General features: G+C 71.1%; 51 protein-coding genes. 17 read left to right on the top strand and 34 right to left on the bottom strand.

Translation table 11 applies throughout. The features are described from left to right. Positions 1-232: 232 nt before the first annotated feature. Together AB0M08_RS37745 and AB0M08_RS37740 are read left to right on the top strand one after the other, a co-directional pair. Positions 233-400, top strand: coding sequence for a hypothetical protein (locus AB0M08_RS37745; protein WP_364504493.1), 168 nt, complete (start codon positions 233-235; stop codon positions 398-400). A gap of 38 nt (positions 401-438) precedes the next feature. Continuing rightward, positions 439-804, top strand: a complete 366-nt coding sequence (locus AB0M08_RS37740) for a hypothetical protein (protein WP_364504491.1) — start codon at positions 439-441, stop codon at positions 802-804. A 141-nt stretch (positions 805-945) separates the two neighbouring features. Here AB0M08_RS37740 and AB0M08_RS37735 read toward each other — a convergent pair whose 3' ends face one another. After that, positions 946-2028 (bottom strand): DUF5919 domain-containing protein, encoded by a 1083-nt coding sequence (locus tag AB0M08_RS37735; protein WP_364504489.1) that lies wholly within the window; start codon positions 2026-2028, stop codon positions 946-948. A 53-nt stretch (positions 2029-2081) separates the two neighbouring features. After that, positions 2082-2306 (bottom strand): hypothetical protein, encoded by a 225-nt coding sequence (locus AB0M08_RS37730; RefSeq protein ID WP_364504487.1) that lies wholly within the window; start codon positions 2304-2306, stop codon positions 2082-2084. Positions 2307-2644: 338 nt separating this feature from the next. Between AB0M08_RS37730 and AB0M08_RS37725 the strand changes: the two genes are divergently transcribed. Genes AB0M08_RS37725 through AB0M08_RS37710 form a run of 4 tightly spaced genes read left to right on the top strand, consistent with a single transcriptional unit; the run spans position 2645 to position 6468 of the window. Next, positions 2645-3097, top strand: a complete 453-nt coding sequence (locus AB0M08_RS37725; RefSeq protein ID WP_364504485.1) for a carboxylesterase family protein — start codon at positions 2645-2647, stop codon at positions 3095-3097. Between the two features lie 17 nt (positions 3098-3114). After that, positions 3115-5100, top strand: coding sequence for an NADPH-dependent 2,4-dienoyl-CoA reductase (locus AB0M08_RS37720; protein ID WP_364504483.1), 1986 nt, complete (start codon positions 3115-3117; stop codon positions 5098-5100). Between the two features lie 10 nt (positions 5101-5110). Further along, entirely contained in the window at positions 5111-5923 is an 813-nt protein-coding gene (locus tag AB0M08_RS37715; protein ID WP_364504481.1) for a crotonase/enoyl-CoA hydratase family protein, read from the top strand. Next, a complete protein-coding gene (locus AB0M08_RS37710; RefSeq protein WP_364504479.1) occupies positions 5914-6468 on the top strand; it encodes a PadR family transcriptional regulator in 555 nt (184 codons plus the stop codon). Before AB0M08_RS37715 ends, AB0M08_RS37710 begins: the two co-directional genes overlap by 10 nt. Positions 6469-6725: 257 nt before the next feature. Here the strand turns inward: AB0M08_RS37710 and AB0M08_RS37705 are convergent, their stop codons facing one another. The 5 genes from AB0M08_RS37705 to AB0M08_RS37685 all read right to left on the bottom strand — a co-directional run bounded on the left by AB0M08_RS37705 (position 6726) and on the right by AB0M08_RS37685 (position 13052). Then, entirely contained in the window at positions 6726-7766 is a 1041-nt protein-coding gene (locus tag AB0M08_RS37705) for a HAMP domain-containing sensor histidine kinase (protein ID WP_364504477.1), read from the bottom strand. A gap of 114 nt (positions 7767-7880) precedes the next feature. Further along, positions 7881-9716 carry a subtype A tannase gene (locus AB0M08_RS37700; protein ID WP_364504475.1) on the bottom strand — a complete coding sequence of 612 codons (1836 nt, stop codon included), beginning with the start codon at positions 9714-9716 and terminating at the stop codon, positions 7881-7883. A gap of 102 nt (positions 9717-9818) precedes the next feature. Then, complete coding sequence (locus tag AB0M08_RS37695) at positions 9819-11657, bottom strand: alpha-glucuronidase (protein ID WP_364504473.1); 1839 nt, start codon at positions 11655-11657, stop codon at positions 9819-9821. Between the two features lie 148 nt (positions 11658-11805). After that, positions 11806-12576 carry a YhjD/YihY/BrkB family envelope integrity protein gene (locus AB0M08_RS37690; protein ID WP_364504514.1) on the bottom strand — a complete coding sequence of 257 codons (771 nt, stop codon included), beginning with the start codon at positions 12574-12576 and terminating at the stop codon, positions 11806-11808. A 59-nt stretch (positions 12577-12635) separates the two neighbouring features. Next, entirely contained in the window at positions 12636-13052 is a 417-nt protein-coding gene (locus tag AB0M08_RS37685) for a MarR family transcriptional regulator (RefSeq protein ID WP_364504471.1), read from the bottom strand. A 131-nt stretch (positions 13053-13183) separates the two neighbouring features. Between AB0M08_RS37685 and AB0M08_RS37680 the strand changes: the two genes are divergently transcribed. Next, positions 13184-14626 carry an MDR family MFS transporter gene (locus tag AB0M08_RS37680; protein WP_364504469.1) on the top strand — a complete coding sequence of 481 codons (1443 nt, stop codon included), beginning with the start codon at positions 13184-13186 and terminating at the stop codon, positions 14624-14626. Between the two features lie 347 nt (positions 14627-14973). Here AB0M08_RS37680 and AB0M08_RS37675 read toward each other — a convergent pair whose 3' ends face one another. From AB0M08_RS37675 to AB0M08_RS37665, 3 genes are all read right to left on the bottom strand, one after another. Then, positions 14974-15501 carry an O-acetyl-ADP-ribose deacetylase gene (locus tag AB0M08_RS37675; RefSeq protein ID WP_364504467.1) on the bottom strand — a complete coding sequence of 176 codons (528 nt, stop codon included), beginning with the start codon at positions 15499-15501 and terminating at the stop codon, positions 14974-14976. 36 nt (positions 15502-15537) lie between these two features. Further along, positions 15538-16083 (bottom strand): TrmH family RNA methyltransferase, encoded by a 546-nt coding sequence (locus AB0M08_RS37670; RefSeq protein WP_364504465.1) that lies wholly within the window; start codon positions 16081-16083, stop codon positions 15538-15540. A gap of 267 nt (positions 16084-16350) precedes the next feature. Next, complete coding sequence (locus AB0M08_RS37665) at positions 16351-16998, bottom strand: TetR/AcrR family transcriptional regulator (RefSeq protein ID WP_364504464.1); 648 nt, start codon at positions 16996-16998, stop codon at positions 16351-16353. Positions 16999-17047: 49 nt separating this feature from the next. Between AB0M08_RS37665 and AB0M08_RS37660 the strand changes: the two genes are divergently transcribed. Then, positions 17048-17380, top strand: coding sequence for a hypothetical protein (locus AB0M08_RS37660; protein WP_364504463.1), 333 nt, complete (start codon positions 17048-17050; stop codon positions 17378-17380). 34 nt (positions 17381-17414) lie between these two features. Further along, positions 17415-17804 (top strand): VOC family protein, encoded by a 390-nt coding sequence (locus AB0M08_RS37655; protein ID WP_364504462.1) that lies wholly within the window; start codon positions 17415-17417, stop codon positions 17802-17804. Here the strand turns inward: AB0M08_RS37655 and AB0M08_RS37650 are convergent. The 6 genes from AB0M08_RS37650 to AB0M08_RS37625 form a co-directional block, all read right to left on the bottom strand. Next, positions 17768-19801, bottom strand: a complete 2034-nt coding sequence (locus AB0M08_RS37650; protein WP_364504461.1) for a beta-galactosidase — start codon at positions 19799-19801, stop codon at positions 17768-17770. The genes AB0M08_RS37655 and AB0M08_RS37650 overlap by 37 nt on opposite strands. Beyond that, positions 19752-20459 carry a hypothetical protein gene (locus AB0M08_RS37645; protein WP_364504460.1) on the bottom strand — a complete coding sequence of 236 codons (708 nt, stop codon included), beginning with the start codon at positions 20457-20459 and terminating at the stop codon, positions 19752-19754. Before AB0M08_RS37645 ends, AB0M08_RS37650 begins: the two co-directional genes overlap by 50 nt. Next, positions 20452-22086 (bottom strand): extracellular solute-binding protein, encoded by a 1635-nt coding sequence (locus tag AB0M08_RS37640; protein ID WP_364504458.1) that lies wholly within the window; start codon positions 22084-22086, stop codon positions 20452-20454. The genes AB0M08_RS37645 and AB0M08_RS37640 overlap by 8 nt, the downstream gene beginning before the upstream one ends. A gap of 9 nt (positions 22087-22095) precedes the next feature. Beyond that, positions 22096-22965, bottom strand: a complete 870-nt coding sequence (locus AB0M08_RS37635) for a carbohydrate ABC transporter permease (protein ID WP_364504455.1) — start codon at positions 22963-22965, stop codon at positions 22096-22098. After that, complete coding sequence (locus tag AB0M08_RS37630) at positions 22962-23870, bottom strand: ABC transporter permease subunit (protein WP_364504452.1); 909 nt, start codon at positions 23868-23870, stop codon at positions 22962-22964. The genes AB0M08_RS37635 and AB0M08_RS37630 overlap by 4 nt, the downstream gene beginning before the upstream one ends. A gap of 138 nt (positions 23871-24008) precedes the next feature. Next, positions 24009-25088, bottom strand: a complete 1080-nt coding sequence (locus tag AB0M08_RS37625) for a hypothetical protein (protein ID WP_364504449.1) — start codon at positions 25086-25088, stop codon at positions 24009-24011. A 108-nt stretch (positions 25089-25196) separates the two neighbouring features. On the opposite strand from AB0M08_RS37625, the gene AB0M08_RS37620 reads away from it, so the two are divergent. Continuing rightward, a complete protein-coding gene (locus AB0M08_RS37620; RefSeq protein WP_364504446.1) occupies positions 25197-25781 on the top strand; it encodes a helix-turn-helix domain-containing protein in 585 nt (194 codons plus the stop codon). A 76-nt stretch (positions 25782-25857) separates the two neighbouring features. Here AB0M08_RS37620 and AB0M08_RS37615 read toward each other — a convergent pair whose 3' ends face one another. From AB0M08_RS37615 to AB0M08_RS37595, 5 genes are all read right to left on the bottom strand, one after another. Continuing rightward, positions 25858-27471 carry a diguanylate cyclase gene (locus tag AB0M08_RS37615; protein ID WP_364504443.1) on the bottom strand — a complete coding sequence of 538 codons (1614 nt, stop codon included), beginning with the start codon at positions 27469-27471 and terminating at the stop codon, positions 25858-25860. Between the two features lie 30 nt (positions 27472-27501). After that, complete coding sequence (locus tag AB0M08_RS37610) at positions 27502-28122, bottom strand: DUF2238 domain-containing protein (protein WP_364504440.1); 621 nt, start codon at positions 28120-28122, stop codon at positions 27502-27504. Positions 28123-28228: 106 nt separating this feature from the next. Continuing rightward, positions 28229-28585, bottom strand: coding sequence for a hypothetical protein (locus tag AB0M08_RS37605; protein ID WP_364504437.1), 357 nt, complete (start codon positions 28583-28585; stop codon positions 28229-28231). A 127-nt stretch (positions 28586-28712) separates the two neighbouring features. Then, the gene (locus AB0M08_RS37600; RefSeq protein ID WP_364504435.1) at positions 28713-29564 is read right to left on the bottom strand and encodes an IclR family transcriptional regulator; all 852 of its coding nucleotides are present in this window, start codon (positions 29562-29564) and stop codon (positions 28713-28715) included. Between the two features lie 4 nt (positions 29565-29568). Then, positions 29569-30396 (bottom strand): aldo/keto reductase, encoded by an 828-nt coding sequence (locus AB0M08_RS37595; protein ID WP_364504432.1) that lies wholly within the window; start codon positions 30394-30396, stop codon positions 29569-29571. 50 nt (positions 30397-30446) lie between these two features. On the opposite strand from AB0M08_RS37595, the gene AB0M08_RS37590 reads away from it, so the two are divergent. Next, the gene (locus AB0M08_RS37590) at positions 30447-31790 is read left to right on the top strand and encodes a hypothetical protein (protein ID WP_364504429.1); all 1344 of its coding nucleotides are present in this window, start codon (positions 30447-30449) and stop codon (positions 31788-31790) included. Here the strand turns inward: AB0M08_RS37590 and AB0M08_RS37585 are convergent. The 5 genes from AB0M08_RS37585 to AB0M08_RS37565 form a co-directional block, all read right to left on the bottom strand. After that, positions 31742-32575, bottom strand: a complete 834-nt coding sequence (locus tag AB0M08_RS37585) for a patatin-like phospholipase family protein (protein WP_364504426.1) — start codon at positions 32573-32575, stop codon at positions 31742-31744. The two genes, AB0M08_RS37590 and AB0M08_RS37585, sit on opposite strands and share 49 nt — an antisense overlap. A 40-nt stretch (positions 32576-32615) precedes the next feature. After that, positions 32616-33200: a hypothetical protein gene (locus AB0M08_RS37580; RefSeq protein WP_364504423.1), complete on the bottom strand. Its 585-nt coding sequence runs from the start codon at positions 33198-33200 to the stop codon at positions 32616-32618. Between the two features lie 79 nt (positions 33201-33279). Next, positions 33280-34374, bottom strand: a complete 1095-nt coding sequence (locus AB0M08_RS37575; protein WP_364504420.1) for a HAMP domain-containing sensor histidine kinase — start codon at positions 34372-34374, stop codon at positions 33280-33282. Next, positions 34367-35041, bottom strand: a complete 675-nt coding sequence (locus tag AB0M08_RS37570) for a response regulator transcription factor (protein ID WP_364504417.1) — start codon at positions 35039-35041, stop codon at positions 34367-34369. The genes AB0M08_RS37575 and AB0M08_RS37570 overlap by 8 nt, the downstream gene beginning before the upstream one ends. 22 nt (positions 35042-35063) lie before the next feature. Next, the gene (locus AB0M08_RS37565) at positions 35064-35708 is read right to left on the bottom strand and encodes a VanZ family protein (protein WP_364504414.1); all 645 of its coding nucleotides are present in this window, start codon (positions 35706-35708) and stop codon (positions 35064-35066) included. 99 nt (positions 35709-35807) lie between these two features. Between AB0M08_RS37565 and AB0M08_RS37560 the strand changes: the two genes are divergently transcribed. Further along, positions 35808-36812 (top strand): ABC transporter substrate-binding protein, encoded by a 1005-nt coding sequence (locus AB0M08_RS37560; protein ID WP_364504411.1) that lies wholly within the window; start codon positions 35808-35810, stop codon positions 36810-36812. Between the two features lie 10 nt (positions 36813-36822). On the opposite strand, the gene AB0M08_RS37555 is transcribed toward AB0M08_RS37560, so the two are convergent. The 5 genes from AB0M08_RS37555 to AB0M08_RS37535 all read right to left on the bottom strand — a co-directional run bounded on the left by AB0M08_RS37555 (position 36823) and on the right by AB0M08_RS37535 (position 40074). Further along, on the bottom strand, positions 36823-37404 hold the full coding sequence (locus AB0M08_RS37555; RefSeq protein ID WP_364504408.1) for a hypothetical protein: 582 nt from the start codon (positions 37402-37404) through the stop codon (positions 36823-36825). Positions 37405-37411: 7 nt separating this feature from the next. Next, the gene (locus AB0M08_RS37550) at positions 37412-38344 is read right to left on the bottom strand and encodes an AAA family ATPase (protein WP_364504405.1); all 933 of its coding nucleotides are present in this window, start codon (positions 38342-38344) and stop codon (positions 37412-37414) included. After that, positions 38344-38559, bottom strand: coding sequence for a hypothetical protein (locus tag AB0M08_RS37545; RefSeq protein ID WP_364504402.1), 216 nt, complete (start codon positions 38557-38559; stop codon positions 38344-38346). The genes AB0M08_RS37550 and AB0M08_RS37545 overlap by 1 nt, the downstream gene beginning before the upstream one ends. A gap of 28 nt (positions 38560-38587) precedes the next feature. After that, positions 38588-39097 carry a hypothetical protein gene (locus AB0M08_RS37540; protein ID WP_364504399.1) on the bottom strand — a complete coding sequence of 170 codons (510 nt, stop codon included), beginning with the start codon at positions 39095-39097 and terminating at the stop codon, positions 38588-38590. Positions 39098-39168: 71 nt separating this feature from the next. Beyond that, positions 39169-40074, bottom strand: a complete 906-nt coding sequence (locus tag AB0M08_RS37535) for a LysR substrate-binding domain-containing protein (protein ID WP_364504396.1) — start codon at positions 40072-40074, stop codon at positions 39169-39171. 70 nt (positions 40075-40144) lie between these two features. Between AB0M08_RS37535 and AB0M08_RS37530 the strand changes: the two genes are divergently transcribed. Together AB0M08_RS37530 and AB0M08_RS37525 are read left to right on the top strand one after the other, a co-directional pair. Further along, entirely contained in the window at positions 40145-40771 is a 627-nt protein-coding gene (locus AB0M08_RS37530) for a LysE family translocator (RefSeq protein ID WP_364504393.1), read from the top strand. Between the two features lie 441 nt (positions 40772-41212). Continuing rightward, positions 41213-41521 carry a metalloregulator ArsR/SmtB family transcription factor gene (locus tag AB0M08_RS37525; protein ID WP_364504390.1) on the top strand — a complete coding sequence of 103 codons (309 nt, stop codon included), beginning with the start codon at positions 41213-41215 and terminating at the stop codon, positions 41519-41521. 131 nt (positions 41522-41652) lie between these two features. On the opposite strand, the gene AB0M08_RS37520 is transcribed toward AB0M08_RS37525, so the two are convergent. Then, positions 41653-42444, bottom strand: a complete 792-nt coding sequence (locus AB0M08_RS37520; protein ID WP_364504387.1) for a TIGR03943 family protein — start codon at positions 42442-42444, stop codon at positions 41653-41655. Continuing rightward, positions 42444-43418: a permease gene (locus tag AB0M08_RS37515; protein WP_364504384.1), complete on the bottom strand. Its 975-nt coding sequence runs from the start codon at positions 43416-43418 to the stop codon at positions 42444-42446. Before AB0M08_RS37515 ends, AB0M08_RS37520 begins: the two co-directional genes overlap by 1 nt. 148 nt (positions 43419-43566) lie before the next feature. Between AB0M08_RS37515 and AB0M08_RS37510 the strand changes: the two genes are divergently transcribed. From AB0M08_RS37510 to AB0M08_RS37500, 3 genes are read left to right on the top strand one after another with little or no spacing between them, the layout of a single operon-like run. Then, positions 43567-44460 (top strand): zinc ABC transporter substrate-binding protein, encoded by an 894-nt coding sequence (locus tag AB0M08_RS37510; RefSeq protein ID WP_364504381.1) that lies wholly within the window; start codon positions 43567-43569, stop codon positions 44458-44460. Between the two features lie 5 nt (positions 44461-44465). Beyond that, entirely contained in the window at positions 44466-45143 is a 678-nt protein-coding gene (locus AB0M08_RS37505; protein WP_364504378.1) for an ATP-binding cassette domain-containing protein, read from the top strand. Next, positions 45140-45973 carry a metal ABC transporter permease gene (locus AB0M08_RS37500; protein ID WP_364504375.1) on the top strand — a complete coding sequence of 278 codons (834 nt, stop codon included), beginning with the start codon at positions 45140-45142 and terminating at the stop codon, positions 45971-45973. Before AB0M08_RS37505 ends, AB0M08_RS37500 begins: the two co-directional genes overlap by 4 nt. Positions 45974-46239: 266 nt before the next feature. Here the strand turns inward: AB0M08_RS37500 and AB0M08_RS37495 are convergent. Beyond that, the coding region (locus AB0M08_RS37495; protein WP_364504372.1) for an MFS transporter at positions 46240-46967 on the bottom strand (728 nt) is incomplete at its 5' end.

Below are 46967 nucleotides of genomic sequence, written 5' to 3'. Positions count from 1 at the left end.
GCGTGAGGCACCCCGGATCGCCAGCCGATCGGCCGAGGCGCCCTGGGCCGCCGGCTCACCGCCCGCGGGGGTGCCGCCCGGCCGGTTCACGACCGGACCCCGACGGACATGAGCCGGCGCTCGGAGACGGAGTCAGGGTCGCATTCGGCGCGTGGATGCCAGCTGCGGAACGGGCCATCGGCGCGCTAGCGTGGCGGCGAAAACCGAGAACGCCGACCTCAGAGGGTGCCTCATGTCCGACGATCCGCACCCTCATGACGAGGAGATTCCCGGCGATCTCGTCATTCTCGGCCCCGAGGAATTCCTGGCGATGCTGAAAGAACGCCTCGACGAGGGGAGGCTGAGCCGCGCGGAATACGAGACCCTGCCGGCGGAGATCCAGAGATCCATCGGCGCCTGATCGGCGCCTGGTTCGCCGGTGTCTGTCACCATGGCGGCATGAGCCTCGCCGCGGTTCGGGAGGACGTCGCCGTCATCGACGAGCTGCTGCGGGAGATCGCCGAGCGGCCGGTCGACCTGAGTGACCCCGGCTGGCTGCCCCGGCTCCGGCGTGGCCCGGCGGCGGTGGACGAGGCCGGGGTCGCCGCCGAGGCGGGCGCCGCGCTGACCGCGCTGCTGGACGCGTACGAGAAGGAGGAGGATCGCGCGGAGGTCAGGGAGATCTTCCGGGCGCACCGGTACTTCCGATGGGCGGTGCATCTGCCGGGGGAGTGGGAATCGGCGGCCGAACTCCGCCGGCACCTGATGCACGTGTCCGCGATGGATCAGGGCGCCGATCCCCGGGACCAGCTGCTGACGATCTGAGGTCTCTGCAGGGAGGCCCGGGAGCGCGGTATCGACATCGAACCCGTGGTGCGCGAGGTCGCCGCCGTGTCGTCCGATGAGGATCACTACGACTTCGGGTCGACGCGGGCGCTGATCATGCGCGGGCTGGAGACCTGAGGATCAGCGGGGAGTCAGGCGGAGCAGGAACACCTCGCCCGTGCGGTCCGGCGGGTAGCCGCCGTACTTGCGGTCGAAGAGCGCGAGGACTCCGGCGTCCTCCTCCAGGCGGATCAGCTCGAAGTCCGGCGCGGGCTGGTCGGCGAGCTGTCCGGAGAGGCGGGGCGGCCAGGCGGCGCGGGCGCCGAACGACGCCACCCCGGCGCCGCGCAGCACCCGCTCGGCGAGGCGGTTGGCGAGCTGGCCGGTGCCGTCGACGTAGACCTCGTGGTCCGCGCCGACGTACGGCACCGCCACGGTGTCCAGGTCCTCGTCGCCCTGGGTGAGGGTGACCGTGAGCGACCAGTACCGCTCCAGTGAGTGGATGTGGTCGCTCTGTTCCCAGAGCTCGTCGAAGCGCCGGTCCACGAACTGTCCCCACGGGCTGGCCATGTCCACTTCGAGCTGGGGCACGTCGAAGGAGAGCTTGCCGATCGGGAAGAACGAGATCAGCGCCCGCCCGTCCCACTGGTACAGCTGAATGGAGGGTGACGCGTCGTAGACCCGGACCTGCAGGCGCCCGGTGTCGTCCAGCTCGGCACGGAACAGGTGCAGCTGGCGCAGGTTCTCCATGATCTGCGCGGCCACGTCGATCTGCCGCCGCTCCAGCTCGTCGGCGCGCTGCCGGGCGGCCGCCGAGTCCGGGTCGAGCAGCAGCACCCGGATGGTCGCGCCGTGGTCGAGGGCCTTGCGCATGGCGTCGAACGTCCGCAGCCGGCTGCGCCCCTCCAGCAGGATCGTCCAGGTGTCCAGGATGCGTACGTCCCGGTGGGTGTCCCGCATCTGCTCGATGAAGCTGGTCTCGTCGAACCGCGCGTGCTCCTGCACCCGGGCCTTCCGCGCCTCGTCGAAGATCGGATCGAAGATCAGGTACGACACCGCGGCGAGCACCAGACTGGACCCGAGGTTCAACATCAGATCACTGGTGAACCCCCGCGTGGACCCGGCCACCACCAGCATGGCCAGCGAGGCCAGAAAGAGGATCCCACCGACGACCAGGGTACGTCTCCGCCACCGATACACGCCCACCCCCGAATAGAAGGTCATGATCGGCGATGGTGACGCCCCTGTGCAAGCGCCCGCATATCGTCCGACTTCGATCAGCTTGCCGCGGGGGCCTTGGTGGCGTACGCCGTGGTGTAGGTCTTGGCAAGGTCCACCTGGTCCTTCTTGCCCTTGACGTTGGGGGAGAACTGGCTCAGCACCTCCAGGACGTTGGCGGCGCCGTCGGGCTTCATCACGCCGTCGGCGTTGAACATGCCGATGCTGTCCTGGATCGCCGTCGCGTAGAGGGTGGGGTCGCCGGCGGCGTACTCGGCGGGCATCGTCGCGGCGACGGCTGGCGCACGAGGGCGACCGGCCCGCGGTGCCCAAGGGGCAGTCGGCGGTGACCGTGCACCTGGTCAGCGAGGCGCTGCGGGGCTCGGGCGAGCCGCGGACGGCCGCCGAGATCGCCGACGAGCTGGGCATCTCCCGGGCGCCCCGAACACCGCTACCGCTGGCTGGTCGTGGGGCTGCGGTAGCACACCTACCGGATCTCTCTTTCACCGAATCCTCAGGTGGCGGTGCTTACCTTGATCCGCATGACCGGACTGCTGAACCGCATCTCGTCGGTGCCCGTCTGGGCGGTCCGGTACGCGCGAACCACGCGTGCCCTGGCCCAGTGACCGCCGACATGATCGCCGCGCCGGTCGTGCTCACCACCGCGGGCCCGGTCCAGGGTCTGCTGGCGCTCGACGACGGCCTGGCGATCTTCCGCGGGATCCCGTACGCGGCCCCGCCGGTCGGTGCGCGCCGCCATCAGCCGCCGGTGCCGCCGGAGCCGTGGACCGAGGTCCGCGAGGCGTTCGAGGCGGTCCCGGAGTCGCTGGTCGTCGGCGTCTGGACCCCGTCGACCGTCGGTCGCGCACCGGTCCTGGTCTACCTGCAGGGCGCCGGTCCCGCCGCCGATCCCGCGGTGCCGGCCCGGGGCGGTGTCGTGGTGGTGGTCGCCCGCTACCGGATCGGCCCGTACGGATGGCTCGACCAGCAGGCCGCGCTCCGCTGGGTTCGGGAGAACATCGCCGGATTCGGCGGAGATCCGGCCGTACTGACCTCCCGGAACATAGTCAATTAGTTGTATAGTCACGGGTCATGTACCCGACCCTGCTGAGCCCGCTGGACCTCGGCCACACCGTGCTGCGCAACCGCGTGGTGATGGGCTCGATGCACACCAAACTCGAGGACCGCGCCGGCGACCTGCCCAAGCTCGCGGCGTACTTCGCCGAGCGGGCCCGGGGCGGGGTCGCTCTGATGGTGACCGGCGGGTACGCCCCGACCTGGCGCGGCTGGCTGGCCCCGTTCGGCAGCATGATGACCAGTGGACGGCACGCCGACGCGCACCGCCTGGTCACCGACGCGGTGCACGAGCACGACGGGAAGATCGTGCTGCAGGTGCTGCACGCGGGGCGGTACTCCTACCACCCGTTCAGCCTCGGCGCGTCCGCGCGGAAGTCGCCGATCACGCCGTTCCGGCCGCGCGCCATGTCGGCGCGGCAGGTGGACCGGACCGCCTCGGCCTTCGCGCGCGCCGCGGCCCTCGCCCAGCGCGCCGGATACGACGGCGTGGAGATCATGGGCTCCGAGGGCTATCTGATCAACCAGTTCCTCGCCGCGCGCACCAATGACCGTACCGATGAATGGGGTGGAACCGCCGCGAAGCGGATGCGGTTTCCCCTGGAGATCGTCGAACGGACCCGGGAGCTCGTCGGCGCGGACTTCATCGTGCAGTACCGGATCAGCCTGCTCGACCTGGTCGACGACGCGCAGAGCTGGGACGAGACGGTCGAGCTGGCCCGTTCGCTGCAGGACGCGGGCGTGACGCTGTTCAACACCGGGATCGGCTGGCACGAGGCGCGGGTGCCGACGATCGTGACCTCGGTGCCCGCCGGCGCCTTCACCTGGGTGACCCGCAAGCTACGCGACGAGGTATCGGTTCCGGTCATCGCCTCGAACCGGATCAACCGGCCGGAGGCCGCCGAGCGGATCCTCGCCGACGGCGACGCCGACCTGGTGTCGATGGCGCGGCCGCTGCTCGCCGACCCGGAGTGGGTGGCGAAGGCGGTCCAGGGCCGGGAGCGCGAGATCATCACGTGCATCGCGTGCAACCAGGCGTGCCTGGACCACACGTTCAAGAACCAGCGGGCGACCTGCATGCTCAACCCGCGGGCGGGCTTCGAGACCGAGTTGGTCCTGCTGCCGACGCGCCGGGCCAGGAACGTCGCGGTGGTCGGCGCGGGCCCGGCGGGACTGGCGGCGGCGGTCGAGCTCGCCGGGCGCGGTCACCGGGTGACCCTCTTCGAGGCGGCGGACGAGATCGGCGGCCAGTTCCGGCTCGCCGCGCGGATCCCGGGCAAGGAGGAGTTCGCGCGCACGCTGGACTACTACCGCCACATGCTCGACATCCGCGGGGTCACGGTGACGACGGGTGCACGCGCGACCGTGGATGACCTGACCGGTTTTGATGACGTCGTCGTGGCGACCGGGGTCACGCCGCGCATCCCCGGCATCCCGGGTGTCGACCATCCGAAGGTGCTCACGTATCAGCAGGTCATCGAGGGTGCGCCGGTGGGGGAGCGGGTGGCGGTCGTCGGCGCCGGCGGGATCGGGTTCGACGTCGCCGAGTTCCTGCTGCACGCACCGGGCGAGAGCCTGGAGGACTGGATGCGGCGGTGGGGCGTGACCGATCCGGCGCGCGCGCAGGGCGGGCTGGCCACCAGGGTCAAGGCGCGGGCCAAGCGCGAGATCCACCTGCTGCAGCGTAAGGAGACCGCGCTCGGCAAGGGGCTCGGCAAGACCACCGGCTGGGTGCACCGGGCGACGCTCCAGGACGCCGGGGTGGTCATGGTCCGCGGCGCGGAGTACGTCCGGATCGACGACGAGGGCCTGCACACGGGGAAAGGCCTGATCGCCGCGGACACCATCGTCCTCTGCGCCGGCCAGGAACCGGTCCGCGACCTCGTCGCGCCGCTCCAGGAGCGGGGCGTCACCGTGCACGTCATCGGGGGCGCCGACGTCGCCGCCGAACTCGACGCCAAGCGCGCGATCAAACAGGCGACCGTTCTCGCCGCGGCAATCTGAGGGGCACACCGTGAAATACCTCGACAAGAAGATCAAAGACGGTCTCGCGTACGTCACCCTCGACCGGCCGGACAAACTGAACGCGCTCACCCTCGACACCCTCGACGAGCTGATCCGCACCGCGCGGGAGATCCGCAAGGACCGGACGATCCGCGCCGTGGTGATCTCCGGCGAGGGGCCGTCGTTCTGCGCCGGACTGGACATCGCCGGGACGCTCAAGACGCCCGGGCGGGTCGCGAAGGCGTTCCTGCCGAACCCGCTGCTCGGCACCAACACGTTCCAGGAGGCCTGCTGGGCGTGGCGGCGCGTACCGGTTCCGGTGATCGCGGCGGTCCGGGGCCACTGCTACGGCGGCGGGCTGCAGATCGCCCTCGCGGCCGACTTCCGGTACGCCACCCCCACCTCGAAGTGGTCGGTCCTCGAGGGCAAATGGGGCATCATCCCGGACATGACCGGCGTCCGGACGCTCACCGAGGTGGTCGGCGTGGACGTCGCGAAGCGCCTCACGATGACCGCCGAGACGATCGACGGCACCGAGGCGCACCGGCTCGGCCTGGTCACCGAGTTGGCCGACGATCCGCTCGGGGCCGCCACCGCGTTCGCCGCGCGGCTCGCCGAGAAGTCGCCGGACGCGGTCGCCGCCGCCAAGCGCCTGATCGACGGCGCGCTGACCGGTAGGGCCCGCCGGACGTTCGCCCGCGAGCGGTGGACCCAGATCCGGCTGCTCCGCCTGCCGAACACCGGCATCCTGCGCCGCGCCGTCCTGAGGAAGGAGGTCCCGGCGTTCCGGCCGAGGGCCACTAAGCTTCCTCCGTGGCACTGAGGAACGCGCTCCTGGCGGCGCTGATCGACCGCGAGTCGTCCGGTTACGACCTGGCGAAGCGGTTCAGCGCCTCGGTCGCCAACTTCTGGACGGCGACGCCTCAGCAACTCTATCGCGAACTCGACCGGATGGAGTCCGCGGGCCTGCTCTCGGCCCGCCTGGTCAAGCAGGAGAAACGCCCCGACAAGCGCCTCTTCTCGGTGACCGAACTCGGTCGTGCGGCATTGAAAACCTTCACTGCCCAGGACCCGAAGCCGACTACCGTACGGGACGAGCTGCTGATCCAGGTCGAGGCGCTCGCCCACGCGGACGTGCCCAGCGTCCGCGCGGCGATCCGCACCCGGATGAGGCTGAGCGCCCAGCGGGTCGAGGCCTATCAGCGTCAGCTCGCCGAGATCCTCGGCACCCGGACCCACGAGGAGTTCCTGGCCACCGGCAACCGGATCGGCCCGTACCTGACGCTGCAGCGCGGCATCAGCTTCGAGCGGGAGAACATCTCCTGGGGAGAGCTCGCGCTCGATATCCTCGCCCGCCGTTTCCCCTGATCGGTACGGTGATCAGCGGCGCCGGCCGCTCCCGGCCGCGGGCACGCTCGCCGACCCTCACGGTGATCGCCAGCGTCCTCCTGCACGGCCCGGGCACCGTCCTGCTCGCCCGCCGGCCTCAGCCCGCCGTGCCGCCTGACGCTGTACACCACGCTGATCGGCGAGGGCCGGCGCGCCGACCTGGTCCCGGCGTTCCTCGCCGCCAGGAGCGCCGACCACGGCTGAGCGCGTCCGTGGCGCTGCCGGGACGAAAACGGTCAGGACACCCGGAACGGCAGTTCGACGGTGAAGACGGCGCCTTTCCCAGGGCCGGGTGACGCGACGGTGATGGCGCCGCCGTGTGCGTGCGCGATACCCCGGGCGATGGTGAGCCCGATGCCGCTGCCGCCCGCGGGCGCCGGCCGTCCCGGACGGTTGACGCGCTCGAACCGGCTGAAGATGCGCTCCAGGTCGTCCGCCGCGATGCCGATCCCGTCGTCGGCGACCTGGATCAGGACGTGCGGCGTGGGCACGGCGGCGGCACCGACCCGGATCCGCACCCGGCAGCCGGGGTCGCAGGCGCCGAGCGCGTTGCCGAGCAGGTTGACCAGGACCTGGGTGACCCGGTCCGGGTCGCAGTCGGCGACGAGCGGGGCGGGCGCGTCGACCGCGAGGGTGACCCCCTGATCGTGGTACTGCGGGCGCAGCCGGTCGGCGACGGCCCGGGCCAGCGCGGCGACGTCGGCGTGCCGCCGGTGCAGCACCAGCGCGCCCTCCTCGGTGACCGAGAGGCTGGACAGGTCGCCGGCGAGGCGTTCGAGGCGGGCCAGGTCGTCGGTGAGCGAGGCGAACGTGGCCTCGTCCGGTGTGAAGATGCCGTCGGTGAGCCCCTCGATCTGACCGCGCAGGATGGTGATCGGGGTCTTCATCTCGTGGGCGATCTCGGACACCAGGCGGGCCCGGCGGCGTTCGGTGTCGGCGAGCGCCGCCGCGAGCGTGTTGACGTCGTGGACCAGGGCGGCGAGGTCGGGTTCGTGCGGTGTGGGCAGCACGTCGCCGTAGTGGCCCCGGGCGAGCCGGCGGGTGGCCGTGCGGACCGCGTCGAGCGGGCGGAGCAGGAGGCGGGAGAGCAGGATCCCGGCGATCACCGCGAAGACCACACCGGTGAGGACGCCGATCTCGATCGCCACGTCGGCGTCGAAGTGCTTGCGGTTCGGGCCGCTCATCAGCTGGACGGCGAGCAGCACCGTGCCCTGGACGACCAGCATCACGAACACGTGGGACAGGACGAGCCGGCTGCGCAGCGACAGTCTCCTCACCGGGCGCTCCTCATGGCCGGGACACGCGGTGCGGTCATGCTGCCGGTCCCCTTTTCGGTCACAGTCCGGGTTCTCCGGTACGGAGGTCCGCCCGTACCGGAGAACCCATGGTCGTCACTTGGCGGCGATCTCCTTGACCCAGGCGATGAAGTTCTCGACCGCGTCGCCGCTGCGCTCGGCCATCGTGTGGGCCAGCGCCCAGACGGTGGCGAAGTCGACGCTGCCGACGCCGTACTCCCGCAGGGCGAGCGCGAGGTTGACCTCGGTGGCGTTGGCGGTGTCACCCTGCATGATGCCGGTGCGGATCCGCCAGTGCCCGGCGACCGTGGACTTCTGGTAGCCCTCGTAGCTGCCGTTCAGGTAGTACAGCGGCGAGTACATGCCGACCCGGTAGGTGACGTCCTTGCCGACCGTGTCGGTCGTGGCGAAGTCGCTGGTGTAGCCCGCCGAGGCGAAGTCGTCCTGCCACCCGGTGAGCGTGGCGAACGCCGCCTCGTTGGCCTCGATGACCTGCCCGGAGACCGCGGCGAAGTGCAGCCCGCTCGCGCCGTCGCCGAACACCACGTTCTCGCCGACGCTGCGGTCCGGCCCGTCGAAGGCGCCGACGCTCTTGGTGGGCGTCTTCTGGCTCTTGACGAACCCGGACAGCGAGGCCACCTTCGCGGTGTTGCTCGCCGTGTCGTAGGTGGCCCAGTGCCCGTCCTTGTTGAGGTGCTCGAAGTACTCCTCCACCGTCTTGTAGGTGGTGTCGTCGGTGGCCGGCTGCCCACCGGTCATCATGCCGCCACCGGCAGCCGCGCCGCTGGGCATCCCGGCACCACCCGGTGCGCCCCCGCCGCCGGGCGCCCCGCCGCCGGGCGCACCCGTGCCCGTACCCATGCCCGCCATGAAGGAGTTCGACGGCTTGAACGGGAACGTGGTGTCCTTGAGGAAGTCGTTCAGCGACTCGTTGACCACCGACAGCAGGTAGTCGTAGTAGCTGCCGGACAGGTAGATCCCGTCGTCGCCCTTGTCCAGGGTGAGCGTCTCGCCCGAGGACGGGTCCTTCAGCGCCAGCCTGTTCTGGTGCGCCGCGAACGCCTTGGCCAGCTCCTGCGAGTAGCTCTGCGTCCAGGTCCCGGCCGCGCGGGTGTCGGTCGAGAAGAACTGGCCGATGTTCCACTCGTACGACGCGTTCGCGTAGTCCAGGCTGGTGATCGGGCACCAGCACATCGCACCCGCCACCGCGTCGCTGAGGTCCTTGCCGGCCGCGTCGGTCATCGCCGCGCCGAGGCTCTCCAGGTACGGCGTGTACAGCTCGCTGTCACCGGAGACGCCCATCACCGCGCTCTGCGCCCCGCCGCCGCTCATGCCGAAGACCACCATCAGGTCCTTGTTCCCGGGGATCAGCGCGGCGTTGTACCGGACGTACCGGACCGCGGCCTTCAGATCGGTGATGCCCCACGGCGCGTTCCCGGAGTAGGTGGCGGTGGTGACGTCCCGGCCGCGAAGACCAGGATGAACATAGACATAACCCGCCTTCATGTACGCCGCGACGGCGTCGTACGAGTAGCTGGTCAGCGGTGCCTGAGCCGCATAGCCCGGGGTGTTCACCGGCAGCACGATCGGCGCGGTGCTCGCCGTGAAGTCACCCACGGTGCCCGTGGCGTCGACCGTGGTGGTGTAGGTCCCGTCGCTGTTCTCGGTGCCCTTCAGGTACTTGCCCGGCACGAAGACCGAGAGCGACTCGTAGTCCTCCGCGGCCGGCTTCGCCACGTAGTACGCGCCGATCTGGTAGTAGACGTCGTTGGTCTCGTCGTACTTCCAGGTCGCGCCGCTGAAGTCCAGCGACTTCGGTATCGCGGCCACGGATGACGTGTCACCCGAGTCGTCGCACCCGGCCAGCCCCAGGGCGCCGATGATCGAGGTGGCCGCCGCCCCCTGAAGAAGGGTTCGCCTGCGCAGTTCCATGGTGGTGTTCTTTCCTCTCGCATCCTGGATGCTCGAGTGAACCCGTCCACCATCAAGCTCCCACCGCGTCCCGCATGAAGCATTCGTGAAGGCGCCCGCCGGTCAGAAGATGCGGCGGCCGTGGCGGTCCGGGATTCCGGACTTGCGGAGGAAGTACGTGTTGACCTGGTCGCGCCACTCCTCGGCGCTGCGCAGCTGCTCGTCGAGTCGTTCCGCGACCCGCTCGTGGACGCCGGCCTCGACCAGCCCGTCCGCGTCCCGCCACCGCAGGCGCATCGCGGCCACCCGCGCGGCACCCGCGAAACGGGTGTCGTAGATGTGCTGGATGACCGTGACACCGCTTTGCAGCACGTGGGTGTAGGGCACGTGATGGAAGAAGAGCAGCAGTTCGTCGGGGCAGCTGTCCCGCGATTCGTAGAGTGACGCCCAGGGTTCCGGATACTGCCCGGTGAACCCGGTCCCGGTCGCGCGGGTCCGGTCCACGCCGATGCCGTCCCGATCGGCGAAATGGTAGGTCCCCCACGGGGTGTATTCGTACCCGTCGACGTCCGGCCCGTAATGGTGGCCGGGCCGGACCATCCAGCCGACGCCGAGCGGGGCGGTGTACCGCTCATAGGTCCGCCACGAGTCGTCCATCAGGTCGTGCAGGATCTCCCGTGCCCGGGGAAACGTCAGCCCGATCCATTCGTCGAGCACCTGCTCCGCGGTGAGCGCCGGATTCCAGGCGAGGCGGCCGAACGCGTACAGATTGGCCTGCGCGAGCGGATGACCGGTCCAGAACGGATCGTCACCGGCGTTCGACACGGCGACCAGATCGGTGCCGGTCAGCACGCCGGTCCACATCGGCGCCAGATAGCAGACGTGCCGCTGCTGGCCGGTGTATTCCTGGGTGATCTGGAGCTCGGTCGCGAGCCGGGTGCGCGGCATCCCGAGCAGGATCGGGGAGAGCGGTTCGCGTACCTGAAAATCCATCGGACCGTGCTTGACCTGGAGGATGACGTTGTCCCGGAACTGTCCGTCGAGGGGTGCGAAATGGTCGTAGGCGGCCCGCGCCCGATCGGTGGACCGGTCCCGCCAGTCCTGCCTGTGGTCATAGACGAACGCCCGCCAATGCACCACTGCGCCGTACGGTTCGAGGGCCTCGGCCAGCATGTTCGCGCCGTCCGCATGCGTGCGCCGATATTCGAACGGACCCGGCTGCCCCTCCGAGTCGGCCTTGACCAGATACCCCCCGAAATCAGGGATGAGACCCAGGACTCTCGCTGTCGCCTCCTTCCACCATTCCCGTACGACATCGTCCAGCGGGTCCGCGCTCGACAGGCCACCGGCCACCATCGGCGCCGCGAAGTTCACGGAGAGGTGGACGCGGATGCCGAAGGGCCGGACCACGTCCGCGATCGCGGCGACCTCGTCCAGCCGCTCGGTGAGCAGCCGCGTCTCGGCCGCGTGCACATTGACGTTGTTCACCGTGATCGCATTGATCCCGGTCGCCGCGAGAAGCCGCGCGTAATCCCGCACCCTGCCGATGTCGCGCCCCGGGCTCCAGAAGAGCGACCCACCGGAGTACCCGCGCTCGACCTGTCCCATCACCGGGTGCACGTCGACGTTGTCCCAGTGATCGAGCATCCGTCGTTCCCGCGCCGGCCGGTGCTCCTCATCGGCGCCGATCGGCCGCTCACCCCGCCGCAACACTTCGAAGAACCCGTAGAGAAGCCCGGCCGGTGCGCCGGCGGAAACCGCGATACCGCCATTCCGGCGCCCGAGACGAAATCCCTCCGGCCCCGTTCCGACATCCTCGATCGCGAGCACGAGATCCGCCGGATCCCCGGGCACGAAACCGGCCCGGGCCGCCTCCTCCCGCACGACCTCGAGGCCGTCCCCGACGATCCGCACCCGGCGGCCGGCCCACATTCCCGGTCGCAGCCAGGCATGATGGATCACGATCGATACATTATCAGCCGCGTGCGGGACCGCCGGGCCAGCGCTGTTCGGTATCGGGATCACGCTCCTCGACATGCTGGGATAGGCCGGACGACGTGGCGATGGCCCGTTCCCGTACGGAGGCGGGTCATCGCGCGCGACGTCGCGGTTACCGTCCGGCGCTCCTGGTCGCCGCGTACCCGGCGAGGACGATCACGTGCAGGACGTACAGCCAGAGGCCGATCGCGACCATGCCGCCCACCTCGGTGAAGCCGCCGAAGGGCGTACCCAGGTCGAGGGGTAGGGAGCTGAAGAGCAGGAAGCCGTGCAGGAAGCCGGAGAGGTTCGCGGCCGTGAACGATCCGATCAGGATCGTGGCCGGCCATCGCGGGCGGCCCGGGGCCAGGTAGCGGTAGACCCAGATCAGCACGGGTGTGAGCAGCAACCACGCGGCCAGGAAGGAGAGCACGACGCCGAGCGCCGGGTGCCAGCCGTCACGGATCCAGAGCCGGTTCGTGTACGGCAGCGTGGCGAACATCGCCAGCAGGAGCACCGGGGAGGCGGCCAGCGGCGGCAGCCAGAGCAGGCGGCCGCGCCACCCGACCAGGGATTCTCCGGAAGCGCTGATCGAGACGAACGCCCGCCGCAGCCCCTCGCCGTAGAGCGTCGCCGGGAGCAGGCTGGCCAGCGCGAGCAGCGGGGTGAGGTGCAGTCCGGCTTCGATCAGCGCGGACAGCGCCCGGGGTGTGCCGATCTCGTCCGGCAGCGAGGCGAGGGTGGGCCCGGTCAGGTCACGGATCCGGGCGGTGCCGGCGAGCAGTCCGGTGATCCACACGGCGAGCAGGGCGACCGGGACCACGGCGATCCCCGCGTAGAACGTGACCGCGGCGGCATGGAGTGCCACGTCCCGCCCCTGCAGGGGCCGGAACAGCCTCTCCAGGGGCCGGAACAGCCCCTGCAGGGGCCGGAACAGCCTCTCCGGCGGGCGGAACGGGACGATCACGTCGCGATCCGGTCGAGCAGGCCGATCAGCGTGGTGCGCTCGGTGGGGGAGAGCCCGGCGATCGCCTGGTCGCGGAGCCCATCGGCGCCGGAGCTGATCTCGGCGAGGGTCTTCGCGCCGGTCCCGGTGAGCTGGATCAGCGTGACCCGGCGGTCGGTGGGGTGCGGGCGGCGCTCCACCTGACCGCGATTGACCAGGCCGTCGACCATGTCGGTGACCGTACGCGGGCTGACGTGCAGGACGTCGCTGAGCTCCCGCATCGAGCGCTCGCCGCGGGACAGCTCGCCGAGCAGTTTGAACGTCGGCAGGGAGAGCCCGCTCGCGCGCAGCCCGGTGTCCATCGAGCGCCTGAGCCGGTGCCCGGCGGCCAGCACCGCGTCGACGACCTCGTTGCCGGTCTGCGGTCGGCCCACCGTGACTCCTCTCATAGACGCGCTCGCCGGATAGACGCTCGCCGGAGATGCTGAGTATCCTCACTATCCGACACCTCAGCAAAATCTCGTGATCGGATCATATGCGTATCAGTCAAAAAGTAGCCGTAGCCGTGGTCTTCGTGTCGTCGATGTTCATCAACCTGCTCGACGCCACCATCGTCAACGTCGCCCTGCCGCAGATCGGCCGGGAGTTCGGCCTCACCTCCACCGCGATCGAGAGCGTCTCGATCGCCTTCCTGGTCAGCCTCGCCGTGTTCATCCCGGCCGCGGGCTGGCTCGGTGACCGGTTCGGCGCCAAGCGGGTACTGCTCACCGCGCTCGCCGTCTTCACGATCGCCTCCGTGCTCTGCGGTCTCGCGCAGAACCTCGAACAGCTGGTGGCGTTCCGTGCGCTCCAGGGCGCCGGCGGCGGCATGATGACGCCGGTCGGCATGGCCCTGCTGTTCCGCGTCTTCCCGCCGCACGAGCGGGTCCGCGCCTCCGCGATCCTCACCATCCCCACCGCGCTCGCCCCGGCGCTCGGCCCGGTCCTCGGCGGTCTGCTGGTGATGGACCTGTCGTGGCGCTGGGTCTTCTGGGTCAACCTGCCGATCGGCGTGGCGGCCTTCGCCTTCGGGCTCATCGCCCTCACCGGCGAGAGCGGGCGGCGGGCAGGCCGTTTCGACCTTCCGGGTTTCGTCTTCTGCAGCCTGGGCCTCGCCTGCTTCATGTACGGGCTGAGCGAGGGCCCCCACGACGGCTGGACCAGCGCCGCGGTGCTGACCACCCTGATCGGCGGACTCGTGCTGCTGGTGCTCGCCGTGCTCACCGAGCTGCGTACCGAGAACCCGCTCGTCGCCGTCCGGCTGCTCGGCGACCGGCTGCTGCGCGCGTCCACGCTCGTGACGGTCTGCTTCACCGCCGGTTTCATGGGCACCCTCTACGCGATCTCGCTCTACTACCAGGATGGCCGCGGGATGACCCCGCTCGCCGCCGGCCTCTCCGTGTTCCCCGAGGCCATCGGTGTGATGTGCGGTTCCCAGCTGGCCAGCCGGCTCGTCTACCCGCGTCTCGGCGCCCGCCGTACGCTCAGCATCGGCCTGACCGGCGCCGTGCTCTGCATGGCCGCGCTCGCCCTGCTGGACGCGGACACGAACCTGTGGATCGCGCGTACCGAGATGTTCCTCCTGGGTGTCGCCGTCTCGCACGTCTTCGTCACCAGCCAGGCGGTGGCCTTCGCGACCATCCCGGCCCAGCAGACCGGCCAGGCCTCCACGCTCTTCAACGCGCTGCGCCAGGTCGGCGGCGCGGCCGGCGTCGCGGTACTGACCACGGCGATGGTCGCCGCGGGCCGCCCGATGCTCTCCTACCACTGGGCTTTCGCGGTCGCCGCCGTCTGCACCGCCCTGGCGCTCGGCTTCACCCAGATGATCAACGAGTCCGAGGCCCGCGCCGCCACCCAGCGCCCTGACCCCACCGCCACCGGGCGTCCTGACCCTGCCGCCACCCGGCCCGCTGCCCCGGATTCCGCTGATCCCGGGCCCGCCGTGCCGGAATCCGTGAAGATCGGCTGACGACGGACCCGGCGGAACGGGCGAGGCCCGCAGCGGCAGCCGTCGGGTTCGTGATCGACGCCGAGGCACCCCGGATCGCCAGCCCTGGCACGCGACCGTGTCCCCGATGCCTCTCCTGAAGTGTGCGACCGGGCCCTGGCGCTGTCCCCGGGGCACGCCAGCGTGTTCCGGCGTCGCCTCGCCCCATGCTGCGACCAGGTGTGGAATCGAGCCCGGGTTCCGTGCGTGGATGTCGGCCGGCCACCGGATCTTCCGCAGGGACGACGCCTTCGTCCAGCCGTGTGGAGTCTGCGACCGCGGGCGCACGTCCGGGGCCGTGCCGAGTCAGCGATCGCGGATGCGCGAGGTCAGCGGGTGTACTCCGAGGCTCGGAGGACGCGCTCGGCCACGGCGTGGGTGTCGGCGTCGAAGAGGACCATGCGGACCTGCTCCACCGTGGTCGCCGGCTCGTCGTGCAGGCCCGCGAGCGCCTGCACGACGGCGTCCTCCTTCGGCCAGCGGTAGACCCCCGATGAGATCAGCGGGAACGCGACCGTTCGCGCGCCCAGCCCCTCCGCCACGGCGAGCGACCTCGCATAGCACCCGCGGAGCAGTGGCGAACGGTCCTCGTCCGCGCTGAACACCGGTCCGACGGTGTGGATCACCCACCGGGCGCAGAGGCGCCCGGCCGTGGTCGCCACCGCCTGCCCGACGGGAAGGCCCCGGCCGTACCGGCTGGCACGCAGAGCCCGGCACTCCTCGAGGATCGCCGGCCCGCCCTTCCGGTGGATCGCGCCGTCGACCCCGCCCCCGCCCAGCAGTGACGAGTTCGCGGCATTGACGATCGCGTCGACCTGCTCGGCGGTGATGTCGCCGGTGACGAGCTCGATCCGCACCGCATGTCCCCTTCCGTGGCGTGACGCACCAGGCTCTCACAGCAGTCCGGCCAGCCGGTACAGCACCAGCGACCCGGCGACGGCGACGTTGAGGCTCGAACCCGTACCCGTCATCGGGATCTCCACCGCGCCGTCGAGCAGGTCGAGTGCCTCCGGCGGGATGCCGGTGGCCTCGTGCCCGAGCACCATCACCGTCCGCTTGCGGGCGGGTGGGACGTCGGCGAGCCGGACCGCCTCGTCGGCCAGCTCCACGCCGAGGATGTTCGTCCCGGCCCGGCGCTCGTCGGCGAGCCAGCGCAGCGGACTGCCGACCCGGTGCACGCAGGCCGGTTGTCGCAGCGTGTTGCCCCGATCGAGGGCCTCGTCCACCCAGCGGAACGGCGGCACCGCCAGGCAGGCCCCGACGGCGTCACAGGTGCGCAGCAGGGTACCGAGGTTGGCACCGTGCATCGGCCAGAGCGGGGCGGCGACGAGGTGACCCCAGCACCGGTGCCGGCGAGGACGGCGGGCCGACCGGATCTCCCCAGGAGTCCGGACCCGGATGGCGGGCTTCACCGCGGGGGAGCGACAGCGCTCCGGCATTCGAAGATCATGGAGGACGTGCTTCTCGGCGCACGCGAGCCATCGACAGGTGACGTGAGTGTGTGCCGGAGCCTACCGCGCCGATCACCTCTGTGGCCACTGGAGAACCTCCTGCGCGTGCGTGTTGGAAGACGTGCTCGGTCCGCCCGTCGCGGACGACCAGCGTGAGCCGTCGGTGTGGCCGCGGGTGCCCCGGTGCCGTGAAGGCACGATGGAAGGCTTCTCTTCGCTGCGTGAGTAGTGAGAAGAATCCCTAGGGAATGAGGGTCACCGTACGGCGGCGAGCAGGTGGTGAATGGTCAGCGGGGAGGGCGGCAGGGGTGGGCCGCCGTGGTCGGCCGAGAAGCCGGCCAGCAGGTACGCGACCATTCTTCGGGCGGTCTCGGTGGCGTCGCCGGGGAAGAGCGTGACCAGGCCCGCCACCGCCGCGACGACCAGTGCCAGGTCTGCCGGAACGAAGTCGGGCCGCAGCCGGCCGGCTGCCTTGGCCCGTTCGATGAGTTCGTGGAAGGCGCGGACGGCACGGCTCCGGTCTTCGTCGAGCGCGGCCATGTCCGTACCGGAGAGGCCGGAGAGGAATGCGGCGCTGAAACCTCGGTGGACGGTCTGCAGAACGGCGAGTTCGGAGAGCATCGTGCAGAACCCGCGCCACGGGTCCGGGTCGGCCAGCGCGTCGTCGACCGCGGTCACGCACTCCGCGAACTGGTCCGCGAAGACCGCGCCGACCAGGGAGTCCTTGGTCGGGAATCGCCGGTAGAGGGTGGCCGTGCCGATGCCGGCGCGGCGGGCGATGGTGGCCATCGGGACGTCCGGGCCGCGTTCGGCGAACAGTTCCCGGGCCGCCTCGACGATCCGGTCGCGGTTGCGCTGAGCGTCGGAACGCAGGGGTGGAAGTGGAGACGCCAGGCTACCCATTGCTGTCACTTTAGGGTGCGGGCGCGGAACGGCCGATAGGTTCCCGGGCATGAACAGCGCTCTTCGGACGGCGGTCGGCGGGTTCAACCGCATCGTGGTGAAATTGCAGGTCCTGCCCTGGATGCGGCGGCGGATGACGGTGGTCACCTATGTCGGGCGGCGGTCGGGGCGGGAGTTCAGCACGCCGGTCGCCTATTTCCGTACCGATTCCGGCGTACGGATCGACGTGATGATGCCGGACGCGAAGAACTGGTGGCGGAACTTCACCGGCGCGGGCGGGCCGCTGACCGTTCGGCTGGACGGTGCCGACCGGACCGGGCACGCCGTCGCGGAGCGGTCGGGTAAGCGCCGGGTGACGGTCAGCGTGCATCTGGCGGAGTAGATCGCGCATCTAGCGGAGTGGATATGGTGGGACCATGGCAACGGTGCGGCAGGTCCAGATCACGTTCGATTGCAAGGATCCCGTGCGGGTCGCCCGGTTCTGGTGCGAGGTCATGGGGTACGAGCTGGCGCCGGGCCTGGACGAGGACGGGCCGTGGGCGGCGGCGACCGATCCGACGGGCGCCGGGTCGCGGCTGTTCTTCCAGCGTGTGCCCGAGGGCAAGGTCGTCAAGAACCGGGTGCACCTCGACGTCCGCGCCGGCATCGGCCTGGTCGGCGCCGAGCGCATCGCCGTCCTCGAGGCGGAGGCGGCGCGGCTGATCGCCCTCGGCGCCACCCACGTGCTGACCCAGTACGCCGACGAGGAGAACGAGTCGTGCATCACCCTTCAGGACGTCGAGGGCAACGAGTTCTGCCTGGACTGAGCGCGCAGGATCAGCACCCCGTGCGCGTCGAGGGTCACCTTGTCACCGGCGGTCAGCGCGGCGCCGGTGAGCAGATCCTCGCCGTCCATCGGGATCACCACCGACGTGGGACGATCGCCGTGGTGGAGGACGAACCGGACCCGTGACCCGTCCGGCATGACCCGCGTCGTGGACTCCACCTCGGCGACGTCGGCGTAGGGGCCGAGTAGTCCATGAGGGGCGAGCGCCTGCCGGATCACCCACGTCACCCCGGCGGCGTCCAGCCCGGCCCCGACGTACCAGGCGTGCCCGGTGCCGACGTCGTTGCGGGTCACCGCCGCCGTCCCCGCGTAGAAGTCGCTCTGGTACGTGCCGAACACGTCGGCGCCCTCCGGGATGACCAGCTCGAACAGCAGCCGGGCGTCCGAGACCAGGCCGCCGATGGCGACCGGGTTGACGTACGTCGCCTCGCGCGCGTCCCACTCGTCCACGCGTACGCCGAAGAGGTGTGCCAACGGACCGGGCACGTCCATCAGGAACGCGTTGTCGTTCTCGTCGACGCGCCCGGAGAGGAACGTGCCGACGACCGTCCCGCCGCGTGCCGCCACCGCTCCCAGCCGCTCGGTAAGTCCGTCTTTGACCATGTGCAGGGCGGGCGCGACCACCACGTCATAACCGGTCAGATCGGCGGTCACCGGGACCACGTCGAGATCCACGCCGGCATCCCAGAGCGCCCGGTGATAGCGGAGCACCACGTCCTGGTACCGGACGAGCCGGGACGGTCCGTCGGACATCTCCAGCGCCCACCAGCTGTCCCAGTCGAAGAGGATCGCGACCCGCGCCGGCGTCCGGCCGCCCAGCGTGGCCGATCCCAGCAGCTCAAGCTCGGCGCCGAGAGCGGAGACTTCTTTCACGACCCTTGTTCCGGTACGACCGGAATGACCGATCACGGCACCGTGGTACTTCTCGCTGGCGCCCCGGCTCGCCCGCATCTGGAAGAACAGCACCGCGTCCGCGCCGTGGGCGACCGCCTGCCAGCTCCACAGCCGCATGATCCCGGGCCGTTTGAGCGGATTGACGTCCCGGCACGCGGTGACGCTCGGCGTCTGCTCCATCAGCCAGAACGGCGCGCCGTCCTTGAGCCCGCGGATCAGGTCGTGGGTGAAGGCCATCCGCGCCGCCGAGCGGTCGTCCGGCGGATAGTTGTCCCACGAGGCGAAGTCCAGGTGCGGCGCCCACCGGTGGTAGTCGATCGGCTTGTACATGCCCATGAAGTTGGTGGTCACCGGGGTATCCGGATCGGACTCGCGGATGGCGTCCTTCTCGTCCCGGAAGTTGGCCAGCATCGCGTCCGACATGAACCGCAGATAGTCCAGGGTGATCCCCTGGAACGCGGTGTGGTCCGGACCGCGCCAGTGCTCGGTCAGCGCGTTCGGCGGCTCGATCTCGTCCCAGTCGGTGAACGTGTGCGACCAGAACGTGGTGTACCAGGCCGTGTTGAGCGCCTCCAGGCTGCCGTGACGCTGCCGCAGCCAGGCGCGGAACCCGGCCGCGCAGAACTCGCAGTAGCAGGCGCCGCCGTACTCGTTGCCGACGTGCCAGGCGACGATCGCGGGGTTCCCGGCGTAGCGGGCGGCGATCCGGCGGGCCATCTCGGTGGCGAGCCGGCGGAAGACCGGCGCGCTGGGGCAGGAGTTGTGGCGCTGGCCGAACCGGTGCTTGCGGCCCTCGAAATCGGTCCGGGTCACCTCGGGGTTGGAGCGCGCCAGCCAGGCGGGGTGGGCGCCGGTGCCGGTGGCCAGGCAGATCTGGCGGCCCTCGGCGGCGGCCCGCTCGACGATCCGGTCCAGGGTGCTGAAGTCGTAGACGCCGGGCGCGGGCTGGGTCAGGCCCCAGGTGAAGACGCCGACCGTGAGCGTGTCGATCCCGGCGAGCTCGAAGATCCGGTGGTCGTCGTCCCAGACCTGCTCAGGCCACTGTTCCGGGTTGTAGTCGCCGCCGTAGGGGATCTTGCGCATCGGAAGTGAACTCCTCACGGACGACGTCGATCAACCTACGACTATTAAAGAGTATTGCCAGTAGCGCCACCGAGCCGAGGAGGACGACCGCGGAGCCCGCGAGCGCCGCCAGGAACAGCACGCAGGCGTTGCCCACGGCCGCTCCCGGCGCGCGGACCAGGAACATCGCGGCGAGCCGGACCACGTCGCGGACCGGGAAGGCGAAGAGCGACGTGACGACCAGGGCGTTCACCATGCCGAGTGTGGCGACCGCGGCGACCGCCAGCAGCGGGACGCGCCACCAGCCGGGCAGGCCGCTGCTCTCCAGATGCGACAGGTCGGCCGCCAGGACGGTGATCCAGATCAGCCACGCGGACCAGATCGGGAGGACGCCGCGGGCGTTGCGCCGGTATCCGCGCCGGAACGCGGCGGCGGGATGCAGATCGGTCAGGTCGAGGCTGCGATGGTGCAGCGCGTAGAGGGCGGCGGAGAGCGCCGGGCCGGCCGGAAGCGCGCCGAGGGCCGCCAGCGGCAGGTTGCCGGCGTCCCGGTCCAGCAGGACGAGGAGCAGCAGGCCGGGGCCCGCGGTGAGCAGGAGCAGCACCTCGACGCCGAGCAGGACGTGGACGAGCGCGGCGGCGCGGGAGAACGGGCCGGTCACGGCGAACCGCTCAGCCATGGGCCTTCTTGTACCGCTCGTACGCCGTGTTGACCACGTCCAGGTACTGGGTGGCGTTCCGGGAGTTCAGCTCCTGGACGTACGTGTCCCACTCGGAGAGCGGCCGCTGTCCGAGGATGAACCGCAACGTCTGCTGGAACACGTAGTCCTTGAGCGCGGAGTCCCAGAGCGAGACCTGCTCGCGCTCCTCGACGGTCAGCGGCGCGGGTGGCCCGACCGGCCGGAGCGTCCGCTTGTTCATCTCCGCCTGGAACGTCTTCTCCTCGTCGGAGAACTGCGAGTTGAGCATCGCCGTGCTGCCGCCGTACGCGAAAACGCCGTTGGAGAATCCGTAGTCGACCTGCAGATCCTTGCTCGCGGACGGGTTGATGCCGCCCCACTTGATCCCGGGGTCGAGGGTGAAGGAGCCGTCGGCGACGCTGCCGGAGTAGGTCTGGCCCTCGATGCCCCACTTGCTGAACATCAGGCCGTCGTCGGAGTACCAGAGCCAGTCGATGAACTGCAGCATGGCCACGAAGTTCGGTGACTCCTTGGCCTTGGCGGAGATCATGATGCCGTTCTCCAGCCGGGTGACCGGGTCGAGCGTGGCGCCGGCCGGGCCGATCGGCAGGATCAGCTTCGCGACGGTGGCGCCGGGGATCTCGGCGATGTCCTTGCGGGCCTCGTTCACCAGGGTCTGCGCGTTGCAGCTGATCACGAAGGACTTCCCGGTGGCGAACTTCTGCCGGGCGACGTCGTCGGTCTGGGTGAAGCTCTCCGGGTCGATCAGCTTCTCGGTGACGAGCGTGTTCAGGTACTGCAGCACCTGCCGGTACTCGTCCATCGCGCCGGAGAAGATCCATTTGCCGGCGTTCGCGTCCCAGTGCACCGGGTTCCAGCCCCAGCCCGCGTGCGTCCCGTACGACGTCGCGATGATGTTGAGCAGGTTGTTGCCGCCCGGCTGCGGGGGAGTGCTCCACCGGTCGGAGAGCGGATACCGGTCCGGGTACGCCTTCCGCATCGCGCGCAGCACGTCGGCCAGGTCCTCCCAGGACGACGGCTGGCTCAGCCCGAGTCTGGTCATCACGTCGGTGCGGGCCGCGAGGGAGTAGTCCTGCCAGGCGTTCTCGTGCAGGCCGGGCAGCAGGTAGTACTTGCCGTCCTCGGCCTTGTACTGGTCCAGGTTCGGCTGCAGGCCCCAGCGGGCGACCTTGTCCTGGAAGTGCGGCATCAGGTGGACGTAGTCGCTGACCGGCAGGATCGCGCCGCCGGCGATGAACGCGTTCTCGTCCGGGTGGTACGTCTTCGGGATGATGAACGGCGCGTTCCCGGCGCTCACCATCACGCTGCGCTTCTGGTTGTAGTCGCTGTACGGCACCGTGGTCGCGTCGAAGCTGACGTTGGTCCGCTTGGTCAGCTCGGCGAAGAACGGCCAGTCCGCCTTGTAGGGGTACGCCGGGTTGCTGAGCATCAGGATCGGGAATGTCAGCGGCTCGGTCGCCCGGAACTGGTCCCCGACCGTGAACGAGGCCATCGCTCCGGCTTTCTTGTCCTCGAGACTCTCGTTCGTGTCCTCCGAGGAGGAGCACGCGGCGACTCCGGACAGTGCCGCGGCGGTGAGCAGGTGTCGTCTGGTGAGCTGAACCATCGAAGGCCCCTAGCCTTTCACAGCGCCGATCGTGACGCCGGAGACGAAGAATCTCTGGATGAACGGGTAGACGAGCATGATCGGCAGCATGGTCAGGACGATCGTGACGGCCTGGATGCTGGCCGCGATCTGCAGCGCGGTGTCGCTGGTCGCGGTGTTGTCGGTGCCGGTGCTGGCCCCGGCGATCAGGTTGCGCAGGTAGACGGTGACCGGGAAGAGCTCCTGCCGGTCCATGTAGAGGAACCCGGCGAACCACGAGTTCCAGAACGACACCGCGTAGAAGAGCAGCATCGTGGCGAGCACCGCCTTCGACAGCGGCAGCACGATCCGCCGGAGGATCCCGTACGTGCCGAGCCCGTCGACCGCCGCCGCCTCCTCCAGCTCCGGCGGCAGGCTCTCGAAGAACGCCTTCATCACCAGCAGGTTGAAGACGCTGATCGCGTTCGGCAGCACGATCGCCCCGAGCGTGTTGCGCATCCCGAGCGTGCTGACCAGCACGTAGTTCGGGATCAGGCCGCCGTTGAAGAACATCGTGAAGACCGCGACCCCGACGAGGAGACCTCGGCCCTTCAGCCGCGGCTTGCTGAGGACGTACGCGTAACAGGTGGTCAGCACCAGTGCGATGGCGGTCGCCGTCGCGGTGTAGAGCACGGTGTTCCGGTAGTTCGTCCAGAACAGCGCGTCCGACATGACCCGCTGATACGTGGTCAGGTTGAACCCTTTCGGCCAGAGCGTGACCTCGCCGGCCCGGATCTGCTGCTCGCCGCTGAACGAGCGCGCCACGATGGTGACGAACGGGAAGAGCGTCACCGCGACCACGCCGGCCAGCACGAACGCGTTGACCGCCTGGAACGCCCGGTATCCCCGGGTCGGCCTCACCACAGGCTCGTCCCCACCGTGCGGCGGGAGATGGTGTTCGCGCCGAGCACCAGGATCAGCCCGATGACCGATTCGAACAGCCCGATGGCGGCGGCGTAGCTGAAGCTGCCCGAGACGATGCCGACCCGGTAGAGGTAGGTCGGGATGACGTCCGCGGTGGCGTACGTGAGCGGGTTGTAGAGCAGCAGCACCTTCTCGAACCCGACCGCCAGGAAGGTGCCGACGTTGAGGATCAGCAGCGTGACCATGGTGGGCCGGATGCCGGGGAGCGTGACGTGCCAGGTCTGCCGCCAGCGGTTCGCGCCGTCCACCATGGCCTGGTCGTACAGGTCGTGATCGATCGTGGTCAGCGCGGCGAGGTAGAGGATCGTCCCCCACCCGACGGTCTGCCACACCTCCGAGGAGACGTAGAGGGTCCGGAACCAGTCCGGCTCCTGGATGAACGCGATCGGGTCGTGCCCCACCGCCCGGAGTCCGTGATTGATCACCCCGTCCGTCGCGACGGTCTGCAGGATCAGCCCGGCGACCACCACGATCGACAGGAAGTGCGGCAGGTACGAGATCGTCTGTACGAGCCCCTTCAGCCAACGGGTGCGCACCTCGTTGAGCAGCAGGGCGAGCACGATCGGCAGCGGGAAGCAGAAGAGCAGCGTCAGCCCGCCGATCACGATGGTGTTGGTGAACACGTGCCAGAACGTCGGGTCGGCCAGGAACATCCGGAAGTATCGGAGCCCGACCCAGGTCTCCCCGAAGAGCGCGCCGCCCGGCTGGTAGCGCCGGAACGCGATCACGTTCCCCAGCATCGGCAGATACCGGAAGACCGCGAAGAACACCAGCGGCAGGACCGCGAGCGAGTAGAGCTGCCAATCCCGGCGCACGGCACGCGCCCACGATCCGTTCTTCATGCCCGCCGCCCCGTAACTTCCATCGACGAAACGGTATGTCTAGGCGGCGAACGTATGCTGCGGATCACTGTCGTGTCAAGAACATGAACAGCGAGAGACGTCGATGATCTTCCGGTAGTCTGCGGCTTCGATTCGAAACTATCGGTGACTCGTGGTGAGGTATTCGCCGCCGCATGACGCGGCCAGTCCGGTGCCGAAGAGCGCGGCCGGAGTGAAGGCGCCCGGTCGGCCCTCGCCGTCCAGCAGCCGGCGCGCGACCTCGGCGGGCACCGCGCCGGTGAACTCCTGCGCGTCGCCGAGTCGCAGCCAGCCCTCCCGGGTCTCGCCGTTCGCCCAGGTCGCCACCGCATGACCCCAGGAGTGCTCGCGGGGCCGGTCGGCTGCCTTCACGGTCACCGCGGCGAGCCGGCGCTTCGCGAACTCGCGCAGCGGCGCCCAGTTCAGCAGCGCGAGCGCGACCGGCAGGACGGCCCGGATCGCCGTACCGGAGGGCGCTTCGCTGGAGGCGGAGACCACGAAGCGCGCGCCGCTCGCCCGCTGGGCCGCGAGCAGTTCGCCGAGGGGCATGCCCGCGGTGGTCACCTCGGCGCCGTCCGGCAGCGTGAGCCGCATCGGGTCATCCGCGATCCGTGCCGGTGCCGGTCGTCCCTCCGCGATCCGGCGCCCCTGGAAGCGGCCGCCGCCCGGTACGCCGGGTAGTCCGTCCAGGATGGTCGCGGCGAGGGCCGCCCCGACCGGGCCCGCCTCCACCGCCATCGAGGGCACCATGTCCACGCGTACCCGCAAAGGGGTGGAATGCCCTTCGCAGATCTTCATGAGGGCGCTCTCGGTGGCGGTCACCCCGAAGCCCGCCCCCGTGACGAGCGTCTGCCCGGCCGCCGTCGCGGCGTCGTTCCGGTCGAGCGTGGCGCCGACCGCCGCGAGGTCGTTGGCCAGGTCGACGTAGTGGCTCCCCGCGCCGATGATCGGCCCGGCCGTCTCGGTGAACGGCCCGACCGTGTTGATCACGACCGCCGGTCGCCGTCGCCGGATCTCCGCCGCGGTGTGGTCGATGGAGGCGGACACCAGCGTCCGGCTGCCGGTCGCCCGCGCGGCGGTCTCCAGGCGGTCCGCATCCCGCCCGACCAGGGTGGCGGTCAGCCCGCGCGTCGCCAGCTCACTCGCGACGGCGCGTCCGCTGCGCCCGGTGCCGCCCAGGATCCAGACCTCGGTGCTCATGATGTGCCCTCCTGTTTCCTGCCGATTGTTCCCGCCGTCGTGATGACACGCGATGTCGTCACCATACATCGTGATGACACGGCATGTCATCACGGTAGGATCGAGCCGATGAGCAGATGGCGACCGGACGCGCGGGAACGGCTGGAGCGGGCCGCTCTCGAACTCTTCGCCGAGCAGGGCTTCGCCGCCACCACGGTTCCGCAGATCACCGAGCGGGCCGGACTGACCACGCGGACGTTCTTCCGGCACTACGCCGACAAGCGCGAGGTCCTCTTCGCCGGCGAGGCCGAGCTGCCCGCCATGGCCCGGCGCATGATCGCCGACGCCCCGCCCTCGGCCGACCCGCTGACACTGATCACCGGCGCCCTGCGCGCGGTGGCCGACACCCGCTTCGAGGGCCGCCGCGCCGACCTGCTCCGGCGCCGCGAGATCGTCCGCTCCGATCCCGGCCTGGGCGAACGCGAGCTCCGCAAACGCGCGGTGATCTGCGAGGCGGTCACCGCGGCCTGCCGGGAGCGCGGCTTCCCCGCGATGACCGCCGCCCTGCTCGCCGAGACCAGCGCGACCCTGCTCTTCGTCGCCCTCCAGGCCTGGCTGGACCAGGACGGCGACCGCCCCCTCCACGAGTTCCTCGACGAGGCCCTGACCTCGCTCCGCTCCACCCTCTCCGTCACCGGCGCCGTTCCGCACTGACACGGCCCTTCGGGGTGGCGCCGGCCGGCCTCCCCGGCCACGGTGGTGGCAGGTGTCGCGGTGGCGGCCGCGCGGGCTACCGGTCCGCGTGGGTGACCAGGCGGCCGGTGCCGAGGGCCTGCTCGACCCGGTTGCGGCCGTTCTCCTTGGCGGCGTAGAGCGCCAGGTCGGCGTCGTGGATCAGGTGGGCCGGGGTGGGCCGTGCACCGCCCCCGGCCGCGACCCCGGCGCTGAACGTCACCGCGATCTCCGCGTCGCCGGTCCGGAGCGGGTACGCCGCGACCGCCCGGCGCAGGCCGTCCGCCCAGGCCGCAGCCTCGGGGCCGGAGAGCCCGTGCAGCAGCAGCGCGAACTCCTCGCCGCCGTACCGCGCCGCCACGTCGCCCGGCCGCAGCGCACCGGTCAGCGCGTCGGCCAGGTGGACCAGGACGTCGTCGCCGGCGTTGTGGCCGTACCGGTCGTTGACCTGTTTGAAGAAGTCGATGTCGAGCAGCACCACCGCGAACGGGGTGCCGCGCTCGATGGCGGCGGTGAGCTCGGTCATCAGCTGCCGCCGGTTGAACAACCCGGTCAGGTAGTCGCGCGCGGCCTGGTCGGCGAGGCTGGCCCGGAGCGCCTCGATGGTGGCGAGCTGGCCGCGGAGCTGCCGGTTCACGTACTCGACGTGCTCGTGTTGCCGGTTCTGCTCGGTCACGTCCCGGGCGACCATGATGCACCCGGCGGGCGTGCCGCGCCGGTCGTGCAGCAGGCTGATCCGCAGGCTGAGGTCGATGCCCCGGCCGAGGACGTCGCGGATCTCGTGGTCACCGTCGGCGTCGTCGGGGACGCCCGGCACCACGCCGAGGCGATGCGGCAGCACGATCCGCCCGGTGGCGTCCCGGGTCGCCACGCCCAGGTCGGCGAGGAGCCGGGCGGCGGCCGGGTTGGCGTCGATGACCCGGCGGGTCGCGTCGAGCACGAGCACCGCGTCCGGTATCTTCCGGAAGACCTCGCGGTGCGCCACCGGGGCGATCGCCGGCCCGGCCTGCCGGGTGACCAGCCAGTACATGGTCGGGGCGCCGATCACGAAGCCGGCCGCGGTGAGGTCGATGAGCCGGCCGCCGACCATCACACCGGCGATGTTGATGATGGTCGAGGGCAGGCCGTTGACGGTGGCGATCAGGTACGCGCGGTACCGGCTGGCCTGCCGGAGGTAGGTGCGGAAGATCTTGACGGCGGAGTAGCCGATCATCGCGTAGCTGTAGAGCGCGTGCACCCAGAAGAGCGGCCCGAAGACCGAGGCGAGCGCACCGTCGATCACCGTGGGCCGCAGGCCGCTGATGAAGAGGTGGTGCCACGGGTTGGTGATGATGGCGAGGGTGCAGAGCACGGGTTCGACGGCGAGCAGCAGCGCGGTGCGCCGCTCCAGCCGCCAGAACCGGTCGGTCAGCGCCTGCGCGGTGGCCCACCAGGCCGCCACCAGCAGGAAGACCCCGGGATAGATGAGCGCGATGCCGATGCTCACGATGGTCTCGTCGCGGGTGTACAGCGTCACCATCGAGGCCGCCGACCACCACGCGGCCCCGGCGGCGAACGCGGCGATGGTGGCGAACCCGGGTGCCTCGCGGCGCCGTCGCCCCGCGGCCACCAGCACGGAGAGCGCCACGACCACGGACACGGCGAAGACTGCCGACAGCACGAGAGTCGCCATCACCCGTTCCTTCCGCGGATACGAGACGACCTATCGGCGGGCTGCCCGGGCAGATGAGAAGAAGACCGCGATCACCGCTCCCGAGGTGGCGAGCAGCATGTCGGTCTGGGCGTCCCACATGTCGCCCTGCTGGCCGTTGTACGCCTCGGCCGCCTCCGGCGCGAGCGTCATCGCGATACCCCACTCGAACAGCTCGTAGAAGGCGCTGGTGGAGAGCACCACGTCGACCGCCGCGATCGCCGACCACCGGATGCCCCGCCCGCCCGCGCGGAAGGCCGCGAACAGCACCGGCGCGAGACAGAGCCCGTACGTGAGGTGCACCAGCCGGTCGAAGTGGTTGCGCCGCCAGCCGAGCGCCTCGTTCAGCCGTACGCCGAAGAGCGCCTCGGTCCAGTCGTCGTAGGGCACGTAGGAGTACATCCAGCGCGCCGCCACCGAGTGCAGCAGCAGGAAGATCAAGATCAACAGAAGGGAGGTGTACGGCAGTGGCCTGCGCCGGTGCACGAGCACCAGGACCAGCAGCGCGACGACGGTGAGCGAGTGGTGGAGTGCCTGCTCCACCGGGTGCGGCGGGTGCCACCAGGTGGCGGCGACCACGACCAGGAAGACGGCGAGGCTCGATCGGTACACGGACGGCGACGGCGTGAGCACACGCGCACTGTAGCCATCGATGCCCACCGTCATCCGCCCCGAGAGTCCGTCCCGCGTGACGCCCGGGTTCGCGGGGAGCCGGAACCCCGCACGCCGGGTCGGCGGGTCAGCGGCGGCGGTGCAGCCAGCCGGAGAGGGCGCGGGTCAGGCGGGGCATGACCACGTAGACCATCAGGAAGACCACCGGGACGATGACCGCGCCCGAGCGCAGCACCGTGGGCCAGTCGCCGACCAGCGGGCGCAGCGCCGTCGAGACCGTGGTCTGCAGGATCCAGATCACCGAGGCGGTCATCAGGAACTGCTTCCACCGCACCGGGCCGCGCGCGGGCTTCGAACCGCGATCGCTTTCGGTCACGGATGAAGCGGAGGGGGCGGCGGACGGCGCGGCGCCAGGGGCGGGCGCCGGGACGGCTGCGGCGGCGGGAACGGCGGGGGCGGGGTGGGTCAGGGTCTCGGTGCTCACCACTGAACCATCGCCGGAGAGCGGGGCGACCCTCAATCTCGTTGCCATTGAATGGCAACCGCGGAGATCACAGGCGGTGTTGCTCACACGACTGGATCACACTTCCGGGCAGCTTGTTGCGGGTGCGTTACGCCCCGGTACCCGGTGAGGTGCCCGGGGAGACGCCGAGCGAGGCGTCGAGTGACCGGCCGATCGAGCGGGCCGCGAGCTGGACGACCGGGATCAGGCGGCGCGGGTCGGCCTTCTGCTCCGGGACGATCGCGGCGAGGGCGGCCACCACCTCACCGTCAGTGGTCAGGATCGGGCACGCCACGGACATCAGCGGCTCGATGACGTTGCGGCGCAGGGCGACCGCCTGGGTACGGCGTACGTGCGCAAGGGTCCTGCGGAGCTCGGCCGGATCGACCGGGACCTGCTCCGGCTCCCGGACCAGCGGCCGGGCCAGATACTCCGCCTGGAAGGCGGGGCCGGCGTGCGCGAGCAGCACCAGGCCGACCCCGGTGGCGTGCAGGGGCAGGCGGCCACCGACCCGGTACATGGTCGGGATCGCGTCACGGCCGGAGATCCGCTCGACCAGGATCGCCTCGTCGCCGTCCCGGACCGCGAGCAGCACGTGATGGCGGGTGGTCTCGGCGAGGTCGCCCATGTACGGCAGCGCCACCTCGCGCAGTCCGTGGCCGCGCGGGCTCAGCGAGGCCACCTCGAACAGGCGCAGGCCGATCGAGAAGCGGCCCGCAGGGTCGCGTTCCAGGGCACCCCAGGCCATCAGCCGATTCGCCAGGCGCAGCGCGGAGCTCGCCGGGATGCCGGTCCGGCGGCTCAGCTCGGTGAGCGTGAGCCGCCGGTGGTCCGCGCCGAACGCGAAGAGCAGCGCCATCGCCCGGTCCACCACCGGATCCCCGGCCGGGGGACGCCGCCCCCGAACCCGGGGCGCCCCGGCCTGCGGTCCGGCCGACGGTCCGGCCGACGGATCGGTCAACGGATCAGTGACCGAACGAGTCCGAGTCGACGACCGCCGACTCGCCCTGGTCGAGACCGGTCAGCGCGGTCATCTGCGCCTCGGTCAGCGCGAAGCCGAACACGTCCAGGTTCTCCCGCAGGCGGCGCGGGTCGGCCGACTTCGGGATCGGCACCAGGCCCAGCTGCAGGTGCCAGCGGAGAATCACCTGGGCGGGCGTACGGCCGGCCGCCGCCGCGATCTCGCCGATCAGCGGCTCGTCGAGGATCTTGACGCCCTGGCCGCCGATCGGCGACCAGCTCTCGGTGACGATGCCGTGCCCGGCGTGGAAGGCGCGGGCCTCCCGCCGGGTCGAGGCCGGGCTGAGCTGGATCTGGTTGACGTCCGGGACCACGCCGGTCGCGTCGATGATCCGCTTCAGGTGGGTGGGCTTGAAGTTGCTGGTGCCGATCGCCTTGACGGTGCCCGCCTCGAGCAGGCGCGCGAGCCCCTCCCAGGCCTCGACGTACCGGTCGTGCCCCGGGTTCGGCCAGTGGATCAGCACCAGGTCCAGGTAGTCCAGGCCGAGCGTGTCCAGGCTCTTCGCGACCGCCTCGGCGGCCAGCTCGCGACCGTGCCACTCCTTGTTGAACTTGGTGGTCACGAAGACGTCCTCGCGCGGGACCCCGCCGGCCTTCAGCCCGAGACCGACGCCGCGCTCGTTGCCGTACGCCTGCGCGGTGTCGATCAGCCGGTAACCCGCGGTCAGCGCGTCGGCGACCACCCGTTCGGCGTCCGCGTCCTTCAACGGCCAGGTCCCGGCCCCGATCCGCGGCATCTCGGCGCCGTGCACCAGCCGTACCGTCTCCGTCATCGAGGGGCTCCTCTCCCGCTGTGTTGCGTCGGTTTGATCATAATCAGCGGGTGACGGGTACAACGCTGGCGCTGCACGGCACGGTCGCCGCCTCGGTCCTGGCCGGACTCCCGGTAACCCGGCGCGCGCTGACCGGTTTCGATCCGGTCGCGTCGCCGCGCCCGGCGCGCTGGTCGCGACCGGGTGGGTGGTTGGTCGTGGTCACCGGCCTCCTCCTGCTCAATCAACTGCTCTTCACCGTGTACGCCCTGGCGGTCCGTCACGGGGACATGTCCTATCTGGCCGTGTACGTGCCGGACGGCTGGTTCGAGCTGGCCGACGGCCCGGTGATGCGCTGGATCGCGGACCACACGCCCGTGCCGGGGCTCTTCGCGGTCTGCGCGCTGCGGGTGCCGTCGCTGCTGGAGTTGCCGTTCGGGATGCTCGCCTGTCTGACCATCGTGAACTGGCTCGACCCCGGACTCTACCGCCGGATCACCCGGAGCGCCGTGGTCGTGCTGATGGCCGCCTCGTACTCGGTCACCTTCGGGCTGATCGAGATCGCGGTGGGTACGCCGTACACGAACCAGGACCTCGCACTGCGCGCCGTCTCCGGAGTGCTCACCGCCCTGGCCCTGCGCCACCTGGGCCGCCTGCCGTCCGGGGTGTCCGCGCCGTCCGGAGTGGCCGCGCCGTCCGGAGTGGCCGCGCCGTCCGTGGTGGCCGTACCGTCCGGAGTGGCCGCGCCGGGCGGGGTGGCCATGCCGCCCGGGGTGGCCCGGCCGCGCACCGCCGCCGAACTGCTCGCCTTCGCCGCCTCGACCGCCGCCCTCGGTTACCTGGTGCTCGCGCTCTACGACAGCGTCCTGCTCTACAGCCTGGGCCGTCTCCCGGCGCACCTCCCCGGGATGGCCGCCGCGGGCCTGGTGCTGCTCGCCGCCCGGTCGGCCGCCACCCGGCTGCGCCGCCGCCCGGTCGCCGCCGTCCCCGGCCCGTGCCTGGACACCCTGATCACCGGCCTGGTCTGGTGGATGGCCCTGTTCCTGATCCCGGCGCTGGCCATCCGGTACGAGCTCGGCTTCGGCTCGGCCCGGTTCGCCGCCGCCGCGGGCCTGCTGGTGATCGCCTCCGCGACGGCCGCCACCCTGCACGAGGTCCGGACCCGGCTCCCCGCGGGTGGCACGCGGCGCTGGCTGTCCGGGCTCGCCGTGGCCGCGCCGGCCGCGGTCGCCCTCGCCGGACTGGGGCTCGCCGTCCCCGCCCGCCACACGGAGACCCGGCTGCTCGCGGCCGCGGCGCTCTTCGTGCTCACCGCGACCTTCGTCGCCACCGCCTGGGACCGCCGCGGGTCTCGGCCCGCCCGGTCTCAGTCCGTCCAGACCGCCGCGACCGCCTCGGCGAGCGCCGCGCCCTGACGCAGGCCCGCCCGCACCGACGCCGGTCGCCGGGTCGGGTCCATGAAGTTGGTGCCGAAGATCTCCAGAGTCGCCTCGTCCGGCTCGACCAGCAGCGTCTTCCCGGCCCCGGTCGCGGCGATCTCGTCGGCGATCCGGTCCCGGCTCAGCACCGCCAGCGGCGCGATCACCACCAGCCGGTCCGCGCCGGTGGCCAGGTCGGCGCCCGCCCCGAGCCGGATCCCGCCGTCCATGTAACGGCGGCCGTCGATCGTCACCGGCGGCATCAGGCCCGGCACCGCGCAGCTCGCCGAGACCGCCCGCAGCAGCGGCGCCCCCGACCGGCGGTCGAGCACCACGTCCCGTCCGTCCGCGGTGTCCACGACGACCAGGCGCAGGTCACGCTCGGGCCAGTCGCGTACCGGAAGGAGGGGTCGCATCCTCGCCAGGTAGGCGTCCTCGTCCTGGTTGGGGGCGGCCAGGGCCATGGCGCCGACCTGCGCGCGCCCCTGCTGAGCGGGCACCGCCGGGTCGACCAGCACCGAGAGCGCGGCCATCCACTGCGCGTTCCCGCCGGTGCTGCGCCCGCTCCGCCCGGCCGGGGGCTCCTCCTCCTGGAGCGCGACGGCCTTCTCCAGGTCGGTGCCGGCCGCCACCAGGGTGCCCACCACCGAACCGGCGGACGTCCCGACGATGACGTCCGCCGTGCCGAGGTCGACCCCGGCCCGCCGGAGCCCGCAGAGCAGTCCGAGATGCCAGGCGATCCCGGTGATCCCACCGCCGCCGAGTACGAGTGCCGTCGTCATCCACCCGACGGTAATGATCGGCCGGCGCCCGGGGAAGGCCTCACCGCGCCATGCCGCTGCCCGGGGCGTGGCGCTGCAGGGCCGGCTGCGGCGTGTTCCGCTGCGCGACCACCGGGCGGGGCCGCATGGACTTGGAGTAGAGCGAGGACATGTTGGCGGCGCGGGCGAAGCGGTTCCGGGCGGTACGGCCCTCCCGGTCGACCCTCATCTGCTCCTGCGCGCGGGCGGCGCCGTACGCGAGCCGGTCCTCCAGCCCGGACTTCGCCAGCATCCGCTTGAGCTCCGGGTACTGCTTGATCATCTGGTCGAGCAGCATCGCCCGTTCGATCGCGGGATGCAGCACCGGCCGGCCCTTCCCGCGCTGTCCCGGGCCGGTTGCCGCGACGCGTGGGGGTTCCCAGCGCTGCACCTGGTTCATCCGGTCCTTGACCAGGTTCCGCTCCCGGTAGTACGGGTTCCGGTCCAGCGCCTGGCCCTCGTGGTTGATCTGGTACTCGTTGCCGGTCTGGTTCATCGTGTACCACTGGTCGCGGAGCGCCACCCGGACCGCCATCCGCACCTGCTGCAGGGCGAAGCTCTCCGGGGTGTACTGGTACGAGGGCTGGCGTTTGCGGATCGCTGACATGGTGGCACTCCCGGTAGACGGCGGTACCGGCTCAACGAGCCCGGGCACGTTCCGGTTCAACGGCATCGGCACCGGGACGTCAGCGGGGTAACCGCACCGTCACCAGCAGGCCGCCGTCCGCGCCGGGGGAGAGGTCGAGGACGCCGTCGTGGGCCCGGACCACGCTGGCCACGATCGCCAGGCCGAGGCCGACCCCGGCGTGCTCGTCGGTGCGGACCCGCTCGGTGCCGCGCTGGAACGGCTCGGTGAGCGTCGGGATCAGCTCCGCGTCCAGCGGCGGCCCGGTGTTCCCGACCCGCAGCTCACTGCCCGTGCCCGACGACGAGGTGTGCACGGTGACCGTGCCGCCGGACGGGAGGTTGTGGACGATCGCGTTCTGCACCAGGTTCGCCGTCATCCGGGCGAGCAGTGCGGCGGAGCCGCGTACCGGGGCCGCCTCGCCGGTCACCTCCAGGGTGATGCCGCGCCGTTCGGCGAGGGGGAGCAGGGTCTCGGCGGCCTCCTCGGCGAGCAGCGAGAGGTCGGTCCCGGTACGCGGGAAGGATCCCCGGCGCAGCAGCAGCAGCGCCTCGGTCAGGTCGATCGCCCGGGTGTTCGCGGCGTGCAGGCGCTCGATCAGCTCGTCGCCGGCGCGTGCCGGGTCCCGGCGGGCGACGTCGAGCAGGGTGCGGGAGATCGCGAGGGGCGTCCGCAGCTCGTGCGAGGCGTTCGCGGCGAACCGCTGCTGCTCGGCGACGTGCGACTCGAGCCGTTCCAGCATGGCGTCGAACGCGTCGGAGAGCTCGCGGAACTCGTCCCGGCGCCCGGTCATCCGGATCCGGTGTGCCAGCGAGCCGCTGCCGGCCAGCCGGGTGGCCTCCCGGATGCGGGCCAGCGGGGCGAGCATCCGGCCGGCCAGGATCCAGCCGCCGGCCAGGCCGAACACCAGCAGGAACAGCAGCACCTCGGCGGCCCGCGGCGCGAACGCCCGCAGCAGGTCGGAGCGGACCGGGAAGACGTCCTGCACCGGCATCTCACCGGCCACCCGGCCCGGCACCAGGAGCGCCCGTTCCGGGACGTACCGGAGAAGGAAGACCCAGACGGTCGCGAGCAGCAGGAGACCGGCGACCATCAGGAACGCGGCGTAGCTGAGGGTGAGCCGGACGCGGACGCTCAGCCCCGGCTCCCTAACCATGCCCGGCTCCGGCGTCGATGCGATAGCCGACCCCGGGGACGGTCGCGATCAGCCACGGCTCGCCGAGACGCTTGCGCAGCGCCGAGACGGTGATCCGGACGGCGTTGGTGAGCGGGTCGGCGTTCTCGTCCCAGGCGCGTTCCAGCAGGTCCTCGGCGCTGACCACACCACCCTCGGCGGCCACCAGCACCTCCAGCACGGCGAACTGCTTCCGGGTCAGCGCCACATACCGCCCGTCCCGGAAGACCTCCCGCCGAAACGGATCGACCTTCAGACCCGCCATCTCCCGTACGGGCGGACGCGCGATCCCCCGCCGCCGGTCCAGCGCGCGCAATCGGAGCACCAGCTCCCGCAGCTCGAACGGCTTGGTCAGGTAGTCGTCGGCGCCCAGCCCGAACCCGGAGGCCTTGTCGTCGATCCGGTCCGCGGCGGTCAGCATCAGGATCGGCACGCCGCTGCCCGAGGCGACGATGCGCCGCGCCACCTCGTCACCGGACGGCCCCGGGATGTCCCGGTCCAGCACCGCGAGGTCGTAGGAGTTGACGCTGAGCAGTTCGAGGGCGGTCTCCCCGTCCCCGGCGATGTCCGCGGCGATCGCCTCCAGCCGCAGCCCGTCCCGGACGGCCTCCGCCAGGTGCGGCTCGTCCTCCACGATCAGTACGCGCATCCCCGCAGCCTATTTCCGCGGTTCACCTCCGCCACCAGCGCCGGGACGCGAGCCCGGCCAGTACCGTGCCGGTCGCGTTGACCAGCACGTCGTCGATCGACGACACGCGGTCCAGCTGGAGGACGTACTGGGCGGTCTCGATCAGGGCCGAGCAGCCCACGCCGAGCGCGAGGATCCGCGGCACCGAGGCCAGCGCCGCGAACCGGATCGGGCCGAAGAACCCCAGCGCGGCCAGGACCAGCAGGTTCCCGCCGATCCCGAGCCAGCCCATGCCGACCAGGTCGGCGAGGGGGATCAGGCTGAGCCGCCCCGGCACGATCCCGGCGCCCGGACCCGGCATCATGGTCAGCCACAGCCACGGCGCGGTCCCGTAGACCATGCCCACCTCGGCGATCGACATCCGCCACGCCGCGGCGCCGCCACCCGCCCGCCGCACGCTCGCGAGCCCCCACGCGACCAGCCCGGCCACCGGCAGCCAGACCAGCGTCATCAGCACCACGCCGTTCTCCGTGTCGTAGCACCCGTGCCAGCGCCCGGCCATGCACGCGGGCGCCGCCATCAGGAACATCCCGCGAAACTCGTACAGGAGAAACGATGTGCAGAAGAGGACGGCGCCGAGCAACAGCAGACGGCGGGGCGGGGCGGACACGGTCGTGGGGTGGCTCATACACCCATCGAAGAGGGCGGCCCGTTGCGACGTCGTATCGGATTTTTGATACGCCCGCGATATGCCCCCGGCATCCATCGATGGACGAGTATGTATCGCATGCGGAGTCTTCTCGCGCTCGTCCTGGTCGCGGTCAACGTCCTCACCGCGACGCCCGCGGTGGCCGCCGACACGCCGCCTCTCGTCCGGGTGCGCTCGGCGTCCCGCTCGCTGCCGATGCTCGCCGCCGTCGCGAACGGCTTCTTCACCGCCGAGGGGCTGAACGTCGACTACGCCCAGTTCGTCTCCTCGAAGCCGACGTTCATCCAGGTCGACCAGCAGGAGATCGAGTTCATCGTCTCCTCGATGGACAACGCCATCAACTACCAGCTCAACCCGAACAACCCGGCCGGCCGCATCCTGGACAACGTGATCGTCGGCGCCCACGACCTGGGCCTCGGGCTGGCTCTCACCGCCGCGGCGGGCTATCCCGACGCGGAGAGCCTGCGTGGCAAGCGGGTCGGGGTGGACGTCCCGCACTCCGGGTTCGGGCTGCCCGCCGAGAAGATCCTGCAGGAGGCGGGCCTGACCGCCGACACCGACTACACGCTGGTGTCGGCGGGGAGCACGCCGGCGCGCTACCAGGGCCTGCTCGACGGTTCGTGGGAGGCCGCGATCATCAACGCCGAGGGCGTGGTCCGGGCCCGCGCGGACGGCCTGCCGGTGATCGGCACGGTGGCCGGCCTCTTCGACGCCTACCAGGGCGGCGTCCTGGCCGGCAACCGCGAGTGGCTGGCCACCCACCGGGACGTCGCGGTACGGTTCCTGCGCGCGTACGTCCGAGGGGTGTCCTGGGTCTTCGACCGCCGCCACCGCGACGCCGCGATCGCCCTGCTGGTCGACGCCGAGACCACGCCGGAACTGGCCGCCGCGATCTACGACCTGAACGTGGCCCCGGACGGCCTGGCCCCGTGCGGCGCCCTGAGCCCGACGGGTTTCCGCACGGTCCTGGAACTCCGCGACGAGTTCCACGGCTTCGAGACCCCTCAGGACATCGACCTGCTGGCCTCCCCCGAGGGCGGCCTCTACGACCTGTCCTTCTATGACCAGGCCGTCCGTCGCTGACTGAGCCCGGCTACCTCGCGGGTCGTGCCGTCTCCTCCTCCAGGGTCTCCTGCTCCAGGGTCTCCTGCTCCGCCCGAGTCGCGTCGTCCGGCGAGGTTTCTCCGTCGTCCGCGCCGGCCGGTTCCGGGACCGGCGGAACGTCGGGGCCGGGCTCCGGGCGCTCCGGCCTCCACGACGCCGCGTCGGTGAGCGTGATCCGGGCCGGCCGGCGATCGGCCCTGCTCACCAGGGCGGCCAACGCCGGCGCGACCTCCTCGGTGACCAGCACCGCGATCTCGACCGTCGCGTCCGCCGGCAGTTCGTCGAGCAGGCCCATCGACGGCACGGACAGGTTGTCCTCGGCGTTCATGTCGTAGTCGATCCGGAGAGCGATCTCCATGTCGCCGGTCCGCACGACGAGCGCGGGGGATCCGGCGGTGCGGGTGGCCAGGAGGAGGTTGAAGAGCGGGGTCAGCGACCTCAGCTGGTCACCCACGGGCCCGGTGTGCGGATAGTGGCGAGCGGCCAGGACGTCGGTGGCGAACGTGGACAACTTTTCGATGGTCTGACCGGCGGAGTACCGGGCAGCGGTGATGGAACGCTCTGCCTTCATCGTCGGGTCACCTTCCTTGGAAGTTTTCCAGGTACATGCCGCCCGCCCGGTCCAGCCCGGTCTCGGTAGCCGTGACCATGGCCAGCGCGTCGGCGACATGCTCGATCGTGATGTCCTTGGAGCCGAGGGCCAGCGTCGCGGCCAGCACGAACACGTGCCGGAGGGCGCGACCGGACATGCCCTCCGACGACTGCGTCAGCCGGCGCCACTCGCGGACCTGTTTCTTCGCGGCAGCCTGGACCGGTCCCACGTCGTACGCCACCGAGAGCCCGCCCAGCGCGGACAGCATGATCTTCTCCCGCTCGGCCGCGGCGGGCGGCGGCACCTCGAGCGAGAAGTCGACGCGCTCGCGCACCGCGCGGTCGATCGCCTTCGGGATGTTCGTGGTGAAGACGAAGATCACGTTGGGGCTGTCCCGGACGCTCATGTCGAGGGACTCGAGGAAGGCCGTCACCTGGTACATCGCGTCCAGCGGGTTGGTCTCCAGGCTGATGCCGCCCCGGTTCGAGCCGAGGGTCTCCACCTCGTCGATCAGGACGAACAGCGGGATGCCGGTGGACGCCTGCTCGCTGATCTCCCGGAAGAGCCGCAGGACGAGCTTCTGCCCGCCACCGCGCAACCCGCTGAACAACGCGTGCGTGTTGACGTGCATGAAGCCGGCCGCCCGGCGGGGATCCTCCCGTTGCCAGGCGTACGGCAGCCCCCGGGCGAGGCTGGTCTTGCCGCAGCCGGGCGGGCCGAACAGCAGCACCGCCCGCCGCAGCCCCAGGGCCTGCGGGGGCACACTGCCGAGCCGCTGCAGGGTATCGACGAACCGTAGGAGAGTGTCCTTCAGTGCGCTCGCCGTCACGATGGCTTTCCAGTCCGCGGCGAACGGAGAGCGGTCGTCGGGCCGCCCGGAGAACCGGTGCAGGCTGTAGAGAGCCGGACCCTCTTCCATCAGGACAGGTCCCCCAGCTCGATGTCGGTGCCGTCGCCCGCCAGCCCGTTCAGCAGGCCGTCGGCGATCTTCTCGGTGAGGTGGTCCCGGCCGGCGAGTTCCGGATGATTCCGCCGGAGGTGCTCCTCGATGCCGCGGGTGATGTCGCCGAGATCCTCGGAGGTCCCGGGGTCGTAGGTGTGCCTGTCGCCGCCGACCTGGTAGTTGACCTGCATGTCTGCTCTCCTCCTCACCGGTACCGGCTCACAGGTACCGGTACATCTGGACGGTGCCGCCGCCGGTGTCGATGACCTTGCCGACGTCCTGGCGCTGAAGGTGGTCGATGCTGCCGAGGGCGGTGGGGCCCCACCCGCTGACGGCGGGCGCGCCGTCCTTGAGAGTCACCACGACGCGGTACTCACACCCGGCCATCTGCGGGGTGCCCGCCAGCGCCTGACGAACCCGGTCGATGTCCGTCGAGTAGCGATCCTCGGTGGGGCTGTCGACGTAGCTGAGCCCGAGGTCGATCCGGCTGCGGACGACCTGACTGCCCCGGTCGAGGATCTCCAGGTGCGCGGTCTCCAGATAATGCATGGTGATCCAGGTGCGCAGACCGTTCTCGATCGTCTGCTGGATCTGCACGTACGCGGTGGGATCGAGCCCGGCGCTCTGAATCGACTCGAGGAAGAGCCGGTTGATCTCGTTGGCGATGTAAACGTAGCTTCTGGCCGCCACGTGCACCGAGGTGCGTACCTGCGTACCCGAAATGGCCATCGGTCGTCTCGCTCTCCTACGACTGTGTGTCCCTGACGCCCTGTCCTGACGGACGGCGGGAGAGCCCGGTCTCAGCCGGCCCGTTTACCCAGCGCCTCGGTGAGGCAGCGCAGCAGGTGCTGGACGGCGGGGGAGCGCCCACCGGTCCGCGTGGTCGCGTGGATCTGCCGGGTCAGCCCCTCGGGACGGCCGATCGGCAGGTAGCCGAGCCCGCGCCGGGCGGTCGCGGCCAGCGTGGGCACGAGCGACACCCCGAAACCGGCCGCGACCATCGCCAGCACCATCTCGTAGCTGTGCACCCGCACGCTGATCCGCGGTTCGAATCCGGCGGCCCGGCAGGCCATCTCGGTCGCCGCCTGAAAGCCGGTGCTGGTCAGCGCGGCCACCCACTGGGCCTGGGCAAAATCGGCCAGCGACACCGGTTCACGTTCCACTGTCAACAGCTTCTGCGGTACGGCGAGAAGCATCGGTTCCCGATACAGCGGCCGCTGGGTCAGTCCTCGGAGGTCGGGGCGGGACAGCGGCGCGTAGTCATGGGTGACGGCCAGGTCGAGCTCGCCGGACCGGACCCGGGGGAGTGCCTCGTCGGATTCCAGCTCGGCGAAGTGCAGCTCGACGCCGGGGTACCGGCGCCGGAACGCGGTCAGCGCCGGGATCGCGAAGCTCGTGGCGGCGGTGGCGAACGCGGCGACCCGCACACTGCCCCCGTGCAGCCCGGCCACCTGGCGAACCGCGCGTTCCGCCTCGGCGAGCGAGGCCAGCACCGGATCGGCGTGCTCGACGAGGACCCGCCCGGCCTCGGTGAGCCGGACACTGCGCGCCGAGCGTTCCAGCAGCGCCGTGCCGAGCTCGCGTTCGAGCGTGGCGAGTTGCTGGGAGGCCGCCGCGGCCGTGCACCCGGCACGGGCCGCGGCGCCGGCGATGGTCCCGGTGGCCGCCACGTCCCGCAGCAGCGCCAGGCGGCGGGGATCGAGCATAGGCAGACCCTATGCTGAGCGATGCGAGCATGCATTGATCGGCATGCTCCCGCCGTGACAGGTTGACCGGGTGCCCCTCGATCCACACCTGCTCGCCGCCTTCACCGTCACCACGATCATCGCGACCGTCGCGCCCGGACCGGACATGCTGTTCGTGCTGAGCGCGGGGATGCGCGGCGGCCCCCGCGCGGGTCTGCTCGCCACCTGCGGCATCGCCACCAGCGAGACGATCCACGTGCTGATCGCCGCAGCCGGCCTGAGCGCCCTGTTCACCGCGGTACCGGCCGCGTTCACGGCGTTGCGCGTCGCCGGCGCGGTCTACCTCGCCTACCTGGGCATCCAGATGATCCGCCGGCGCGGCACCCTCATCGTGACCGCCGACGACGCGACGATCTCCGGCCGTCGTGCGTACGTCAGCGGTGTCCTGACCAATCTCGCCAACCCGAAGATGATCGCCTTCTCGGTGGCCTTCCTCCCCCAGTTCGTCGACCCGGCCCTCGGCACGCTGTGGCTCCAGTTCACGGCCCTGGGCGCCATCCTGATCACGCTGGAGTTCCTGATCGACGGCTCCGTGGGTGTGTTCGCCGCCCACCTCGGCACCCGGCTCCGCCGGCGTCTCACCCTGCGCCGCCACATCGACACGGCCACCGGCGGCATCCTGATCGCCCTGGGCCTGCGCCTCGCCGCCCACCGTTAGCAGCCCCGCGTCCCGGTCCCCTTCCCGGCTGGCGCTCAGCGGTGATTCCGCTGATCACATCTGGACCACCCGGGCGGGACACCGGATCCCGTGACAGGGCGCCCGCCCGAACGCCCGCCCGCCCGCCCGAACGCTCGCCGCCCGCCCGCCCGCCCGAACGCTCGCCGCCCGCGGATCGTCGGCTCCGCCCGCCGGGGTTCGTTCGCGGACCGTCCGGGCGGCACCCCGCGGGCGGTGAGCTGGCGATCCGGGGTGCCTCGGCGCGTCCGCCTGAGCGCGCGACTACTTCCTTCGAACTAGCCTCCTAGGATGCTCTACGGGCGGTGACCGGGAGCGAAACGCATGGTCGTCTAGCGATTAGACGATGTAAGACGAAAACGAATACCGTTTCGCATCGCGAGGGGCCTGGGGCACGCGAGAGCACAAGCGGGGAGGCATGCCGTGACGGATGTGGCGCGGGCGGTGCGGGCGTTGCAGGGGATGGCCTACGAGCATCGGCTACACATCCTCATGCTGTTGCGAGCATCCGAGTCGACGCCGGGCACGCTGTCCGAGAACGCCTCGGTCCACCCCACCGCGATCGCGCATCACCTGCGCCATCTCCTGGACGCCGGGTTGGTTCGCCGTCGGCGCGAGGGCCGCCACGTCTACTACCGCCTGGCCGACGAGGCGACCGTGCTCCTGCTCGACGACGTCGTCCGCTTCGCCCAGGCCGGCCGGCAACGCGACCGGCCCGTGCCGGCCTCCTGACCCGCCGAGTGCACCTACCGAGTGCACCTACCGAGTGCACCTGCAGGGTGCGCCCGCCGAGTGCGCCTGCCGAGAGCTCCCGTCGAGAGCGCCCGCCACGGGCGGCCGGCGAACGCCTGAGAAGAGTGACGTCACTCGTACGGATTGGTCGGCTGGTCGGTCGCGCGGATCTCGGCGACCTGGATGCGGGCGACGGTCCCGTTCAGATCGTCCGGGTCGCTGGCCAGCCACGTGCCGGTCACGGTGACCCACTGGCCGCGGGCGAACCGGGTCGGCGAGCCGAGCACCTCGACCTTGGCGGCCTGGGCGTCGGCGGCGCAGCACGTCACGTGCATCCTGGTCAGGTACCACGTGTCGGTCGCGGTGGTGTCGGCGAACCCGGTGAGCGTGATCCGGTGCCCGCTCAGCGTCCGGCCCTCGTCCCACACCGCGCGGATCGCGTAATCGCGAACGGTCAGCGTGGTGGCGGTCGGCAGCGTGGCGTAGGTGGCCCCCGCGGCGGGTTCCGGTGCGGACGCCCCGGCGCGACCGGCCGCATAGGACCCGAGCGCCGGCGGTGGCAGCACGAGGAGCAGGAACAGGGGTACGCAGAGCAGCCAGCCGCTGCCGTGGCCGTACCACTCGTCGTGGCCGTGGCCGTGGTCATGCGCGGCGGGGGTGGCGGGGGTGGTGACCGCGCCGGGGCCGTGGGTGCGGGTGCGGGCCCAGGCGCGCCGGGCCGCGGCCGCCCGCCGGGCCTCGTCCTGGGCACGGAAGTCCCTGACCAGCCCGATCGCGCCCAGGACCAGGAAGAAGACCCCGGCGACGGCGAGATACGGGCCGAGGCCGGGGCGTACGTAGTTGAGGTACTCGCCGGTCGCGGAGATCCGGATCAGGACGGCGCCGAGCATGACGAGGACGAGGGCTTGTGCGGTCCGTGCCATCAGGACACCAGGGAGCCCGCGAGCAGGCTGGTCAGGATCGCGATCACGAACGCCAGGGGCGCCGTACGCAGAACGAAGGAGCGACCGAACGTCCCGGCCTGCATGGCGATGAGTTTGAGGTCGACGGCGGGGCCGACGACCATGAAGGCCAGCTGGGCACTGGGCGGGAACGTCGAGAGGCTGGCGGCGACGAACGCGTCGGCCTCGGAGCAGATGCAGAGGACGACCGCGAGCAGGCCCATGAGCAGTGCGGAGAGTACGGGTACCGCGGCGGCGGACTGGACCCACGACGCCGGGATGGCCACGTTGAGCGTGGCGGAGAGCGCGGCACCGAGGATCAGGAAGCCCCCGCCCTGGAAGAGGTCGTGCTGGGCGGTCAGCCGGAACCTCTCCCACCGGGAGCCCTCGGCGGAGGCCCGGGCGGCGACGGACGGCCAGGCGGTGTCGGTCCAGCGTGTCCAGCACCAGCCGACGATCAGGGCGGTCACCGCGGAGGCGGCCACCCGGGCGAGGACCATGCCGGGGCGGCCGGGGAACGCGACGGCGGTGGAGACGATCACGGCCGGGTTGATCGCGGGTGCGGAGAGCAGGAACGCCACCGCGGCGGCCGGGGTGACCCCCTGCCGGATCAGGCGGTCGGCCACCGGGACCGAGGCGCACTCGCAGCCGGGCAGCAGGGCGCCGGCGGCGACGCCGACCGGTACGGCGGCGACCGGGTGGCGGGGGAGGGCCTTCTGCCAGACCGAGGCGGGTATGAAGGCGGTCACCGCCGCGGAGAGGGCGACGCCGAGGGCCAGGAACGGCAGGGCCTGCACGATGATCGAGACGAAGACCGTGGTCCAGGTGGCGAGCGCGCCGTCGCCGCCGGACCCGGCCAGCAGCTGCGGTCCGAGGAGTCCGGCGACGATGCCGGTCGCGCAGAGGGCGATGGCCGCGGTCAGCCCGGCGGGACGGGTTTCGGTTGCTTCGGGCACGGCGGCCGACCGTAGCGGCCGTGACTGTGCCGGGCCTATGGCGTACCTGGGAATATGAAAATCACTTCCAAGAGGGTTGCCAACGAACGCGGCCGCGCCCTAGGGTCTTGCCAACATGAAAACCGTTGTCATTTCACTTGAAGGTAAGATGCGGACTCTCGGGCTCGGACTGGCGTTGGTGACGATGGTGGCGGGATGCTCGACCGCGACCGACACGGATCAGGGGAGTAGCACCACGCTCTCCGTGGTGGCCTCGACCGATGTGTACGGTGACATCGCCCGGCAGATCGCCGGGGATGAAGCGGACATCACCTCGATCATCAGCGACCCGTCGGCGGACCCGCACTCGTACGAGGCGAACAGCCGGACCCAGCTGGCGCTCGCCAAGGCCGACGTGGTGATCGAGAACGGCGGCGGCTACGACGACTTCGTCGACACCATGCTCAAGGCCGCCGGCAACGCCGACGTGACGGTCCTCAACGCGGTGGAGATCTCCGGCCGGACGGCGCCCGCCGGGGGCGAGCTCAACGAGCACGTCTGGTACGACTTCCCGAGCATCGAGAAGCTGACCGCCCAGCTGGTGAGCACCCTGTCCGCGAAGGATCCGGCGAACGCGGCCACGTTCAGCGCCAACGGCACCGCGTTCACCACGAAGCTGCGGCAGCTGGAGTCGACCGAGGCGTCGATCAAGAGCGCGCACGACGGCACCGCGGTGGCGATCACCGAGCCGGTGCCGCTCTACCTCCTGGAGGCGTCCGGGCTGGTGGACAAGGTGCCCTCGGCATTCAGCGAGGCGATCGAGGAGGGCACCGACGTGCCCGCGAAGGTGCTCGCCGAGACCCTGGAGCTGTTCTCCGGCAAAGAGGTGGCGCTGCTCGCGTACAACGCGCAGACCTCCGGCCCGGAGACCGAGACGGTTCTCGCCGCCGCGAAGGCCGCGGGGGTCGCCGTCGTCCCGGTGACCGAGACGCTGCCGGAGGGCGAGGACTACCTCACCTGGATGGCCGGGAACCTGTCGGCGATCCAGACGGCGCTCGGCTGATCGTCGTGCCGGCCCTCGCCATCCGGGACGCGTCCCTCAGCTTCGGCGACCGTACCCTCTGGTCGCACCTCACCCTCGACGTCGAGCCGGGCGAGTTCATCGCGGTCCTCGGCGCGAACGGCTCCGGCAAGACCAGCCTGCTGCGGGTCATTCTCGGTCAGCAGCGGCTCTCCTCGGGAACGGTCGCGATCACCGGGGGTATCGGGTACGTCCCGCAGCAGCGACGGATCGACACGCTCACCCCGCTGCGCGCCAGGGACCTGGTCGGCCTGGGCCTGACCGGTCACCGCTGGGGGATCAACCTCCCCGGCGGTGGCCGCCGCCGTCGCGTCGACGCCATGCTGGAGAAGGTCGGCGCGACCGATTTCGCCGATCGCCCGGTGGGTCTGCTCTCCGGCGGCGAGCAGCAGCGGGTGCGGATCGCCCAGGCACTCATCGCCGGGCCCGACCTGCTGATCTGCGACGAGCCACTGCTCTCCCTCGACCAGCGCAGCCAGCACGCGACGACGGCCCTGGTCGATCAGCGGCGTCGCGCCGAGGGCACCGCGGTCCTCTTCGTCACGCATGAGATCAACCCCGTTCTCCCGTACGTCGATCGCGCCCTCTACCTGTCCGAAGGCCGTTTTCGGACAGGCTCGATGGAGGAGGCGCTCGCCTCACGAACGGTGGACGGTGCCGCGTGAACCAGATCTTCGACTTCACGGACTACGGCGAACTGCTCGGCCTGGTCCACAACTCGATCATCGCGGGCCTGGTGCTCGGCGTCGTCGGCGGCGTGGTCAGCATGTTCGTGATGATGCGGGACCTGCCGTTCGCGGTGCACGGCATCAGCGAGCTCTCCTTCGCGGGTGCGTCCGGCGCCCTGCTGCTCGGCGTGAACGTGGTCGCCGGTTCGCTGCTGGGTTCGCTGCTGGCCGCGGTGCTGATCGGGGCCCTGGGCGCCCGGGCCCGCGACCGCAACTCGATCATCGGCGTACTGATGCCGTTCGGGCTGGGCCTGGGCGTGCTGTTCCTGGCGCTCTACAAGGGCCGCTCGGCGAACAAGTTCGGCCTGCTCACCGGCCAGATCGTCGCGGTCGACACGCCGCAGCTGTCCTGGCTGCTCGCCACCTCCGCGGTGGTCCTGATCGGTCTGCTGATCATTTGGCGCCCGCTCACGTTCGCCAGCGCCGACCCGGAGACGGCGGCCGCGCGCGGTGTCCCGGTCGCCGCCCTGTCCAGCGTCTTCATGGTCCTGCTCGGCCTGGCGGTGGCGATGTCGATCCAGATCGTCGGCGCCCTGCTGGTGCTCAGCATCATCTGCACCCCGGCGGCCGCCGCGATGCGGGTCACCGCCACACCGCACCTGGTCGTCCTGCTCAGCGTGCTCTTCGGGGTGGTCTCGGTGGTCGGCGGCATCCTGCTGGCCCTGGGCAGCAGCGTCCCGATCAGCCCGTACGTGACCACGATCGCCTTCGCCATCTACCTGATCTGCCGCCTCCTCGGCTCCCGGCGCACGGCCGGGGTGGGCTGACACCCGCCGCACGGCCCCGGTGACAGCGGCCGGGTCGTCAGTCGCGGGCCAGCGGCACGTTGAACACCACCGGCGGGTGCCCCGTCCATCAAGGCGCGCCACGGGTGTCACCCCGCTGGCGCGGTGCCGGTGGTGCCGGGCTCGGCTGCGGCACTCACCCTGGCGTTACCGCGAAGACTCACCCCGGCACTACTGCCCCGGCGGCCGCCAGCCGGTTGACCTGTCGCCAGGACGAACCATCTGCCCCGGGGCGCGGCGCTCGGCGGTCACGCCGGGAGTGGGGCCGGGGCGGTGTGCTCGGTGTGGGTTCGGCGGGGGACGAGGAAGGGGGTGGCCAGGATCAGCAGGCCCGCGGCGGCGACGGCGGTGCGGGGGCTGGTGAGTGTGGCGAGCAGTCCCCAGAGGGCGGTCAGCGCGGCGATCGTCGTGTTGCTGGTGACGGACCAGGCGGAGAGGACGCGGGCGGTGCGGTCGGCAGGGATCCGGGACAGGCGGTGGGCGGCGAAGACCGGGTTGAAGACGCCCATGCACGTGACCAGGCCGAGTTGGACGGTGAGCACGACGGCGAGGCCGGGGATGCCGGGGGTGACGAACGCCAGGCCCAGCGGCCAGCAGGCGCGCAGCACGCCGAAGGTGAACAGGATGCTCTGGTCGCCGAAACGGGTGGCCAGCGGACGGGCCAGGCGGGAACCGAGCAGACCGCCGAGGCACGGGAGGCCGAAGGCGAGGCCGTACTGCCAGGGCGGGAAACCGAGGCGGTCCAGCATGAGGACGGCCATCAGCGGGGAGGCGGCCATGATCAGGCCGTTGACCAGGACCGTGTTGAAGAACCACGGGCGCAGCGCCGGATGCCCCAGGATGGTGCGCCAGCCGTCGAGCAGGTCACGCGGGCGCAGGCGAGAGCGCTCCGGCCCGCCCGTGCCCGGCCCGCCCGTGCCCGGCCCGCCCGTGCCCGGCCCGCCCGTGCCCGGCCCGCCCGTGCCCGGCCCGCCCG

Source organism: Actinoplanes sp. NPDC051851, from assembly GCF_040681165.1.
In the GTDB taxonomy this organism is placed as follows: Bacteria; Actinomycetota; Actinomycetes; order Mycobacteriales; family Micromonosporaceae; genus Actinoplanes.
Note: the sequence above shows the minus strand (reverse complement) of the source record. Positions and strands in the feature narration are given on the sequence as shown.

Excerpts from the sequence above, each read along its gene's own strand:
- AB0M08_RS37730 (WP_364504487.1), bottom strand. The coding sequence starts at position 2,306 with ATGCCCGCCGAGTACGCCGCCGGCGACCCCACCCTCTACGCGACGGCG.
- AB0M08_RS37575 (WP_364504420.1), bottom strand. The coding sequence starts at position 34,374 with ATGGTTAGGGAGCCGGGGCTGAGCGTCCGCGTCCGGCTCACCCTCAGC.
- AB0M08_RS37670 (WP_364504465.1), bottom strand. The coding sequence starts at position 16,083 with ATGCCGGAGCGCTGTCGCTCCCCCGCGGTGAAGCCCGCCATCCGGGTC.
- AB0M08_RS37595 (WP_364504432.1), bottom strand. The coding sequence starts at position 30,396 with ATGACGGAGACGGTACGGCTGGTGCACGGCGCCGAGATGCCGCGGATC.
- AB0M08_RS37580 (WP_364504423.1), bottom strand. The coding sequence starts at position 33,200 with ATGTCAGCGATCCGCAAACGCCAGCCCTCGTACCAGTACACCCCGGAG.
- AB0M08_RS37630 (WP_364504452.1), bottom strand. The coding sequence starts at position 23,870 with ATGAAGAACGGATCGTGGGCGCGTGCCGTGCGCCGGGATTGGCAGCTC.
- AB0M08_RS37640 (WP_364504458.1), bottom strand. The coding sequence starts at position 22,086 with ATGGTTCAGCTCACCAGACGACACCTGCTCACCGCCGCGGCACTGTCC.
- AB0M08_RS37625 (WP_364504449.1), bottom strand. The coding sequence starts at position 25,088 with ATGAGCACCGAGGTCTGGATCCTGGGCGGCACCGGGCGCAGCGGACGC.
- AB0M08_RS37565 (WP_364504414.1), bottom strand. The coding sequence starts at position 35,708 with ATGAGCCACCCCACGACCGTGTCCGCCCCGCCCCGCCGTCTGCTGTTG.
- AB0M08_RS37615 (WP_364504443.1), bottom strand. The coding sequence starts at position 27,471 with ATGGCGACTCTCGTGCTGTCGGCAGTCTTCGCCGTGTCCGTGGTCGTG.
- AB0M08_RS37520 (WP_364504387.1), bottom strand. The coding sequence starts at position 42,444 with ATGGCACGGACCGCACAAGCCCTCGTCCTCGTCATGCTCGGCGCCGTC.
- AB0M08_RS37665 (WP_364504464.1), bottom strand. The coding sequence starts at position 16,998 with ATGGGTAGCCTGGCGTCTCCACTTCCACCCCTGCGTTCCGACGCTCAG.
- AB0M08_RS37645 (WP_364504460.1), bottom strand. The coding sequence starts at position 20,459 with ATGGCTGAGCGGTTCGCCGTGACCGGCCCGTTCTCCCGCGCCGCCGCG.
- AB0M08_RS37535 (WP_364504396.1), bottom strand. The coding sequence starts at position 40,074 with ATGCTCGATCCCCGCCGCCTGGCGCTGCTGCGGGACGTGGCGGCCACC.
- AB0M08_RS37740 (WP_364504491.1), top strand. The coding sequence starts at position 439 with ATGAGCCTCGCCGCGGTTCGGGAGGACGTCGCCGTCATCGACGAGCTG.
- AB0M08_RS37550 (WP_364504405.1), bottom strand. The coding sequence starts at position 38,344 with ATGGAAGAGGGTCCGGCTCTCTACAGCCTGCACCGGTTCTCCGGGCGG.
- AB0M08_RS37545 (WP_364504402.1), bottom strand. The coding sequence starts at position 38,559 with ATGCAGGTCAACTACCAGGTCGGCGGCGACAGGCACACCTACGACCCC.
- AB0M08_RS37650 (WP_364504461.1), bottom strand. The coding sequence starts at position 19,801 with ATGCGCAAGATCCCCTACGGCGGCGACTACAACCCGGAACAGTGGCCT.
- AB0M08_RS37745 (WP_364504493.1), top strand. The coding sequence starts at position 233 with ATGTCCGACGATCCGCACCCTCATGACGAGGAGATTCCCGGCGATCTC.
- AB0M08_RS37655 (WP_364504462.1), top strand. The coding sequence starts at position 17,415 with ATGGCAACGGTGCGGCAGGTCCAGATCACGTTCGATTGCAAGGATCCC.
- AB0M08_RS37540 (WP_364504399.1), bottom strand. The coding sequence starts at position 39,097 with ATGGCCATTTCGGGTACGCAGGTACGCACCTCGGTGCACGTGGCGGCC.
- AB0M08_RS37570 (WP_364504417.1), bottom strand. The coding sequence starts at position 35,041 with ATGCGCGTACTGATCGTGGAGGACGAGCCGCACCTGGCGGAGGCCGTC.
- AB0M08_RS37620 (WP_364504446.1), top strand. The coding sequence starts at position 25,197 with ATGAGCAGATGGCGACCGGACGCGCGGGAACGGCTGGAGCGGGCCGCT.
- AB0M08_RS37510 (WP_364504381.1), top strand. The coding sequence starts at position 43,567 with ATGCGGACTCTCGGGCTCGGACTGGCGTTGGTGACGATGGTGGCGGGA.
- AB0M08_RS37560 (WP_364504411.1), top strand. The coding sequence starts at position 35,808 with ATGCGGAGTCTTCTCGCGCTCGTCCTGGTCGCGGTCAACGTCCTCACC.
- AB0M08_RS37720 (WP_364504483.1), top strand. The coding sequence starts at position 3,115 with ATGTACCCGACCCTGCTGAGCCCGCTGGACCTCGGCCACACCGTGCTG.
- AB0M08_RS37735 (WP_364504489.1), bottom strand. The coding sequence starts at position 2,028 with ATGACCTTCTATTCGGGGGTGGGCGTGTATCGGTGGCGGAGACGTACC.
- AB0M08_RS37700 (WP_364504475.1), bottom strand. The coding sequence starts at position 9,716 with ATGGAACTGCGCAGGCGAACCCTTCTTCAGGGGGCGGCGGCCACCTCG.
- AB0M08_RS37555 (WP_364504408.1), bottom strand. The coding sequence starts at position 37,404 with ATGAAGGCAGAGCGTTCCATCACCGCTGCCCGGTACTCCGCCGGTCAG.
- AB0M08_RS37585 (WP_364504426.1), bottom strand. The coding sequence starts at position 32,575 with ATGACGACGGCACTCGTACTCGGCGGCGGTGGGATCACCGGGATCGCC.
- AB0M08_RS37660 (WP_364504463.1), top strand. The coding sequence starts at position 17,048 with ATGAACAGCGCTCTTCGGACGGCGGTCGGCGGGTTCAACCGCATCGTG.